Consider the following 57671-nt stretch of genomic DNA (forward strand, 5'->3'; position numbering starts at 1 on the left):
GAGGCTAAAACCAAACAGGGAAGCCACCGCGCCGTCGCCCTGCGCCGTGATGCGCAGCAACTGGCCGCGCAGCACCTTAATCGACCCGACGCTGCCCGGTTCCACCGTGACCGACTGCGCCAGCGTGCGCTCAGCGGTCTCTTCATAACTTTCACGCATTAACAGCATGATTCATCTCCTCTGCGTGAAACACGTCACTCACCACGATATCAATCGGCGTGACCTGCAAACCGTTACCGGGAATGATGTCCTGCGGGCAGGACGATACCGAACAAATCAAATCGCACAGCGCTTCGAAGGTAATGCTGTCGCCCGCTTTGCTGTTGGGATCGGTCACTTCCATTCGGCCATCGGCGGTCACCGGACCGTTCTGGAACAGGTTGAACGGCTCAGGCAGCGAGAAGTACGTCACGCCAAAGGCTTTCATGCCCTCCAGCAGGTTGTCCACGCAGTTGCGATGGCCTTCGACGCCGAAATCGACGCTAAAGCGGGTACGATCGCAGGCTGGCACGTTGGCATCGTGAATGCCGATGCTGTCCGCCAGAATGCGCAGCATCGGACGGTTTTCACTCGACCACAGTGCATCGCCGGGCTTAAAGAACAGCGAGCGCAGATGCTGGCGGGTATGCACCGGCGACAGCTTTTCATTCAAATCATCGGCATTGACCGCGACGAAATCCGCAGCCTGCTGCCCTTCACTGTCAATCACGGTAATAAACTGGCCCTTACGCACGCGGAAGGTTTTGCCATGGCCCGCAGGCACCGTCAGGTTGCACTGGCACATAATTACTCCTGAGGAATGAAATCGCTGGCGGGCACGGTAAAGGTGGTGCCGAGATACTGCTGCTGCAGTTTGGTCAGCTCGCCATCTTTCTGCATTGCCAGAATGTGGTCGCTGATGGCTTTGTTCAGGCTGCCGTCTTCTTTACGTGTCGCCCAGCCCATCCATTGCGATGGACCGACTTCACCCACCTGCGCCACTTTTCCGGCGTATTTTTTCGCGACCGGGGCCAGCACGGAGATGTCGTCGTAAACGAAGTCAGCGCGTTTGGTCATCAAAGTGCTGACGGTCTGATCCAGCGAATCCACGTTGATGATGGTGATGGGTTTTTTACCCTCCTTTTTCAGCTGCTCGTTAAAGCCTTTCAGCAACTGCTCTGGCACGCTGGCGGTTTTTACCGCGCCACGCAGACCAGACAGGCTTTCCGGGCTGAGCGTTTTGCCGCTGAAGGTGCTGGCTTCACTTTCACGTACCAGCACGCCGTTTACGGTTTTGCTGTAAGGCACGGTGAACAGCACTTTCTTCGCGCGCTCGGCGGTGACGTTAAGAGAAGAACCTTCGGCGTTGAACGAGCCAGAGATCAGGCCCGGCAAAATGCCGCTGAAGGCGGTTTTCTGAAACTCCAGTTTCACACCGAGATCTTTGGCGAAGGATTGCATGATCGCCACGCTATAGCCGGTGATATCGCCTTTGTCGTCGGTGTATTCGTATGGAGGAAAGGTTGGATCGATACCAACGGTAATTTTGCCGCTGCTTTTGATGTCACTCAGGGTATCGGCTTGCGCCTGCGCCATGGTGCCAACGGTGAGAAGAGCGGCGATCAGCAGTGCTGTTTTTTTCATTGTGGTGTTTCCCTGGTGTTGGTGAAATGTCTTTTTCTACTGAGCATATTTTGTGCCAGTTTTTTCACCACCCAGCTAACACCTTTCGGGTAGAGAGGGTATTACTGAATAAAATCAGTGAGAAACATTTGTTTCTTTATTTTAATTTTAAGTTTCTGTGATTTCATTGGCGGGAAATCAGGCGGGGATAGCGGAGGAGTGAGCGCACTACTATGGGGCAATATCTGGCGCACTACGCGCCAGAACGGGGCGTTATTCCAGTTCGTCGAGGGATTGGTGCAAGGCTTCAACCTGCGCCAGATAATCATTGCTGGTTTTGCCCATTTGCCGGGCCACCAGTGAGCAGAGCAGATTGCATACGCCGGAGAGCGCGGCGGTGCTGTCGAACATCAGGCTGCTGTCGGTGTGGCAGCGCACCACCCACTGCGCATGACGCGCTGGTTTGCCGGAGAGCACATCGGCGATATACAGCATCGGCACGTTGCGTTCTGCCAGCGCATTCATCGCCGCTTCCAGCGCAGGCATACGGCGACGCAATCCAACGCAGATCACCACATCCTGCTGATTCAGCGCCGCCAGATGCTCCGCCAGCGAATCGCCGGGACGCGGCAGCAAACGCACGTCAGGATGGATATGCACCAGATCGCGGTAAATCAGCTGGGCAATGGTCTGGCTGTGACGCCAGCCCATCACCACCACGCGGCGTGATTGGGCAATGGCGCTCACCGCCTGCTGTAGCTGTTCACTGTCGAGCGTGCGATAGCTGTTGACCAGATTAGCGATCTCTTTTTCCAGGTGCTGCTGCATGATGCTGGCCAGCGGTGATGCGGTTGGTACGGCCTGCAAATAGAGCGGTGAGCCGCTGCTCTGCATCTCACGCGCCTGCCGACGCGCGGCTTCATAGCTTTCGTAACCGAGATGACGGAAAAAACGCGTGGTGGTGGCTTTGGAAACGCCCGCGCTCTGTGCCAGTTCGGTGGCGGTATTCATCGCCAGCTGGCCAGGTGCCGCCAGCAGCACGTCAGCCAGTCGCTGCTCGTGGCTGGAGAGTTGATCCCAGTGCTGTTGAATCCGGCCCTCTAACGTTGCCGCTTTTGCACTCATGGTGATTCCCTGAAAATAAAAAAACTATCCTGCACAGAGCGTGCCGGGTTGTCATCAGGAATTTTGCCAGGGGAATAGAAATGAAAATGCCGCCGGGTAAAAAGCAGCGCCATAAAAAAAGGCCACCATAATGGCGACCTCTAAGACTTACGGCAAAGTGCGCGGATTTATGCGCACCGATTTGCCTTACTTGCTGGTTGGACGCAGTGCCGGGAACAGGATCACGTCGCGGATGGCATGGCTGTTGGTGAACAGCATTACCATACGGTCGATACCAATGCCGAGACCTGCTGTTGGCGGCAGGCCGTGCTCCAGTGCAGTGACGTAGTCTTCGTCATAGAACATCGCTTCGTCATCGCCTGCATCCTTAGCGTTAACCTGCTGCAGGAAACGCTCTGCCTGATCTTCTGCATCGTTCAGCTCGGAGAAGCCGTTACCGATTTCACGACCGCCGATGAAGAACTCAAAGCGGTCAGTGATTTCCGGGTTCTCGTCGTTACGACGTGCCAGCGGTGACACTTCAGCCGGGTATTCAGTGATGAAGGTTGGCTGAATCAGGTGTGCTTCTGCGGTCTCTTCGAAGATCTCAGTGACGACGCGGCCCAGACCCCAGCTCTTCTCTACTTTGATATGCAGCGATTTGGCAATCGCAACGGCTTTATCAAAGTCTTCCAGATCGTTCAGGTCGGTTTCCGGACGGTATTTCTTGATCGCTTCACGCATGGTGAGCTTCTCAAACGGTTTACCGAAATCGAAGGTGTGGTCACCATAAGGCACTTCAGTGGTGCCCAGCACATCCTGCGCCAGGGTGCGGAACAGGCTTTCGGTCAGCTCGATCAAATCTTTGTAATCCGCATACGCCATATAGAGTTCCATCATAGTGAACTCTGGATTATGACGTGGCGAAATACCTTCGTTACGGAAGTTACGGTTGATCTCGAACACGCGATCGAAGCCGCCTACCACCAGACGCTTCAGGTAAAGCTCTGGTGCAATACGCAGGTACATGTCGATGTCGAGCGCATTGTGATGGGTGATGAACGGACGGGCTGACGCGCCGCCAGGGATCACCTGCATCATTGGGGTTTCCACTTCCATAAAGTCGCGGTTAACCATGAACTGACGGATGCCGGCCATGATTTTAGAGCGCACTTTGAAAGTATTACGTGATTCATCGTTAGAGATCAGATCGAGATAACGCTGACGGTAACGGGTTTCCTGATCGGCCAGGCCGTGGAATTTATCCGGCAGTGGACGCAGCGCTTTGGTCAGCAGACGCAGTTCAGTGATGTGGATCGACAGCTCACCGGTTTTGGTCTTGAACAACTTACCGCGCGCGCCAAGGATATCGCCCAGATCCCATTTTTTGAACTGCTCGTTGTAGACGCCTTCTGGCAGATCGTCACGTGATACGTAGATCTGAATCTGGCCGCCAACATCCTGCAGGGTGGCAAAAGAGGCTTTACCCATGATGCGGCGGGTCATCATACGACCGGCCACGCTCACTTCAACGCCGAGCGCTTCCAGCTCTTCGTTCTCTTTTGCGTCATAGCTGGCGTGCAGCAGATCGGAGGTAGTATCGCGACGGAAATCGTTAGGAAACGCGATGCCCTTTTCACGCAGCGCGCTGAGTTTTTCGCGACGCGCTTTCAGTTCGTTGTTTAACTCAAGGGCGGCATCAGCGCTCTGCGGTTGTTGTTCAGACATGTCGGTTCCTTATAACCCTGCTTTTAAACTTGCTTCAATGAAACGGTCGATGTCGCCATCCAGCACCGCTTGCGTGTTGCGCGTCTCTACGCCAGTGCGCAGATCTTTGATACGTGAATCGTCAAGTACGTATGAGCGAATCTGACTGCCCCAGCCAATGTCGGATTTGTTGTCTTCCGCGGCCTGCTTGTCAGCGTTTTTCTTCTGCATCTCATATTCGTACAGCTTCGCACGCAACTGCTTGAAAGCTTGATCTTTGTTTTTGTGCTGTGAACGGTCGTTCTGGCACTGCACCACAATGTTGGTCGGCAAGTGGGTAATACGCACCGCAGACTCGGTTTTGTTAACGTGCTGGCCGCCCGCGCCAGAGGCACGGTAAACGTCGATACGCAGATCGGCGGGATTGATGTCGATATCGATGTTGTCATCCACTTCCGGGTAGATAAACACCGAACTGAATGAGGTATGACGACGGCCGCCGGAGTCAAATGGACTCTTACGCACCAGGCGATGGACGCCAGTTTCGGTACGCAGCCAGCCAAACGCGTAGTCACCGATGATTTTAATGGTGGCGGATTTAGTACCGGCCACTTCACCGTCTGACTCTTCAATGATTTCGGTTTTATAACCTTTGGCCTCTGCCCAACGCAGGTACATGCGCAGCAGCATACTGGCCCAGTCTTGCGCTTCAGTACCGCCAGAACCGGCCTGAATATCCATGTAGCAGTCGGCGCTGTCATACTCGCCAGAGAACATGCGACGGAATTCGAGTTCGCCCAGCTTGGCTTCTAAACCATCCAGCTCGATAACGGCTTCGTTGAAGGTCTCTTCGTCGTCGGCTTCTACCGCCAGATCCAGCAAGCCCTGCACATCTTCCAGGCCCTGACGCATATGATCTAAGGTTTCTACCACCGCTTCCAGCGAAGCGCGTTCTTTACCCAGCGCCTGCGCGCGTTCAGGTTCGTTCCAGACGTCAGGCTGTTCCAGCTCGGCGTTTACTTCTTCGAGGCGTTCTTTCTTGGCATCATAGTCAAAGATACCCCCTAAGAACGTCGCTGCGCTCGGTGAGGTCTTGAATACGATTTTTGACCGGATTAATTTCAAACATGGCTTTTCAGTCTTTTTTGACGATTCGGTGAAAGGGGATAAAAAGTAACGCGCTAGTTTACCCGAAACTGCGCGTACTTTGTAGCATTGCAGGTATGCGAGATAGCGCAACAGTGCGCCCAAAGGGATTCGGTTACCCACCATGGCGAACCAGGGTCACTCGCTGCAGGTTACCGGGTGCGCTTTTAGACGCCCCCGAATGAATGATGCGGTTATAGCGGCCAGATATGGTCGATAATCAGTTGAACCGAGCGGTTGCCACGGTATTCGTTGATATCGAGTTTGTAGGCCAGTTTCACCTGGCGCACGCTGGTATCCGGCCACAAGGTCGTATCAACGTTAAACGCGATGCCATCCAATAGTGGGCCGCCGCCCAGAGGCTCAATCATCACCTTGAGGTGGCGCTCGCCCACCAGCTTTTGTTGCAGCAATTTGAACTGGCCGTCGAACACTGGCTCCGGAAAAGCCTGGCCCCAGGGACCGGCTTCACGCAGCATTTCAGCGGTGTGCAGCGTGAATTCCTGCGCATGCAGTTCGCCATCGGACCAAATCACACCCTGCAGCGCTTCACCATCTAACCACTCGTCGATCAGCGCGGCGAAGCGTTCGCGGAACAGATCATACTTCTCGGTTTCCAGCGACAGGCCCGCCGCCATGGCATGCCCACCAAACTTGATCATCAAGCCAGGATAGAGCGTATCAAGACGCTCCAGTGCATCACGTAAGTGCAGCCCCGCAATCGAGCGGCCCGAGCCTTTAAGCGTGCCGTCGCCCGCTGGCGCGAAGGCGATCACCGGGCGATGGAAACGCTCTTTCAGCCGTGAGGCCAGAATGCCGACCACGCCCTGATGCCATTCGGGATGATAGAAGGCCAGCCCCAGCGGCAAATCGGTGTGCTGGCGTTCCAGCTCATCACACAGCGCCAGCGCTTCGCTCTTCATGCCCTGCTCAATCTCTTTGCGCGTCTGGTTCAGCGCATCAAGCTCGTTGGCAAGCATGCGCGCCTGCGCAATGTCTTCGGTGAGCAGCAGTGCCACACCGACCGACATATCATCCAGTCGACCGGCTGCATTGAGGCGAGGCCCGACGGCAAAACCGAGATCGCTGGCCGCCAACTGACGCGCATCGCGGTTGGCGATCTCCAGCAGCGCGCGAATCCCCGCCCGGCATTTTCCAGCGCGGATGCGGCTCAAGCCCTGCCACACCAGAATGCGGTTATTGGCATCCAGCGGCACCACGTCAGCCACTGTACCTAGCGCCACCAGATCCAGCCACTCCGCCAGATTGGGCTCGTTTCGGCCATCACTAAACCAGTTCTGCAAACGCAGGTGTGCACGCAGCGCCAGCATCAGATAAAACGCCACGCCCACACCGGCCAACGACCGCGAAGGGAAGGCACTGTCATTGAGATTCGGGTTAACGATCGCTTCCGCTGCTGGCAACGTTTCGCCAGGCAAGTGGTGATCGGTGATCAGCACGGGAATACCGTGCTGATGGGCGGTTTCTACGCCTGCATGGGAAGAGATGCCGTTATCCACGGTGAGAATCATCTCCGCACCGCGCGCGCGCGCCTGTTCGACCACTTCAGGGCTCAGGCCGTAGCCATCTTCAAAGCGGTTCGGCACCAGATAATCGACATTGCCGCCCATGCTGCGCAGCGCTAAGACGGTTAACGCGGTGCTGGTTGCGCCATCGGCATCGAAATCGCCGACCACCATAATACGGCGACCGGTTTCCAGCATCTGGTGCAACAACGCTACCGCTTGATCGATGCCACCCAGCGTTTGCCACGGCAGTAGGTTTTTGGCACCGCGCTCAAGTTCGGCGGCCTCTTTTACACCGCGTTGCAGGTACAGGCGGCGCAGTAGCGGCGGTAAGGTATCAGGTAAGCTGGCGTCGGCCTGAATTTCACGCCGACGCAGTTCGACAGAATGCATCACTGTGGATTAACCGCCTCGCTTCTGACCATCAAGAACCTGTTTCAGCTCCTGCGGGCCCTGATAGCCAGGGATCATCATTCCGGTATCGGTAAGAATGGCAGGCGTGCCCTGAATACCGTACAAGATGCCCAGCTGATAATGCTTATCCAGATTGATTTTGCAGGTTTCTGGCGCATCCATCTGCGGCGCATCGCCTTTCATCGCTGCATCAAAGGCTTTGTTGCGATCGGCGCTGCACCAGATGGCGCGCATGGCTTTTTCCACCTGACCGTGCAGACCTTCACGCGGGAAAGCGAGGTAACGCACGGTGATGCCCAGCGCGTTGTAGTCGGCCATCTGCTCATGCAGCTTACGGCAGTAGCCACAGGTGATGTCGGTAAACACGGTAATCACGTGCTGCTCTTTTGGCGCTTTATAAACGATCATTTCCGGCGCCAGCGCGGTGATTTTTTTGTCCAGTAGCTGGTTGGTGACGTTTACCGGCTGCGCACCGCTAACATCGTATAGTGGGCCCTGAATCATGTGTTTGCCATCTTCAGAGACGTACAGCACGCCACTTTCGGTCAACACGGTTTTCATGCCTGGCAGCGGTGAAGACTGAATCTCTGTCTGCTGCAATCCGAGTTTTTTCAATGCTTGCTGAATCGCGCTGTCATCGGCATGAGCCAGACCGGCAAAGGCGCTGACCAGCAATGCCAGCATCGTTAACTGTTTTTTCATCTCAATTCCTTGTTGCCGCGGTTCAAGCACGCGGATGATGCTGTTGATGTAACTGACGCAGGCGCTCAGTGGCCACATGCGTATAAATTTGGGTGGTGGAGAGGTCGCTGTGTCCCAGCAACATCTGTACGACGCGCAAATCCGCACCGTGGTTCAGTAAATGTGTGGCAAATGCGTGACGAAGCACGTGAGGTGATAGCTTTTCGCTGTCGATACCGGCAAGGGTGGCATAGTGTTTGATGCGATGCCAGAAAGTCTGACGCGTCATTTGTTGCGCGCGGTTACTGGGGAACATCACATCCAGCGTTTGCCCATTCAACAACCACGGTCGACCGTGCGCCATATAATGCTCCAGCCAGTAAATCGCTTCTTCACCTAATGGCACAAGTCGCTCTTTATTACCTTTACCAATCACTCGCACCACGCCCTGACGCAAACTGATGTCGCTGAGGGTTAAGCCTACCAGCTCCGACACACGTAAACCGGTGGCATACAGCAGTTCCAGCATCGCTTTGTCACGTAGCTCAAGCGGCACATCAATACTCGGTGCCTGCAGCAGACGTTCTACCTGGTTTTCACTGAGGTCTTTAGGCAATCGCTGCGGCAGTTTGGGCGCGGAGAGCAGTGCGCTGGGGTCGTCACTGCGCAGCTTTTCGCGATAGAGGTATTGAAACAGGCGACGCATCGCGCTGAGCGTGCGCGCAGAACTGGTGGCCTTGTAGCCGCCTTCGACGCGTTCGGCGAGAAACTGCTGAAGATCGAGCGCTTCCAGCGTCAGCAGCGTGCGTTCGTGGTGGTGTAGCCAGCCGGTGAGCGTTTGCAAATCCTGGCGATAAGACGCAAGGGTATTTTGCGCCAGGTTACGCTCAATCCAGAGCGCATCCAGAAATTGTTCAATCAGATCGCAATCCTGCACGGTTCCCCCCAAACACGTGTGAAATCGTGCTCATTATGCCTGAAAGTCACCTGCTTCTGGTACAATTGCGCCAAAGTGAGTTTCAGTCAGAGCATTAATTGCATGAATATCGGTCTGTTTTACGGTTCAAGTACCTGTTACACCGAGATGACGGCGGAGAAGATTCGCGATTTTATCGGTGAAGAGTTAGTCACGCTGCACAACCTCAAAGATGAGGATCCCTCGCTGATGGAGCAGTACGATTTGCTGATCCTCGGCATTCCCACCTGGGATTTCGGTGAGTTGCAGGAGGACTGGGAAGCAGTGTGGCAGCAACTGCCCGCGCTGAATTTGCAGGGAAAAATTGTCGCGCTGTACGGCATGGGCGATCAGGCTGAATATTCAGAATGGTTCTTAGATGCACTCGGCATGTTGCATGAGTTACTGCAGCCGATGGGCGTGCAGTTTGTCGGTTACTGGCCGCTGGAAGGTTATGAGTTTGTCAGCAAAAAACCACTCACGGCTGACGGCACCCAGTTTGTTGGCCTGGCACTCGACGACGTGAATCAGTTCGAGCTGAGTGAAGATCGTGTCGAACAGTGGTGCGAACAGATTCTGACGGAAACGGCTGCACTGCTTTAACGCGACGCATCTCTGTCACGCAGAAAACAGCAGGCGCGCAGTGAGCGCCATGCATAGGGCGGCAGGTTATCCATCATCAACCACAGTCGCCAGCGCGTGCCCTGCTGGTTTTGCAACGTTAACAATACGCCGAAAGGCAACCAATCTGCCTGCCGTGCTAATTGCCAGCGCTTTCCATGCCAATGCCAGTCACCCTGTTCATCCAGCCCTAAGCGACCGGTGCGCTGCCTGAGCCGACGCTCATTGCGCCCGCACTCCAGCAGCATCAGAATCAGCAGCGGGGCTTTGCCCCACGCCCAGCCCTCGGGCCACTCAAGACTCAACAGCCAAACGGTGAACAGCACATACAGCGTCACGTTAAGCGCCCGAGCGCTGCGTGACGGCTGCACATCACATTGGAACCGGTCCGCGTTCACGGTTGCGTTGCTGAATCAGTTGCACCATGCGCTTGAACTCTGGATCAGCGGGCTCGCCGTGGTTCATCAACCAGTTAAACAGGTCAGGATCGTCACTCTTGAGCAGGGCGATAAACACCTGCTTATCGGTGTCAGTGAGCGAGTCATATTCGTATTTGAAGAACGGCATGATGGAGACATCCAGCTCCAGCATGCCGCGACGGCACGCCCACTGAACGCGAGCTTTATCATGAATTTCCATGTGTCTTTTTTCCATGGCTGAAAACAGTGGCGCTCAGTGTACCTGCTTTTTTCTCTGCCTGCAGGCGCAGCGCTGAATGCTGCGTGAAATTGCGCACAACAGTTCTACCCATTGCAGGGTTATCACGCGATTTGTGCGCCAGATGAGGTAAACAGGTTGCAAAGCAGCACTGCTCTTTTAACATTGGAAGCAATATTGTTATTAATCAGGACGCACCCATGCCGATTTTCACCCTTCCGCCACGCCAGCCTGCTGCGGCCTCACGCCTGCCATTAACCCTGATCTCCCTCGACGAGTGGGCGCTGGTGTCGGTGCAGGGCAAAGACAGTACGTCATATCTGCAAGGCCAGGTCACTTTAGATGTTGCTGCAATGGACGCCACCCAGCATCGTCCGGCAGCCCATTGTGATGCCAAAGGTAAAATGTGGAGTAATCTGCGTCTGTTTCATCGCGGTGAAGGTTACGCCTACATCGTCCGCCGCAATCTGCGTGAGCAGCAACTTAACGAACTGAAGAAATATGCGGTGTTCGCCAAAGTCACCATCGCTGCCGATGATGATGCAGTGCTGCTGGGTGTGGCCGGTTTTCAGGCACGCACGGCACTGGCTGATGTGTTTGCCACCCTGCCGGATGCAGAAACACCGGTGGTACAACAAGGCGAGAGCACGCTGCTGTGGTTTGAACACCCCGCCGAACGTTTCCTGCTGGTGACCACGCTGGCTCAGGCAGAAACGTTGAAAGAGAAGTTAGCCGGTGCTGCACAGTTCAATGACAGCACGCAGTGGCTGGCGCTGGATATTGAAGCGGGCATTCCGGTGATTGAAACCGCCACCAGCGCGCAGTTGATTCCGCAGGCAACCAACCTGCAGGCGCTGGATGCGATTAGCTTTAAGAAAGGCTGTTACACCGGTCAGGAGATGGTGGCGCGAGCTAAATTCCGCGGGGCCAACAAGCGTGCGCTTTACTGGCTGGCGGGCAGCGCCAGCAAAGTACCGCAGGCTGACGGTTCGATGGAGCTGCAAATGGGCGACAAATGGCGTCGTACCGGCACCGTATTGAGCAGTGTGCAGCTGGATGACGGTAGCGTGTGGGTGCAGGTGGTGATGAACAACGACCTGGAGCCGGACAGTGTGCTGCGCGTGGAAGGTGATGAAGGCGGGAAACTGACGATTCAGCCACTGCCGTATTCATTGGTCGATTGATTTGCATTCCAGGTGCGCATGAATGCGCACCTTAAGTAACCCCGCATGTTTCCCCGTAAGGTCGCCATTTATGGCGACTTTGTCGAAAGTCACACCCGGTGGTGGCACTTTTTATATCAACCGCTCAGTAAGCTCAGGCGACATAAAAATAGATCGCGCAGAAGTGCAACACGCTGCCACCCAGCACAAAGCCGTGCCAGATAGCGTGGTTGTATGGAATACGCCGCGAGACATAGAAAATCACCCCTAGCGAGTAGACAATCCCGCCCGCAGCCAGCAACCACACACCTCCGGCTGACAGCCTGGTCGCCAACTGATAAATCACCACCAGCGACAACCAACCCATGCTGAGATAGGTGACCAGCGACAGCGCTTTAAAGCGGTGTGCAATCGTCAGTTTAAAGATGATGCCTGCCAGCGCCAGGCTCCAGATCACCACCATTAACCCTTGCGCCAGCGGTGATTTCAGTCCCACCAGCAGGAAAGGCGTATAAGTGCCCGCGATCAGTAAATAGATCGCACAGTGGTCAAATTTCTTCAGCCAATATTTCGCTTTTTGGTGCGGAATGGCGTGATAGAGCGTTGAGGCGAGGAACAGTAAAATCATGCTGCCGCCATACAGACTGTAGCTGGTAATCGCAATGGTGTCGGCTCGCATTTCAACCGCTTGTGTTAGCAGCAACACCAATCCAACAATGCCGAATATGCAGCCAATTCCGTGGCTAATGCTGTTGGCGATCTCTTCGGCTACCGAGTAGCCCTGAGCAAGTATACGATTCTGTGCCATGCGCTAACATCCTGGAAAGAGGGTTAAGAACTGTGTTTTTTATCAACATCAGGGTAACCGGGAAAAATTTCAGAGTACACATGTACGCTAAAATAATTCTATGACAGGCGTGTGACAAATGGCCGATGGCAGCGCCGTTGATCACGCTGCCTCACTGTCGGATAGTCAATCAGAAGATTAGCGGCCACCTGCCGCATCAATAAAGGTGCCGGTGACGTAAGAAGCGGCATCACTTGCCAGCCAGATGATAGCTGCGGCGATCTCTTCGGCCTGACCGCCGCGCTGCATCGGTAGTGAGCTGGCAACACGATCAACTCTGCCTGGTTCCCCCCCATCCGCGTGCATCTCGGTATAGATTAAGCCCGGCCGCACGCTATTGACGCGAATGCCCTGCGCCGCCACTTCCAGTGATAAGCCTTTGGTCAGGGTATCCATAGCCCCTTTTGACGCCGCGTAATCAACATACTCGCCTGGTGCACCGAGACGCGCTGCCGCTGAGGAGACATTGATGATCGAACCGCCCTGCCCGCCGTGTGCGGTGCTCATGCGCTTTACCGCTTCACGACAGCAGATAAAGGTGCCAGTAACGTTGGTGGCGAACACGCGCTGAATACGTTCCGCATCGAGATCTTCTACGCGGCACTGCGTAAATAAAATCCCGGCATTATTGACCAGCACGCGCAGGTTGCCTGCCTGCTGATCAAGCTGTTGAAACATGCGCACGACCTGAGCCTCATCGGCGATATCCGCCTGCACGGCAAAGGCGCTGCCGCCCTGTGCTTCGATCTCAGTCACGACCTGCTGAGCCTCAGTGGCGCGCTTACGATAGTTAACTGCAACACGATAACCCGCCTGCGCCAGCATCAAGGCTGTTGCGCGTCCAATGCCACGGCTACCGCCGGTGACTAATGCGAAATCCATGTTGCCTCCAAATAGAAAAAGGGCCGATTTCTCGGCCCTTAGATTAGGGATCAAAATGTGTTTAGCCAAAATAATTTGAGTTGCACAAAGTAGCAGTCACCACTCATCCCGGTAATCCACAGTAGTCCGTGAACGGGATGAATGGGAGCGACCAACGCCATGGCACCCCCCAGCACAACCGCTAAATTATTGGTATTCGCTCATTGGAACACAGGAGCAGAACACGTTGCGGTCACCAAACACATCATCCAGACGCTTCACGGTTGGCCAGTATTTGTTGGCGCTACCCGCCGGGAACACCGCCAGTTCGCGGGTGTACGGATGCGCCCACTCGCCAACGATCTCCATCTGAGTATGAGGTGAATTTACCAGTGGATTATCCTCGGCTGGCCATTCGCCATCGGCGACGCGGTCGATCTCCATGCGGATGGAGAGCATTGCATCGATAAAGCGATCCAGCTCGATTTTGCTTTCTGATTCCGTTGGCTCAACCATCAGTGTTCCGGCCACCGGGAAGGACATGGTTGGCGCGTGGAAGCCGTAATCGATCAGACGTTTGGCAATATCCAGCTCGCTGATGCCGGTCTGCTCTTTCAGCGGACGGATATCGAGAATACATTCGTGCGCCACGCGACCATCGCGACCTGCATACAGAATCGGATAAGCCGATTGCAGACGGCTGGCAATGTAGTTGGCATTCAGAATGGCTACCGAACTCGCCTGCTTCAGACCTTCCGCGCCCATCATGCGGATGTACATCCAGCTGATTGGCAGAATCGAGGCACTACCGAATGGTGCGGCAGAGACCGCACCTTGCTGCGTCAGCACACCATCAATTTGCACCACGCTGTGACCCGGTACAAACGGAGCCAGATGCGCTTTCACACCAATCGGTCCCATACCTGGGCCGCCACCGCCGTGCGGAATGCAGAAGGTTTTATGCAGGTTAAGGTGCGAGACATCTGCGCCGATGTAACCTGGCGTGGTGATGCCCACCTGGGCGTTCATGTTGGCGCCATCCAGGTAAACCTGACCGCCATACTGATGCACGATCTGGCACACTTCACGAATGGTTTCTTCGTACACGCCGTGGGTTGAAGGATAGGTCACCATGATGCAAGACAGCTCATCGCCAACCTGAGCGGCTTTCTCACGCAGATCGCCGAGATCGATGTTGCCTTGTTTATCACAGGCCACCACCACCACTGCCATGCCCGCCATCTGTGCGGAAGCCGGGTTAGTACCGTGCGCAGAACTTGGGATCAGGCAGACATTACGTCCACCTTCGTTGCGACTCTCGTGATAACGACGAATCGCCAGCAGACCAGCATATTCACCCTGCGCACCGGAGTTTGGCTGCATGCAGAGCGCATCGTAACCGGTGAGCTGTACCAGCCACTGTGACAGCTGGCCAATCATCTGCAGATAGCCTGAAGCCTGTTCTGCCGGGCAGAATGGATGCAGCTCGGCGAATTCTGGCCAGGTGATCGGGATCATTTCGGCTGCGGCGTTGAGTTTCATGGTGCACGAACCGAGCGGGATCATCGCCTGGTTCAGCGCCAGATCCTTTTTCTCCAGGCTGTGCATGTAACGCATCATCTCGGTTTCGCTGTGATGACGGTTAAACACTGGATGGGTCAGGAACTCGCTTTCACGCGACATGCCTGCCGGGATCGCGCTGTTTTCCGCGGCTACGCTGGTATCCAGAGCATCAATATCCTGACCGTGCGCATCACCCAGCAGAATGGCAAACAGCGTCTGCACATCTTCGCGTGAGGTGGTTTCATCCAGCGTGATACCCACGCCGTTGAGCACGTCACTGCGCAGGTTGACGCCAAAGCTCAGCGCGCGATTCAGCACTTCGGCTTTATCGGCGACTTCAACCGTTAAGGTATCGAACCAGCTGTTGTGACGCAGCTTCAGTCCACCGTTTTTCAGGCCAGCGGCCAGAATACTGGTCAGACGATGAATGCGCGAGGCGATGCGCTTCAGGCCCGCCGGACCATGATAAACCGCATACAGGCCGGCGATGTTTGCCAGCAGCACCTGTGATGTACAGATGTTGGAGTTGGCCTTCTCACGACGGATGTGCTGCTCACGGGTCTGCATCGCCATACGCAGTGCAGTGTTGCCTGCAGCATCACGTGAAACACCGATGATACGACCCGGCATTGAACGTTTGTGCTCATCGCGGCTGGCGAAGAACGCAGCGTGTGGACCGCCGTAACCCATCGGCACACCAAAGCGCTGAGCGGAACCAAAAACGATATCTGCGCCCTGCTTGCCCGGTGCTTCTAACTGCACCAGCGCCATGAAATCGGCGGCCACGCTCACCACCACTTTGCGGCTTTTCAGCTCGGCAATCAGTGCACGGTAGTCATGCACTTCACCGCTGGTGCCCACTTGCTGCAGCAGCACGCCAAACAGGTCGTCGTGATCCAGCGCTTTGCTGGCGCTGTCGATGATCAGTTCAAAACCAAAGGTTTCTGCACGCGTGCGCACCACATCCAGCGTTTGCGGATGGATGTCTTCGGCGATAAAGAATTTACCGGCATTTTTCAGTTTGCTGACGCGCTTCGCCATCGCCATCGCTTCGGCGGCGGCAGTGGCTTCATCGAGCAGTGAAGCAGAGGCGATATCCAGACCGGTTAAGTCCAGCGTCAGGGTCTGGAAGTTCAGCAGCGCTTCAAGGCGGCCCTGCGATACTTCTGGCTGATACGGGGTGTACGCGGTGTACCAGCCTGGGTTTTCCAGCATGTTACGCAGGATAACCGGTGGGGTGATCACGGCACTGTAGCCCATGCCGATCCAGGATTTGTAGATTTGGTTCTGACTGGCAATGGCTTTCAGCTCTGCCAGCGCTTGCTGTTCGGTCGCGGCATCACCGACCGCAGGCGGGCCTGGCAATTGGATGTCGGCAGGCACGATGGCGCTGATCAGTGATTCCAGAGAGCTGGCACCAATCGCTTCCAGCATGGTGGCCTGCTGCGCGGGTGTAGGACCGATATGGCGCTCAATGAAGGCACCGTTGTGTTCAAGCTGGCTGAGAGTCTGGGTCATTTGCAGTAAATCCTGAATCGGGCTGAGTTACAAAAATGGCATTAAATCAGGCAGATAAAAAAGAAGGCGCTGCAATGCAGCACCTCCGATGACTACCGGTTACTCGTCGATAGCGCCTTTGTAGGCATCGGCGTCGAGCATCGAATCAAGTTCTGAAACATCGCTGGCTTTGATACGGAATAACCAGCCTGCGGCGTACGGTTCGCTGTTGACCAGCTCCGGTGCGTCGGCCAGCTCTTTGTTCACGGCAACGATTTCACCGCTCAGTGGTGCATAGATGTCTGAGGCAGCTTTCACGGACTCCGCGACGGCACAGTCATCACCGGCAGCGAAAGTGGCGCCCACATCAGGCAGATCCACAAACACCATATCGCCCAGCAGTTCCTGCGCGTGTTCGGTGATACCCACGGTGAAGGTGCCATCGGCTTCTTCACGCACCCACTCGTGACTATCGCGGTATTTCAATTCATTAGGCACATTGCTCATCGCCATTTCTCCTGAAAAATTACTGAGCGACCGGCTTGCCGGCGCGAACAAAAATCGGTTTGGTGACTTTCACCGGCATTTCACGATTGCGGATCTCTACAATCGCTTGCTCACCAATGCCCGCTGGCACACGTGCCAGCGCGATGCTGTAACCCAGCGTCGGGGAGAAGGAACCACTGGTAATAATACCCTGCTGTGGCTGACCTTGTTCATCGGTGAAACGCACCGGCAAGCCGTTTCGTAACACCCCTTTTTCGGTCATGATCAAACCCACCAGCTTTTCAGTGCCATGTTCACGTTGCGCTTCTAGCGCCTCGCGGCCGATGAAATCGCGATCGGCAGGTTCCCAGCTCACCGTCCAACCCATATTGGCCGCCAGCGGTGAAACGCCTTCATCCATTTCCTGACCGTAGAGATTCATCCCCGCTTCCAGACGCAGCGTGTCACGCGCCCCCAGGCCAGCCGGTTTGACGCCTGCCGCCAGCAGCTTCTGCCAGAAATCAGCCGCTTCACTGTTCGGCATCGCAATTTCATAGCCAGCTTCACCGGTGTAACCGGTGGTGGCGATGAACAGGTTTTCGCTTTGCACACCGAAGAACGGTTTCATGCCCGCTACAGCTTCACGCTGCGCCGCAGTAAACGACGTCTGTGCTTTCTGCTGCGCCTGCGGGCCTTGTACGGCAATCAGCGCCAGGTCGTCACGCTCGGTGAGTTCGACACCAAACGGCTGAGCGTGCTGTTTGATCCACGCCAAATCCTTCTCACGCGTCGCGGAGTTCACCACTAAGCGGAAAAAGTCTTCGGTCATAAAGTAAACAATCAAATCATCAATGACGCCAGCCGAGGCATTCAGCATGCCGGTGTAGAGGGCTTTGCCGGGTTGCGTCAGTTTGGCGACATCGTTGGCCAGCAGATAACGCAGGAATTCACGGGTGCGGACACCGTGCAGATCGACGATGGTCATGTGGGAAACATCAAACATACCGGCATCGTTGCGCACCACATGATGCTCATCCATTTGCGAGCCGTAATGCAGTGGCATCATCCAGCCATGGAAGTCCACCATGCGCGCACCGCATGCCTGATGCTGTTCGAATAGAGGCGTTTGCTGAGTCATAACCATCCTGTGAAAACAAGTGAGTGTGACGCGCCTGCGCCGCCTGTACAGGCTGACGCAAACGTTCTCTTTGTGCTGAAGTTACCACCGAACGCGGCGATTAACCATAAGGAAAACGAGGGCGAAACAGTACCACCCTTCAGCACGCACCAAACCCACCACAGCACAATTCACTGCATTTTTGTGATTAACCGCGCATAAAATACAATTAATAACGATAAACACAGCCTGATAATGGAACGCACGCCTCAGTACGGGAAATAGGTCCGGCGAACCCGCGACACCTTCATTAGTTAAAGTAATGCGAATTGGCGAGTAAAATTAGAATAAATCAAACGAGGCGCAATTTGAGTGCAGAGGCGCACCAGAGCAGTGCATAGGGGTTAAAAACAGTTTAAGTGCGGTTTTTTTACTGAACCGCAGTGTCCCATCACTACATGAGCAATATCAGGATGGGTTTCAGGTATGACGGCGCAGTGAATCAAGCAAAAAAATGGCGCCTGTATCGGCGCCATTTGAAGAGAGTTTAGCGAATCCAGCTGGGCATATCATTCAGCCCCATGGCCTGCTTCAGCATCATCGGTTTGACGCCCGGCAATGTGTCAGCCAGTTTCAATCCCACATCACGCAGTAGCTTTTTCGCCGGATGGGTGCCGGCAAACAGCTCACGGAATCCCTGCATGCCCGCCAGCATCATTGCCGCACTGTGCTTGCGGCTGCGCTCATAACGACGCAGATACAGGTGCTGCCCGATATCTTTGCCTTCCTGATGCAGACGACGAATTTCACCGATCAGTTCCGCGGCATCCATGAAGCCAAGGTTAACGCCCTGTCCGGCCAGCGGATGAATGGTGTGCGCGGCATCGCCCACCAGTGCCAGGCGGTGCGCGGCAAAGTTACGGGCATAGCGCGCCATCAGTGGGAAGGTTTTGCGCTCGCTTTCAACATGGCACAAGCCGAGGCGCATATCGAAGGCGACCGACAAATGCTGGTTGAATAATGCTTCTGGCATCGACTGCACGCGGGCCGCTTCCTGCGGTGAGAGCGACCAGACGATAGAGCACAGGTGCGGGTCCTGCATAGGCAGGAACGCCAGAATGCCGTCGCCATGGAACACCTGACGCGCAATCGCATCGTGCGGCATATCGGTGCGGATATTGGCGACCAGCGCGTGATGATCGTAATCCCAGAAGGTAATCGGGATATCGGCTTTGTCGCGCAGCCACGAGTTTGCCCCATCCGCGGCAATCAGCAGGCGCGCACTCATCATGCTGCCGTCCTGCAAAGTGACGAACGCTTCGTTGTCGCCAAAGGCCACCTGCTGCAACTGCGCAGGGGCAAATAAGGTGATATCGCTGCACTGACTGGCGCGCTGCCACAGTGCGCTGTGAATCACTTCGTTTTCAATAATATGGCCGAGATGGGATAAGCCTTGCTGCTCATCATCAAAGCTGATGGAACCAAAGCTGTCTTGATCCCACACTTCCATGCCGTGATAGGCACTGGCGCGCAACGCCAGGATGCTGGACCAGACATCCAGCTTTTGCAGCAGACGTTCGCTGGCAGCATTGATCGCCGAGACGCGAATCGATGCGGCGCTCGATGGATCAAATTGTGGCTCAGGTGCTTTCTCCAGCACGGCAACACGCAGGCCGCTGCCCTGTAATCCGCAGGCGACGGCCAGACCTACCATACCGCCACCGGCAATAGCCACATCAAATGTTTGCATTGCTGCCCCTTAATTCATGCTCAACGCTTCACCCAGCCGAGCGTGCGCGCGGCAAGTGGGTTTCGCAGCCATGGCAGATGGTCCATTGCCACCAGCCCAAGATTTCTTCCCGCCACTAAGGGCGCATAACGATTGGCAAACAGCCGCACCAGGCCATCGGTCACGCCGATTGTCGCGGCGCGATCCGGTTGACGGCGTGCAGCGAAGTGCTGCAAAACGCCATAGCCGCCAACATCCTGCTGCTGACGATGCGCGCCTGCCAGCGTTTCCGCCAGCGACATCACATCGCGCAAGCCCAGGTTAAAACCCTGGCCCGCAATAGGATGCAGCGTTTGCGCCGCGTTGCCCACCAACGCCAGGCGATGCGCCACCTGACGCTCTGCGGTTTGCAGCCCCAGCGGATACACTTCGCGCTGGCCGGCATGGGTGAAACGCCCTAAGCGCCAGCCAAACGCCAGCTGAAGCTCGCGCAGGAAAGTTGCATCATCCCACTGTTTCACCGTGGCTTCAGCCTCAACGGGGTGGCACCACACCAGCGACATGCGATTGCCAGACATCGGTAACAGCGCCAGCGGGCCGTACTCGGTAAAGCGTTCAAACGCGCGACCCTGATGCGGCTGCTGCGTGGTGACGTTGGCGATCACCGCCAGCTGCTGGTAATCGTCCCGCTGCCAGCTGATGCCACAGGACGCCGCAAGGGGCGAACGTGAGCCATCGGCTGCCACCAGCAACTCGCCCTGTAGCTGCTCGCCGCTGTTGAGTGTCACCGTGACAGATTCAGCTGATCGCACCACCGTCGTGACGTAATCCGGGCAGCGCAGCGTCACACCAGGCGCACTTTTCAGACGCTGGAACAGGCGCTGACCCACATCAAACAGCTCAACCACCTGCCCCAGCGCTGGGACCTGATAATCATCCGCCTTGAGCTGCACAAAACCGGTGTGGCCACGGTCAGAGACGTGAATATCCGTGATCGGCGTGCCGCAATCTGCGAGCGAGCGCCATACATCGATATCCGCCAGCTGCTGACAGGTGCCCGCCGCTAACGCAATCGCCCGGCCATCAAAGCCCGGATGTTTGCGGCTATCCGGCAGACTGCGCTCAATGAGCGTGACGGGCAGTTGGCCTTGCGTCAGATGCGAAATCGCCAGCGCCAGGGTTGCCCCGGTCATGCCGCCGCCTGCAATCAAAATGCTCATGCGTGGCGTGCCGCTGCCATCAAGGCTTCAATTGCGTCGGCATCTTTTACTACGCTGTCGGTCAGGTTTTCGTTGCCGTCAGCGGTGATCACGATGTCATCTTCGATACGGATACCGATACCGCGATACTGCGGTGGGACTTTCGCATCCGGCGCAATGTACAGGCCAGGTTCAATGGTCAACACCATGCCCGGTTCGAGAATGCGGTCACGGCTTGGTGTACCGTAATGGCCGACGTCATGCACATCCAGCCCCAGCCAGTGACTCAAGCCGTGCATGAAGAACGGGCGGTGCGCCTGCTCTTCGAACAGCGTATCGATATTGCCTTCCAGAATGCCGAGATCGACCAGACCGGTGATCATGATGTGCACCACTTCGTCATTGACGTCGTGGATGCTGATGCCAGGGCGGAACATCGACAGCGCTTTGTACAGCGAGGCCAGCACGATGTCGTAAATCTCGCGCTGAGGTTGCGTGAATTTGCCATTAACCGGGAAGGTGCGGGTGATGTCCCCGGCATAACCGTGGAATTCACAACCCGCATCAATCAGCACCAAATCACCATCGCGCATTTCACTTTCGTTTTCGGTGTAATGCAGGATGCAGCCGTTCTCACCCGATCCCACAATGGTGTTGTAAGAAGGGAAACGTGCGCCGTGGCGATTGAATTCATGGTGAATTTCGCCTTCGAGCTGATACTCAAACATCCCCGGACGGCAGGCTTGCATCGCACGAGTATGCGCTAGCGCACTGATTTTTCCCGCACGGCGCAGGATTTCAATCTCAGCTTCGCTTTTGAACAGGCGCATATCGTGCACCCACGGACGCCAGTCGGTGACAGTGGCAGGCGCGCTGAGATTCTGACGGAAGCCGCGCCGCAGTTTTTCCAACGCGCTGAACACCCGTTGGTCAGCTTCTGCGTACTCACCCTGAGCGTGATACACCACATCAAGCCCGTGGAGCAGCTGATGCAATTGCTCACCGATGTCATCCCACGGTAAAGCGCGGTCAACGCCAAGCTTAGCGGGTGCGGCATCTTGCCCGAGGCGGCGGCCAAACCAGATCTCAGCGGTAAGGTCGCGAACACGATTGAACAGCACGCTGTGGTTATGCTTGTCATCACTTTTGATCAGCACTAGCAGCGCCTGCGGTTCATTGAACCCGGTGAAATACCAGAAGTCGCTGTTTTGGCGGAAGTTGTATTCCGTGTCGTTGCTGCGGGTCACTTCAGGTGCAGCAAAAATCAAAGCGGCGCTGCCAGGTGCCATACGGGCAATCAGCGCCTGACGACGTTGCTGGAAAGTATCCAGTGTAATCATGTTTGCACTCCCTGTTGAAACGGGCACCACGCGCCCGCAATAACGCACTTAGTGTAACGTTGGCTTTTGCACTTCCGGCGCAGTTGGTGTGTGCTGACGAGTGAATGTGTCATGGCAAAGCAAGGCCGCCACGCGCACATACTCAATCACTTCTTCCAGCGACTGCTCCAGCTCTTCCTGATCTTCATCTTCGTCGTAACCGAGCTGCGCGATGGTGCGCAAATCATCAATCGCTTCGCCGGTTTCGCCAGTGACTTTATCCAGCTTCGGCTGCGTAACGCCTAAGCCGAGCAGGAAATGATTGACCCAGCCCGCGAGCGCATCCGCGCGATCGAAGACGGTGATGTCATCATCTTCCGGCAGCATCAGCTGGAACATGAAACCCTCGTCTTCCAGCGTATTGCTCAGATTTTCATGCAGCGCCTGCAGCGGCTGTGACAGGCTTTGTGAAAACGCCATGCCTTCGTTGGTGAGGTCATGGACCATGGTTTTCCAGCGGGTGTCTTTATTGCCACCACACAAAATGCCGGACAGCAATCCGTGCATTTCGGCTGGCGTCATGCCCACGCCCTGCTGAGAAAGGGCTGCGGCTAGCGCGTTGTAACCAGGAGTTTCGTTCTGTAAAGACATAGGCTTTGGTCGTCGTTGGCAGAATAAGTTCGTGTTATGCTACCACCAGGTGCCTCAGGGTTTCCAGAAAAGGGGTTGTAACTTATATCGCGGCTCTATATAGTTGCGCACCTCCCAACCCATTGACAGGTAAGGGAGATGCGAACAGAGTAATCAGTCAGGATGGTGGCATGTCTGCACAACCGGTAGATATTCAGATTTTTGGTCGTTCATTGAGAGTAAATTGTCCTCCCGAACAGCAAGATGCGCTGAATCTGGCTGCTGAGGATCTCAATCAACGGTTGCAAGATTTAAAAGTTCGCACTAGAGTCACCAATACAGAGCAACTGGTGTTCATCGCCGCCTTAAATATCTGCCACGAGCTGGCACAGGAAAAAGGCAAGACGCGCGACTATGCAGCAAACATGGAACAACGTATCCGCATGCTGCAGCAGACCATTGAACAAGCATTAGTTGAGCAAGGTCGCATAACTGATCGCCAGGGCCCTAAATTCGAATAACACTTCATGGTACTCGTGTTAGAGTAACGGTGAAGTCAATTTTCTCTGAGATGTTTGCAAGCGGGCCAGTCCCCTGAGCCGATATTTCATACCAACAGAATGTGACGCTCCGTAACCTGTGAGCATGCTCGGTCCGTCCGAGAAGCCTGATGGTTGCGACGGCATATTCACCTTGAACCAAGGGTTCAAGGGTTACAGCCTGCGGCGGCATCTCGGAGATCTCCTCTTTCGTCCCCTTCGCCAGAGACTCATGTTTCAGCAAGGCGGCAAGCAAATGAATCCCAATTAGCTTAACAAATTGAGTGATTGGGGTGCATGAGCGCAGTTAACCCCCTGTACCTGAAGTATGACGCGAATCTCCCGCTTCGCATGATATAGTTGGCCAAATAGCCGACTCTGCCGGGGGGCATCATGACCGCACCTTCCCTACTTGATCGCCAGGACATTCGTCAGCATGTGCGCCATCTGCGTCGCAACCTTACGCCTGAACAGCAGGAACAAGCTGCCGATCTGCTCGCCGAGCACGCTATCAACTTTGCGCCTATCGCTAATGCTCAACGCATCGCGCTGTTTTTATCTGTCGATGGCGAAATCAACACCCGCCCGCTGATTGCCAAGCTGTGGCAGCAGAAAAAGCAGGTTTATTTGCCGGTACTGCATCCTTTCGCTCCCGGCCATCTGCTGTTCCTGCGTTATACACCTGAGACCTCACTGACCCCGAACAAATTGCGCATCCCGGAACCGCCGCTGGATATCACGCAGATGGCCACACTCGATCAGTTGGATGTGATGCTGGTGCCGTTAGTGGCATTTGACCACCAGGGTCAGCGATTGGGCATGGGGGGAGGTTTTTACGATCGTACCCTGCAGCACTGGCAGCAGCATGGCTTTTTACCGATGGGCATTGCGCACGATTGCCAGCGTGTTGAGGCATTGCCAGTCGCGGCATGGGATGTCCCCTTGCCTGCTATTTTGACGCCGTCAAAGCTGTGGCAATGGGATAGCGCCGAACGATAAAACAAAGGGCGCCAAACGATGTGGCGCCCTGAGCAATCAGCAAGATGAACGGGCACACTCGGTGCCCTGAATCATCAGTACAGCAGACGGGCGCGAATGGTGCCCGGAATCGCTTTCATCAGCTGCAGCGCTTTTTCCGCCACATCTTCTTCTGCATCGATATCGATAACCACATAACCCATCACCGGAGAAGTTTGCAGATACTGAGCGGCGATGTTGATGCCCTGCTCGGCAAAGATCTGGTTAATCGCGGTCAGCACGCCAGGACGGTTCTCATGGATGTGCAGCAAGCGGCTGGCGCTGGCAGCGTGCATCGGCAGAGACACTTCCGGGAAGTTAACCGCAGATAGCGTAGAACCGTTGTCAGAGTATTTCGCCAGCTTGCCCGAGACTTCCAGACCGATGTTCTCCTGCGCTTCCTGAGTAGAACCCCCGATATGTGGCGTCAGGATCACGTTATCAAACTCGCACAGCGGTGAGTTGAAGGGATCGCTGTTGGTCGCCGGCTCAACCGGGAAGACGTCGATGGCCGCACCGGACAGATGCTTGTTAGCCAGCGCATTGCACAGGGCTGGGATATCAATCACGGTGCCGCGTGCGGCGTTGATCAGCAGTGCACCCGGCTTCATCAGCGCCAGCTCTTCTGCCCCAATCATGTTCTGCGTTGAGGCGTTTTCTGGTACGTGCAGGCTGACCACGTCGCTCATGTTCAGCAGATCGGACAGGTGGCGAACCTGAGTCGCATTACCCAGCGGCAGTTTGGTTTCGATATCGTAGAAGAACACGTGCATGCCCAGGCCTTCTGCCAGTACGCCCAGCTGCATGCCGATATGGCCGTAACCAATGATGCCCAGCTTCTTACCACGCGCTTCGAACGAGCCGTTAGCCACTTTGTTCCAGATACCACGGTGTGCTTTGGCGTTCGCTTCAGGAATCCCGCGCAGCATCAGCAGCATTTCACCAATTACCAGCTCAGCCACCGAACGGGTGTTAGAGAATGGCGCATTGAAGACCGGCACACCGCGTTTTGCGGCCGCATTCAGGTCAACCTGGTTGGTACCGATGCAGAAGCAGCCTACCGCGACCAGCTTCTCAGCCGCCGCAAAGATCTCTTCAGTCAGTTGGGTACGGGAACGGATACCAATGAAGTGCGCATCGCGGATGGAGGACTTCAGCGACTCCGCATCCAGTGCCCCTTTGTGGAATTCGATGTTGGTGTAACCTGCAGCACGCAGATTATCCAGTGCACTCTGGTGAACGCCTTCCACCAGCAGGAACTTAATCTTGTCTTTTTCCAGTGATACCTTTGCCATTTCCCGACCCTATTCAGAATTCAACGAGGACTACCATAAGGTAGCCTTCTGCCAAAATATCAAAAATTTCGAGCGCGGCAATACAAACGATTGCCTGACCGCCAGCACGCGCCCACGTTGAGGCAGCACAAAGCCGTACAAAATCGTGGGATGCGAGTGCGCCGAAGTACGAACCTGCTGTTGATGAATCTTTTGTGACATAAGTCACCAAATTTCACCCCAGCAAGAAAAGATGTTTTGCAGATGGAAATAACCGGCGCAGCACTCGCGCCGGTGAGTACGCTATCAGATCAATAAGTGATGGTTTTCACACCCTCTGCCGTGCCGATCAACGCCACATCAGCACCACGCGCAGCAAACAAGCCCACGGTGACCACGCCCGGCAGTGCATTGATGGTTTTTTCCAATGCAATCGGGTCGAGAATACGCAGATTATGCACGTCGAGAATAATGTTGCCGTTGTCGGTCACCACGTTCTGACGATACTCCGGCTGGCCCCCCAGCTTCACCAGTTCACGCGCGACAAATGCACGCGCCATCGGAATCACTTCCACCGGCAGCGGGAAGTTACCCAGGATATCCACCTCTTTGGAGGCATCCGCAATGCAGATGAACTTCTTCGCCACCGCTGCGACAATTTTCTCACGCGTCAGCGCTGCGCCGCCGCCTTTGATCATCTGCATCTGTGGATTGATTTCGTCCGCGCCATCAACATACACCGACAGCTCATCCACATTATTCAAATCAAAAACCGGAATCCCCAGGGCTTTGAGTTTTTCCGTCGAGGCTTCCGAACTGGAGACCGCGCCTTCAATTTGATCTTTCATGGTGCCGAGCGCATCAATAAAATGCGCCGCTGTTGAACCGGTGCCAACGCCAACAATGGTGCCGGGTTGCACGTATTGCAGTGCTGCCCAACCAACCGCTTTTTTCAGTTCATCCTGGGTCATGGTATGTTTAAAACCTGTGCGACATCGAAGTGCGCGTAGTATAAAACAAGGCGTCGTGAAAATGCGCGGCTGTTAACGCATCGATTTAAGCCTTTGGAAGCCAGCCCGCAAAAAAGCGCCGCAGCACAATATGACAGTTTTGTGGCATAGTACTTTCCATCCTGAACGAGAGAGAACAACAATGAAACGCCCGGATTATCGAACGCTTCAGGCGCTGGATGCTGTGATTCGCGAGCGCGGTTTTGAGCGTGCGGCCCAAAAACTCTGCATCACGCAGTCTGCGGTGTCACAGCGCATTAAACAGCTGGAAAATTTATTTGGTCAGCCGCTGCTGGTGCGTACCGTGCCGCCGCGTCCGACCGAGCAAGGACAAAAACTGCTGGCACTGTTACATCAAGTCGAGTTGCTGGAAGAAGAGTGGCTGGGTGATGACAACGGCGGCACCACGCCATTGCTGCTGTCACTGGCGGTCAACGCCGACAGTCTGGCGACCTGGCTGCTGCCTGCGCTGAAAGATGTGCTGGCCGATTCACCGGTGCGCCTGAATCTGCAGGTCGAAGATGAAACCCGTACTCAGGAACGCCTGCGTCGTGGTGAAGTGGTTGGTGCTGTCAGTATTCAACCGCAGCCGCTGCCGAGCTGTCTGGTGGATCAATTGGGTGCACTGGATTATCTGTTCTGCGCCTCGCCGGATTTTGCTGCGCGCTACTTCCCGAATGGCGTCACGCGTTCGGCTTTGTTGAAAGCTCCCGCGGTGGCGTTTGACCATCTCGATGATATGCATCAGGCGTTTTTACAGCAGAACTTTGATCTGTCCCCGGGTAGCGTACCGTGCCACATTGTTAACTCGTCGGAAGCCTTCGTGCAGCTGGCGCGTCAGGGTTCGGTGTGCTGTATGATCCCGCACTTACAGATTGAGCGTGAACTGGCACAAGGGGATTTGGTGGATTTGACGCCGGGTCTTTATCAGCGTCGCATGCTTTACTGGCACCGCTTCGCGCCAGAGAGCCGCTTAATGCGCAGCGTGACGGATGCATTGATTGCACACGGTCATCGCGTATTGCGTCAGGATACGGCGACAGCCTAATCCCAATTACCGATGAGCATAGCGGCGCGGTTTATCGCATGAATGAACAGCAGTATTGCTGCCGTTCAGCGCCATAAATCACGCCGCTATGATTCAACACATCAGATTACTGAGCTGTATTCGGCTTAATCTCGAACACCACATCCACCTGATCGTCAAAGTGAATGCTCTGCTGCTCATAGGTCTGCTGCGCGGTGGTATCCGCAGGTGCGGCAGCCGCTTTGTACATGCGCGCCATTGGCATTGGCTGATAGTTCGCCACGTGATAGCGGATGCTGTATACCGGGCCTAATTTCGCATTAAAGCCTTCTGCCAGCGCACCGGCCTGCTGAGTGGCGTTAGCAATCGCCGCTTTGCGCGCCTGATCTTTATAGGCATCAGCATTCGCCACGCCCAGCTCTACTGAACGGATTTCATTCAGGCCGGATTTCAGCGCGCCGTCCAGCAACTCATTCAGTTTATCCAGCTGACGTAAGGTCACCTGCACCTGACGCACCGCACGATAACCTTTCAGTACGGACTTCCCTTCTTTGGTGTAGTCATACTCGGGTTGCGTGCTCAGGTTTGCCGCATCAATATCTTTCTTTTCGATACCGCTCTTTTGCAGGAAATCGAAATATTGCGCCACGCGGTCATCAGCTTGTTTTTTCGCATCTGCCGCATCTTTCGAAGAAACATTCACCACGATGGAGAGTGTCGCGATATCCGGACGGGCATCAACGCTTGCCTGACCTGAGGTCACAACATGCGGGCCATTCGGGACTTCACCCGCTTGTACCATCGCTGACATTACGCCCGTGCTCATAACGGCGGCCAGCGCCAGTGCTTTCAGTTTCACGAAAGTCCTCCTTGAAGGTTCAATTTACAGGTCGCCACTATGGCTAAACCTAAAACACATTACTATGCGTGATGGTCTGAGTTTGAAATCACCAAAAAGTTCGGATAACGGCGGTTTTAACGTATCCGCGATCGCAAAACTATGCTGACAGATTCGCGGAAAGTTCGCCTTGGTGTTTCTATTAAAGAAACAATTCTAGCCTCCGGGAGAGTTGTATTATGACAGAACAGCCCCTTAGCCACAGCGCCGTTGCCGTTCGCGCCGGACGTACCCGATTCCTGATGTTAGGCCTGGTGTTTATCAACATCATCATCAACTACATGGATCGCACCAATCTCTCCGTGGCCGCCACGCAAATGGCCGGCGAACTGCGCTTTACGCCGATGGAGATGGGGTTGATCTTCTCGGCATTTGGCTGGATCTATGCGGCGCTGCAGATCCCCGGAGGCTTTCTTATCGATCGTCTCGGCGCGCGACTGGTGTATGGCGTAGGACTGTTTGCCTGGTCATTGATCACCGCTCTGCATGCGCTCGCCAACAGCTTCGGTGCGCTCTTCGGACTACGTCTGGGCGTTGGTGCTTTTGAAGCGCCGGTGATGCCTTCGAATAACCGCGTAATATCCAGCTGGTTCCCGGAACAGGAGCGTGCCAGCGCCATCGGCATTTACTCCTCGGCCCAGTTCGTTGGACTCGCCTGCATGACGCCACTTCTGTTTCACGTGCAGGATGCCTTTGGCTGGCGCGGACTGTTTCTGATCACCGGTGTGGCCGGGATGATCTGGGCGCTGGTGTGGTATCTGCTTTACCGTGAGCCACATGAGCATAAAGGCGTGTCAGAAGCCGAATTAAACTACCTGCGCAGCAACGGTGCCTTACTCGAGAGCCGTCAGCACACGCTGCAGCCGAAGGCCCGCTGGGCCGATCTGGCACAAATGTTCCGCAGCCGCAAACTGGTGGGTATCTATATCGGCCAGTTCACCATCTCCGCCACCTTTTGGTTCTTCCTCACCTGGTTCCCGACCTATCTGGTGGAGTATCGCCATATGGGCTTCATTAAAAGCGGCTATGTGGCTTCCGTTCCCTACTTCGCCGCTTTCTGTGGCGTACTGCTGGCAGGTTTCGCTTCGGATCGCATGATACGCCGAGGCGTGTCGCCCAGCGTGGCGCGTAAATTGCCGGTGATCCTTGGCCTGTTCCTGACGCTGTTTATTCTTGGCGCCAATTACACCGACGACGCCACGCTCATCGTGCTGTTTATGTCGCTGGCGTTTTTTGGCAACGGCCTCGCGACCATCACCTGGGTGTTTGTCACTGCACTGGCGCCGCGCCATCTGATTGGCTTAGCGGGCGGCGTATTCAATTTCACCGGTGCGCTTTCCGCTATTGTGGTGCCGATTGCCATTGGCGCGTTGATCGATGGCGACAATTTCGCGCCAGCACTCGGCTTTATTGCCGTGCTGGCCGCGATAGGCATTTGCAGCTATCTGTTCGTGGTCGGGAAAATCGAGCATGTCAGCGCGCACTGATCAGCACTTTCGCCAGCGACTGCAACTGCGTCACCCGCTGCTGCAGATGCGCATCGTCTGCCTGCCAGATTTTGGCAAACGCCAGCGCTGCGCGGTTGTTATTGATTGGCTGCGCCATGCTGATTTCGCCGTCATCACGGTGCCAGATCAAGTGGTTTGCATCACGCTTGCGCGCCAGCAACGGCGCCATCTGCGCCCACTGTTCGTCGGTAAATCGTGGACGCAACTGCTCATCACTCTCTGTCGCCAGCAGCGACACACCAATCACCGAATGCCACGCCGGCAGCATGCGGAAACCGGCCAGCGCCTGGCTGGCACTGGTGCGCTCACCCGGTTCGGAGTGCCAGATGTAAATCACCTGGTCCTCCCACAACACGCCCAGCGCCACCACGATGTCGCGTGGCGCGTGTGCTTCCAGTTGCGGCAGCGCCTGGGCAAACAGCGAGGAGCCGCGAATCGCCTGCGCCGCCAGAGCATGAATCCCCGGGCCGGGCAAATAGCGGCGATGTTCGTCCTGAATCGTCAGGCCAATCGAGGCCATGGTCATCAGCAGGCGGTTAACGCGTGTGCTGTTCATGTCCATCTGTCGCGCCAGTTCACGGCAGCCCACGGCTTTATCGCTGGAAACCAAATACTGCAAGCAGCGAATCCCATCAATCAGGCTTTGGTTGGGTTGAGAAGACATAGTTCACCCTGTGGCGCTCAAAACACCAATCTTAGCTTCAGCATGACAGGAAGCAAATGATGCAGACTTTCTCTTCGCAAAATGCGCGTCACTTCCCAGAGCAAAAATTACAGGCCGATTTGTTGGTGGCGGGCGGTGGGCTCGCGGGCGTGTGTGCCGCACTGGCCGCCGCGCGTGACGGATTACAGGTGGTGTTGGTTCAGGATCGCCCGGTGCTGGGTGGCAACGCATCGAGTGAAGTGCGCTTGTGGGCCAACGGGGCGACATCGCATATGGGCAACAACAACCGCTGGGCGCGCGAAGGCGGCATCATGGGCGAGATCATGGAGGAAAACCTGTGGCGCAACAAAGAGGGCAATCCGGTGCTGTTCGATATGGTGCTGCTGGATTTGGTGCAGTCGCAGCCCGGATTAACCCTGTTGCTCAATACCGTGGTCACCGATATCGAGAAATCAAACCGTCATTTGCAATCGGTGCAGGCCTTCAACGCCATCAATCAGACCCGCTATCACGTTAAGGCCTGCCAGTTTATTGATGCCAGCGGCGATGGCGTGCTGGGATATCTGGCGGGCGCAGCGCATCGCGTGGGTGCGGAAACCGTTGAAGAGTTTGGCGAAAAGATGGCGCCAGGCGAACATTTTGGCCACAAACTCGGCCACTCAATCTACTTCTACACCAAACGTACTTCGCAGCCGGTTCGCTTTGTCCCGCCCTCTTTTGCGCTTAAAGAGATTACCGCCATTCCGCGTTACAAACGCCTGACCTCCGATCTTAACGGCTGTGATTTGTGGTGGCTGGAATGGGGCGGACGGCTCGATACGGTGCACGAAAGCGAAACCATCAAATGGGAGCTGTGGAAAATCGTCTGGGGCGTTTGGGATTACATTAAAAACTCCGGCGAGTTCCCGGATGCCGATAACCTGACCATTGAGTGGGTAGGATTAATTCCCGGCAAACGCGAGAGTCGTCGCTTCCTTGGCGACACCCTGCTCTGCCAGCAGGACATCATCGAACAGCGCGATCACTACGACGCCGTCGCCTACGGCGGCTGGTCGATTGACCTGCATCCGGCCGATGGCGTCTACAGCGAACACGATGGCTGTCGCCAGTTTCACAGCAAAGGCACCTACACCATCCCGTTCCGTGCGCTTTACAGCCAGTCGCTGGATAATCTGCTGCTCACAGGTCGTTTGATTTCAGCCACTCATGTGGCCTTTGGCAGTGCGCGCGTGATGTGCACCTGCGGCGTACTGGGTGAAGTGGTGGGACGTGCGGCGGCGATCTGTCAGCAGCAGCAACTCACGCCAGCACAGTTAGCCCAGCCTGCTCACGTAACGCAGCTGCAGCAACGCCTGCTGCGCGAAGGGGCATACATCCCACGCCAGCAGCTTGCAAACCCGGTCAGCGATGCGCAGATCGAGGTCAGCAGCACCCTGCAACTCAGCGCCCTGCCCGCCGATGGCGGTTGGCAGTCGTTGCAATCGCGCTGTGCGTTGCTGCTGCCACTGAAAGCCGGTGAGCGCTTACCGGCAATATTCGTGCAGCTTCGTGCCAAACAGACGCAAAAACTGCAGGTTTCGCTGCTCAGCAGTGACAATCCGGCCAACACCTGCGGCGATCAGCACATCGCCAACCAGACAATCACGGTTAACGACCAGGGCAGCTACCGCCTGAGTTTTGATTACCGGGCGGATGTCGATCGCTATTTGTTTATCGCCTTCGAAGAGCAGCCAGAGATTGAAGTGGCACTTACCCGCCAGCGCTTGCCAGGCGTGATGATGGTGTTCAACAGCCTCAATCCGCGCGTTGCCAAACGCACAAGGCAGATCAATGACGGCGATTACGGCGTGGACGAGTTTGATTTCTGGCTGCCGCGCCGTGCGCCACATCAGGTGCTGCTGGCGTTCGCACTGGAGACGCCGCTAAAACTCTGGCATCGCGATTATTTACTCAACGGCAAATTGCGTCCGGAACAGCACACCAACTGTTGGGTGCCAGCACTGGATGATGCTCAGCCGACGGTCACCTGGCGATGGGAACTACAGCAACACGCACGCCAAATCACCCTGCTGTTTGATAACGACTTCGACCATGCGATGGAGACGGTGCAGATGGGTCATGCACAGGCAGTGACGCCGCACTGCACCACACATTACCGGTTATGGCTGGATGAGATGTTACTGGTGGAAGTGAAGGACAATCATCACTCGCTATGCCATCACGTCGTGCCGCAGGATGTCAGTTTCCGGCAGATACGCTTAGAGCTGATCGCCAGTGCGGGCGCGCTACCCGCACTGTACGGTTTACATCTGCATCAGAACGCGGCAATGCCCTGACGCGCTAACTGGATGGCGATAAACCACATCACGCCGCCCACCAGCAGATTGATGATGCGCTGAGCACGCACGGTGCGCAGTCGTGGCGACAGCCACGCTGCCAACAATGCCAAACCAAAAAACCAGATAATCGATGCGCTCACCGTGCCCAACGCGAACCACTGGCGTGCGGCGGTAGAAGGCAGCTGACTGCCCAGGCTACCGAGCACCACGAAAGTATCGAGGTAGACATGCGGATTGAGCCAGGTCACCGCCACGATGGTAGCAATAATGCGCCAGCGGCCTTGCTTCATCACCACATCATCGGCCAGCGTCACATCACCCTGCCATGCGCTGCGCAGTGCGCCCCAGCCGTACCACAGCAGAAACGCCACGCCGGCCCAGGTAATTAGCATCAGCATAATGGGGGATTGATTTAGCAGCGCACTGCCGCCGAAGATGCCGCCGCAAATCAGCACGATATCGCTCAGGGTGCACAATCCTGCAGTCATCAAATGGTAGTGGCGTTTAATGCCCTGGTTCATCACGAATGCGTTTTGCGGGCCCAATGGCAGAATGAGTGCAGCCCCAAGAGCAAGCCCTTGTAAATAAACAGATAACACGTTGATAGTCCTGAATAACGAGGTAATGCGATGCAGTATAGTGACGCGAGGATATTAGTGGAAATTGAAAGATTTAATCAGGCATTAGAGAAAATAATAAGGTCGCCATAAATGACGACCTTTATACGATGTTGTGCAGTTTACCGTTCAAAACACAAGGCTACTGAGTGATTACTCGGCTTGTGCAGCTTGCTGCTCACTTTTAACCTGGTGCAGATGCACATCCATCTGCGGATACGGAATGCCAATACCCTTCGCGTCCAGTGCACGTTTGAAGTTCTTCAGCAGATCCCAGTACACGTTTTGCAGGTCACCGCTTTTGCTCCAGCAGCGCACCACAAAGTTCAGTGAAGAGGCGGCCAGTTCGTTCAGTCCGATCTGAATCCCCATCTCTTTCAGCACACGCTCATCGGCTTCGACGACTTCACGTAATAGCTCGATCACCTGATCAACGTCCGCATCATAGGCCACGCCGATAATAAACTCGTTACGACGAATCGGCTCACGCGAGAAGTTAACGATGTTGGCGGCGATGATTTTACCGTTCGGGATCACCACGATTTTGCCATCCACGGTTTTCAGCGTGGTAGAGAAAATCTGCACGTTTTGCACTGTACCCATCACGCCCAAATCAACGAACTCACCGGTTTTGAACGGACGGAAGGTCACCAGCAGCACGCCCGCTGCAAGGTTGGACAGAGACCCTTGCAGTGCCAGACCCACGGCCAAGCCAGCGGCACCCAGTACGGCGATCACCGAGGCGGTTTGCACGCCCACGCGACCCAGCGCCGCAATTAAGGTGAAAGCGATAATGCCGTAGCGCACCAGGGCAGAGAGGAAGTCTGCAACGGTAGCGTCGATATGACGCGCCTGCAGCACGCGATTAATCGTATTTGAAACGATACGCGCAATGAACATACCAATAATGATGGTGATGATCGCCGCAACGATATTCACCGCATAGCTCAGGATCAATGCCTGATTACGTACCAGCCAGCCGCCGGCACTATTAATGCCATCGACGACATTTAAGTCTTCCATTTGTTAGCCCTGTTGTTGAGTTTCCCGCAGGAAAATGCAAAAACGGCCAGATCAGCTCCGGCACTCCCGTGTACAAGGGTAAACAAAAATGGCATGAAGCGCCAAAGATGGGCTGAATTTACTCACTATTCCGAATCGAATGCATAAAAAAAGGCCCTTTCGGGCCTTTTTTGTACTGTAAGGAAAAATTACAGCACGTCGACAGCGTTCAGCTCTTTGAAAGCCTGCTCTAAACGCACAACCATTGAAGCCTGTGCAGAGCGCAGCCATACGCGTGGGTCGTAGTATTTCTTGTTCGGGCTATCCACGCCATTTGGGTTACCCAGTTGGCCTTGCAGATAGTCTTCGTTCTTTTTGTAGTACTGCAGGATGCCGTCCCAGGTCGCCCATTGGGTATCGGTATCGATGTTCATCTTGATTACGCCGTAACCAATTGACTCTTCGATTTCTGCAGCAGAAGAACCTGAACCACCGTGGAACACGAAATCCAGCGCGTTGTGCGGCAGATTGTGTTTCTTGGTCACGTATTCCTGAGAATCACGCAGGATGGTTGGAGTCAGTTTCACGTTGCCTGGCTTGTACACGCCGTGCACGTTACCGAATGAAGCGGCGATGGTGAAACGCGGGCTGATTTTGCTCAGCTCGGTGTAAGCGTAATCAACGTCTTCTGGCTGGGTGTACAGGGCAGAAGCGTCCATGTGGCTGTTGTCCACGCCGTCTTCTTCGCCACCGGTGCAACCCAGTTCGATTTCCAGAGTCATGTCGATTTTCGCCATGCGCGCCAGATATTTAGAAGAAATCTCGATGTTCTCTTCCAGTGATTCTTCTGACAGGTCAATCATGTGAGAAGAGAACAGTGGCTTACCGGTTTTCTTGAAGTGCTCTTCACCGGCATCCAGCAGACCATCGATCCATGGCAGCAGTTTCTTAGCACAGTGGTCGGTGTGCAGAATAACTGGCACGCCGTACTGTTCAGCCATCAGATGCACATGGTGCGCACCGGCGATAGCGCCGAAGATTGCTGCGCCCTGTGGCTTGTCGGTTTTGAAACCTTTACCGGCGATGAAGGCAGCACCACCATTGGAGAACTGAACGATGACCGGCGCTTTAACTTTGGCCGCAGCTTCCAGTACCGCGTTGATGGAGTCCGTGCCGACGCAGTTAACTGCAGGCAGAGCGAATTTGTTTTCTTTCGCTACTTGGAAAACTTTCTGAACGTCATCACCAGTGACAACGCCGGGTTTTACGAAATCAAAAATTTTAGACATGGTTGTGTCCTGTTTCGTTACCGTTCATCCCACAAAGGGACGTCGATTTTTTGCCCAGGATGGGCAAGCCTTCAGACGGCGCCGAAGCGCCGCCCCCAAAAATTACTGCTTAGCGCGCTCTTCCAGCATTGCTACAGCGGGCAGTTTTTTACCTTCCACGAACTCGAGGAATGCGCCACCGCCGGTAGAGATGTAGGAGATCTTGTCTTCGATACCGAACAGATCAATCGCTGCCAGAGTATCGCCGCCGCCCGCTACAGAGAACGCGTCGCTGTCTGCAATCGCGTTCGCCACGATTTCGGTGCCTTTGCGGAAGTTCGGGAATTCAAACACGCCAACCGGACCGTTCCACAGGATGGTTTTTGCCTCTTTCAGCAGTTTTGCCATCGCCTGTGCGGTTTCGTCACCGAAGTCCATAATCTCTTCGTTATCCGCCACTTCGGAAACCTTTTTCACGGTTGCCGGGGCAGTTTCAGAGAATTCCGTTCCGACGCGAGAGTCGGTTGGAACCGGAATGCCGTGCTCATCACGCAGCTTTTTCGCCGCTTCAACGAAGTCCGGTTCGTACAGTGATTTACCGACGTTGTTGTCGATAGCCACGAAGGTGTTAGCGATACCGCCACCAACGATCACGGTGTCAGCGATTTTCACCAGAGACTGCAGCACGTCGAATTTGGTCGATACTTTAGAACCACCAACAACCGCCACCAGCGGACGCTGTGGGTTGCTCATGACTTTACCCAGCGCTTCCAGCTCAGCAGAGAGCAGCGGGCCAGCACAAGCGATAGGGGCGAACTTGCCCACACCGTGGGTTGAAGCCTGCGCACGGTGCGCAGTACCGAAGGCATCCATCACGAACACGTCGCACAGGGCGGCATATTTCTTCGAAAGCGTCTCTTCGTCTTTCTTCTCGCCTTTGTTAAAGCGCACGTTTTCCAGCACCACCAGTTCACCCGCGCCGACTTCAACGCCGTCGAGGTAGTCTTTCGCCAGGGTCACGTTAGTGCCGTTCAGTTTGTCTTTCAGGTAGTTAACAACCGGCAGGAGCGAGAACTCTTCGTTGTATTCACCTTCGGTCGGACGACCCAGGTGAGAGGTAACCATCACTTTCGCGCCCTGTTTCAACGCCGCTTCGATGGTAGGCAGAGAAGCACGGATACGTGCATCTGACGTCACTTTCCCTTCTTTCACTGGCACGTTGAGATCGGCACGGATCAGAACGCGTTTACCAGCAAGATCCAGATCGGTCATCTTAATTACAGACATGGTGAACCCTCTCGTTGATTCTCATAAGTTTTGCCAGACGCAGTCCGCGTCTTACCTGAAACCGCTTGCGGCCATTGCTAACGTGGTGTCGATCATGCGGTTAGCAAAGCCCCATTCGTTGTCACACCAAACCAAGGTCTTGATCAGGTGATGACCACTGACCCGCGTTTGCGTGCCATCGACTATGGCACTGTGCGGATCATGGTTAAAATCTACTGAGACTAACGGTAATTCCGTATAGTCAACTATACCACGAAACGCCCCTTCTGACGCGTTTTGCAGCAACGCATTGACCTCACACGCCTTCACGGCTTCGCGTACCGAAACGCTCAAATCAATGGCTGTCACGTTGATCGTGGGCACGCGCACAGCGATGGCTTCAAAGCGATCGTTAAATTTCGGAAAAATACGGGTAATGCCAGCAGCAAGACGCGTATCCACCGGAATGATCGATTGGCTGGCGGCACGGGTACGACGCAGATCGCTGTGATAGGCGTCAATCACCTGTTGGTCGTGCATCGCCGAGTGAATCGTGGTCACGGTGCCCGATTCAATGCCGAAGGCGTCATCCAGCAACTTGATCACCGGAATAATGCAGTTGGTGGTGCAGGATGCGTTGGAGACAATGCGGTCAGTTTGTTTAAGAGCCTGTTCGTTTACGCCGAACACCACGGTGGCATCTAAATCGTTACCGCCCGGATGCGAGAACAACACCTTTTTCGCGCCCGCTTGCAGATGCGCTTCGCCATCTGCGCGGCTGCCGTACACGCCGGTGCAATCCAATACGATATCGACGTTCAGTTCCTGCCATGGCAGTGCATCGATATCGGCCAGGTGCAGAATGCGGATGGTGTCGTCGCCCACGAACAGTTGATCGCGCTCCTGGCGCACATCCCAGGCAAAGCGGCCATGGCTGGTGTCATACTTCAGCAAATGCGCCATGCCGGTGGCTTCAGCCAGTTCGTTGATCGCCACCACAGTAATTTCAGCGCGGCGGCCGGTTTCATACAAGGCACGCAACACATTGCGTCCAATACGACCAAAACCATTAATTGCTATGCGAACGGTCATCTCACTTCCTGCAACAACAGCCAAAAAAACGTGCCAAATACCTTGAGCGTTTCGCTGCGTTTTGTACAGGGAATTATTGCCCGCTTAACGTTGCAAAATGATGCCGCTCAATTGCAACTGAAACGGTTCAGCTAGAATAAAGCATGCGCGGAATAACAGGAATGATTGCGATCAATTGCGCTGCTGATTATTGGATCTACGTCACATATTTCGCATGTAAAAATTATTACTGCAGGAATAATTGAAGCGTTTCAGGTTGAAGGCGGGTTCTGAAATGAAAAAAGGTGCGCATAAAGCGCACCTTCGTTAGCGATCATCTAACCTGTCGGGCCGCCCTTGATGGCGACCGCTGATTACAGAATAGATTTCGCGATGTTCACCACGTTCTCAACGGTGAAGCCGAACTCTTTGAACAGCAGCTCTGCCGGAGCAGACTCACCGAAGGTGGTCATACCGACGATAGCGCCATTCAGGCCGGTGTATTTAAACCAGTAATCGGCGATACCCGCTTCGATAGCCACACGTGCAGCAACTGCTTTCGGCAGTACAGATTCACGGTAAGCCGCGTCCTGCTTGTCGAAAGCGTCGGTTGAAGGCATAGAGACCACGCGCACTTTGCGGCCTTCGCTGGTCAGCTTGTCATAAGCGGCAACGGCCAGTTCCACTTCTGAACCGGTAGCGATCAGAATCAGCTCTGGCGTACCTTCGCTGTCTTTCAGCACATAACCACCGCGTGCCACGTTTGCCAGCTGCTCAGCGGTACGATCCTGCTGCGCCAGGTTCTGACGAGAGAAGATCAGGGCTGATGGGCCGTCTACGCGCTCGATAGCGTATTTCCAGGCAACCGCAGACTCAACCTGGTCACATGGACGCCACAGGCTCATGTTTGGTGTTACGCGCAGGCTGGCCATCTGCTCAACCGGCTGGTGCGTTGGACCATCTTCACCCAGACCGATTGAGTCATGGGTATAAACCATGATCTGACGAATCTTCATCAGTGCAGCCATACGTGCCGCGTTACGCGCGTATTCTACGAACATCAGGAAGGTTGCGGTGTACGGCAGGAAACCACCGTGCAGCGCGATACCGTTGGCGATCGCGGTCATACCGAATTCGCGCACACCGTAATGGATGTAGTTACCGGCTGCATCTTCGTTGATTGGCTTAGAACCAGACCACATAGTCAGGTTGCTTGGCGCCAGGTCAGCCGATCCACCCATGTATTCCGGCAGGATCTTACCGAAGGCTTCAATCGCGTTCTGGGAAGCTTTACGGCTGGCGATTTTAGCTGGGTTAGCCTGCAGCTGTTCAATGAACTTCTGCGACTCAGTTTCCCAGTTAGCTGGCAGCTCGTTGTTGGTACGACGCGTGAACTCAGCAGCCAGTTCAGGATGAGCAGCAGCATAAGCAGCAAACTTCTTATCCCATGCGGATTCTTTCGCCTGACCAGCTTCTTTCGCATCCCACTGCGCGTAGATGTCTGAAGGAATTTCAAACGGCGCGTGGTTCCAGCCCAGTTGCTTACGGGTCAGTGCGATTTCGTCGTCGCCCAGTGGTGCGCCGTGTGAATCGTGGGTACCGGCTTTGTTCGGAGAACCGAAACCGATGATGGTTTTGCACATCAGCAGTGAAGGTTTGTCAGAAACCGCTTTGGCTTCTTCTACTGCTTTCTTGATGGCGTCAGCATCGTGGCCGTCTACGCCACGCACTACGTGCCAGCCGTAAGCTTCGAAGCGAGCTGCGGTATCGTCAGTGAACCAGCCATCAACGTGACCATCGATAGAGATGCCGTTGTCATCATAGAAGGCAACCAGCTTACCCAGTTTCAGGGTACCGGCGATGGAGCACACTTCGTGTGAGATGCCTTCCATCATGCAGCCGTCGCCCATGAACACGTAGGTGTTGTGGTCAACGATGTCATGGCCTGGGCGGTTGAACTGTGCCGCTAAAGTGCGCTCAGCGATGGCGAAGCCGACTGCGTTAGCGATACCCTGGCCCAGTGGACCGGTAGTGGTTTCAACGCCAGCGGTATAACCGTATTCTGGGTGGCCTGGAGTTTTAGAGTGCAGCTGACGGAAGTTCTGCAGCTCGCTCATCGGCAGGTCGTAACCGGTGAGGTGCAGCAGGCTATAAATCAGCATGGAGCCGTGACCGTTAGACAGCACGAAGCGGTCACGATCTGCCCACAGCGGGTTAGTCGGATTGTGGTTCAGGAAGTCACGCCACAGCACTTCGGCGATGTCCGCCATGCCCATCGGGGCACCAGGATGTCCCGATTTGGCTTTTTGTACTGCATCCATACTTAACGCGCGAATGGCGTTGGCAAGCTCTTTACGAGAGGGCATCTTCTACTCCAGGTCGGATTAATGCTCCGCCGCGCTTAACGTATTGTAATTAATCAGTTATCAGGCGAAGCGAGAAAAAAGTCGCACATCAATGTACATGAAAATCGGGGCAAAAGTACATGCGTCGACGTGCTAAATAGCGGGTAAACGGTTGCAATTCGGGGCTTGTCTGCTAGCCAGTGAACAGGATGCGAGCTATAAACAAAGCGTTTGAACACCGATCTCAATTTCAGGTGTTTGTTTTCTCTACCTTGTTACGCAAAGGACCTCTCAATGAAAATCCGCGCCACAATTCTTGCTGTGGGAATCGCTTCGCTGCTGAGCGGCTGCGAAGGAATGGACAACAACGCGCTGCTGCAATCCGGCGCGCAGGCTTACCAGGCTTATACGTTGAATGATTCACAAGTGAAGCAGCTGAGCGATCAGTCTTGTGCCCAGATGGACAAAGACAACCAGCTCGCGCCTGCCAACAGTGAATATCAGCTGCGCCTGAACAAAATCGCCGCTGCGCTGGGCGATAACATCAATGGTGTGCCAGCCAACTACAAAGTCTATCTGACCAAAGATGTGAATGCGTGGGCGATGGCCAACGGCTGCATCCGCGTTTATAGCGGCTTGATGGATATGATGACCGATAACGAAGTGGAAGGTGTGCTCGGCCATGAAATGGGCCACGTTGCGCTCGGCCATACGCGTAAAGCGATGCAGGTCGCCTACGCCACCACGGCGGCACGCACTGCTGCGGCCTCGGTTGGCGGCGTGATTGGTCAACTGTCGCAATCCCAGTTGGGCGATCTAAGCGAGAAGCTGGTCAATGCGCAGTTCTCGCAAACACAGGAATCGCAGGCGGATGATTACTCTTATGACCTGCTGAAAAAGCGCGGTGTTAATCCACTTGGCTTAGCCACCAGTTTCGAGAAACTGGCGAAAATGCAGCAAGGCCAAACGAGTTCGATGTTCGATTCGCACCCGGATTCCGCAGCACGTGCACAGCACATCCGCGATCGTATTGCGGCAGATGGCAAATAATCGGCCATAAAAAGGAGCGCCTTGTGCGCTCCTCTCTTCAGCTTCAACAGCTAGCGCTTAAACAGATTATCCACCATCGAACCCAAATCCATCTGGTTGTTGTGCAGACTCTGCTCATCCAGCTGACCTTGCGGCGACATCTTATCGATCAACTGCGGCAACAGCGCCGCCAGCGTGCCGGAAGCGCCATTGACATCGGTGCCCAGCTTATCGGCCAGCGACTGCAACTCCTCCTGCCCGAAAGCACTCTGAATCTCGCCGCCACCGACCTGTTGATTGCCACCGGTGCCGATCCACGAACCCAGCACCTCGCCAAGCCCGCCTTGTTGAAACTTCTGCAGCAGCACTTCGATTCCGCCCTGCTCCTGCACCCAATTCCAGATCGCCTGCAACTGACTCAACTGATTGCCTTGCCCGTTGCTGTTCCCCAGCGAACCCACTAATTCATCCAGAAAGCCCATGGTGACCTCCGAAGATTCTCAAACCGTGATTAACGAAGCGATAAATAACGCTACGCCCAAAAGTATAGCTACAGGGTGCCGATAACGAATTGTCACCTTTAAGTTGTTGAGCCGTTGATGCGAGAAGCGTGACAATGGTCTGAACTCGCCACACGAGGCCATGTCATAGTGAGTATGGTCTACACTGACCGTTTGTTTTTAGGCGATATCAGAGAGAGTCACCGGAGCACCACATACTATGTTGACCATTCTGATTATTCTCGCCATCGTTATCGCGATTGTGCTGATTGGCGCGTATCTGGTGATACGTTCCGCAGCCAAAGATGTGAATGACGATTACTAGGAACCGGGGACGTCGAGGGCAATGGATGGCCCCATCAGCTATCACCCTTTCTTAATCACTCTGCGCCGCTCAAAACAAATCCCAACCCACTTCACAGATTGACATCATTGCTATCAATGCGCGTTGAGAAAGGACGATAAACATCAGTAGACGAATTCGCGTGGAGAATGAGAAAGCAGAAACGTGATGATGGCGAGACTTCACCGGTATTGAATATGGCAAATTGAGAAAGTCAGAGAAAGATTACATCTTGCGTGCGTGGCTCTAGGAGCCGAGGAGCGTCGAATGCTGGCAATTCAAATCGTTACCGCTGTCGCGTTAGTTGCAGGTGCTGGGCGTCACTTTTTACGTTCGACCATGAACGATATAAATGATGACTATTAGGAATTGCCAACAGGAGGGCAAGGCATGGGGCCCTGCCCTCCGAGTAATTAGCCTTTATTAGCTGCCTGTACGTGCAGCATATCCAGCGCCAGTGTAGCCGCCGCCAGTGAAGTCAGATCAGCGTGGTCATAACCCGGCGCCACTTCCACCAGATCCATCCCGACGATGTTCATGCCCTGCAGGCCACGAATCAGCTTGGTGGCTTTATCGCTGGTCAGTCCGCCGATCACTGGCGTGCCGGTGCCCGGTGCGTGTGCCGGATCCAGACAGTCGATATCAAAGGTCAGATACACCGGCAGATCGCCCACGGTGCGTTTCACTTCCGCCAGAATGTCATCGACGCTGCGGTCATTAACCTGTGCCGCATCCAGCACATTAAATCCGAGGCTCTTGTCGAACTCGGTACGGATACCAATCTGCACAGAGTGATTCGGATCGATCAGACCTTCTTTTGGCGCGGTGAAGAACATGGTGCCGTGGTCGAAGGTTGGACCGTTAGAGTAAGTGTCGGTGTGCGCATCAAAGTGCACCAGTGCCATCTTACCGAAGTGCTTTGCGTGGGCGCGCAACAGCGGCAGCGTGACGTAGTGATCGCCGCCGAAGGTCAGCATACGCTTACCGTTTGCCAGCAATTTCTCAGCGTGCGCCTGAAGTTTGTCAGAGAGATCCTGTGAATCACCGAATGCGTAAACGAGGTCACCGCAATCCACCACGTTCAGGCGCTGACGCAGGTCAAAATCCCACGGCCAGCGGCAACCTTCCCATGCGAGATTAGTAGAGATCTGACGAATCGCGCCCGGCCCTAAACGGCTGCCCGGACGACCTGAAGTTGCGGCATCGAAAGGTACACCAGTGATCACCCACTCAGCATCGCTGTCGTAAGGCTGGAAGTTCACCGGGAAGCGCATGAAACCGAAGGCGTTAGAAACCAGGGAGTTATCGTACTGATTGCCCAGGGTGTTATACATAACTTGTCCTCTTTAGATCCGTGAGTCGGTTAGCCACTAAGGTATAGATGAAAAAAATCCCCTCCGCGTCGTTAGGCCCGACGAGGAAGGGATTTGTTGTACGTGATTATCGCGAAGAATCAGGCGACCTGCAATCGTCGCCTTTCAAATGTAACAACTACTACTTTTTGTAAAATTCAGTGGATTGTCTCGTGAATGAATTGATTAGCAGTGTTGATTTCATGATGCAGAGTAAGGTCAAGAAAAGAAACGCACTTAAGCATTAAAGTCATTATATTCAGTCAGTTGAGTTAAATCAGGTGCAATGATTAGTTCAATAGGCCTTACAGATAATTTGCAAAATATTAATAGACGAAAACGTTTAGGATTATTTCGACATGATCTGTAACTTACGTCATCAAAATTAGGGAAAATTCTTACAGACAAGCAGGGACCAGCTGTTCAAGTGGATGGATCCATATCAACGACAAACCATCTAATTGTTCAAAATGGCATCACGCCTTTCGCGTATTCATCAGCTCTAATCTTTTGAATTTGCGTAAAATCTGCTGATTAATTCAGCTCCCCCGTCTGAAAAACTATAAACCTCCCCCCTACACCGCCTGTATTGCGTCCAGTGCATTGGTAGCTGTTAAGCCAGGGGCGGTAGCGTGTAAAAATCCCACCCAATTCAAATGAGTTAAATCAATGGCCAGAAGTGGATTCGAAGTCCAGCAAGCTGCCGTAAAGGCATTATTCCTCCGTGAAATACGAACACGATTTGGTAAATATCGATTGGGTTATTTTTGGGCGATATTGGAACCGGCTGCGCATTTATTAGTTTTACTGGGTATTTTCGGTTTCATCATGCACCGAACCATGCCAGACATATCGTTTCCGGTATTTTTGTTAAATGGTATTATTCCTTATTTTATTTTCAGTAATATTAGCAATCGTTCAGTTGGTGCTATTGAAGCGAATCAGGGGTTATTTAATTATCGTCCAGTAAAACCAATCGACACTATCATTTCCCGCGCTCTCCTTGAAACATTGATTTATGCAGTGGTGTATATATTTTTAATGGTCGTTGTCTGGTTAGCTGGTGAGTATTTTGAAATTATTAATTTATTACAGCTTATTACCACATGGACATTATTAGTAATTTTCTCATGCGGGACGGGATTGATTTTTATGGTTGTCGGTAAAGTGCTTCCTGAAACTCAAAAGTTCTTACCTATTCTGCTAAAACCACTATACTTCATCTCCTGCATAATGTTTCCATTACATTCAATACCAAAAGAATACTGGCCTTATTTATTGTGGAATCCAATAGTTCATGCAGCCGAACTCAGCCGTGAAGCTGTAATGCCTGGATATATAAGTGAAGGCGTTAGTTTAGATTATCTCGCATTATGTGCGTTAGCGATGTTGTTTGTCGGCCTGGCTATTTATAGAAATCGTGAAGAGGCAATGCTAACGTCATGATAAAAATTGAAAATTTGACAAAATCGTATCGTACTCCTTCAGGTCGTCATTATGTATTCAAAGATTTAAATATCGAAATACCTGCAGGTAGAAGTGTGGCTTTAATCGGGCGTAACGGCGCGGGCAAATCAACCTTGCTACGAATGATTGGCGGGATTGACCGCCCTGACAGTGGAAAAATCATTACAAATAATTCCATATCCTGGCCCGTAGGGCTCTCAGGAGGATTCCAGGGTAGTTTGACGGGACGTGAGAACGTAAAATTTGTTGCGCGTCTTTATGCAAAAGAAGAAGATTTACCAGATAAAGTTGAATTTGTTGAGGATTTTTCCGAACTGGGAAAGTATTTTGATATGCCTATTAAAACTTATTCATCGGGCATGAAGTCTCGCTTAGGTTTTGGTCTAAGCATGGCATTCAAATTTGATTACTATCTTGTTGATGAAGTTACCGCTGTAGGGGATGCTCGTTTTAAATCCAAGTGCTCAGGGTTATTTAAATCTAAAAAAGAAGAATCAAATTTCATAATGGTATCACATAGTTTAAATTCACTAAAAGAATACTGTGATATCGCAATATTAATTGATCGCAATAACAAGTGCCTTAGTTTTAATAATGTGAGCGATGCTATAGATATGTACAAGGAATCTGAAGGAATTAAATGATGAACAATCCACAGCCAATTAAAAATGAGATAGATACTATTGAATTTGATTTCAGGGTGAACGTAATCATCCCAGTCAAACATAGAGACGAATATAACATATGTGACAGACTTCGCATGAAGTCAAAATTGTACATGCCGAAAAATTTTGAATTCATAATTATTGATTATGGTAGCGAAAGTTTAGAAGCAAACCTTATAAAAGAGACCTGTGACGAAATTGGCTTTACATATCACTATGCAACTCCAAACTCCAATCTTTGGAATGCATCAGCAGCAAGAAACATTGGCTTAAATTTATCAAAGTGTGATTATGTTCTCTTTGAAGATGTTGACCTATATCATAAAAATGATTTTTACATCAACGTAAATATTGAAATATCCAATCTTTTAGAAACTGGTGATTGGCCATTCTTCGTTATACCTGTTGCATATTTAACTGAAGAAGGGTCTCAAATAGCTTTAAATGGAATTGATGATTATTGTCAGAGCAAACTAATTTCCGAAGTATACAAACCTAATTCTGATCTGATTGTACATCATGCACCAGCATCTTCATTCATGGTTTGCAAATATCATGACGCAATATCAATTGGTGGTTATGATGAGAGTTTTGAAGGATGGGGGTTCGAGGATTCCGATTTCTGGCTTAGGCTTCTTCGGAATGTAGAAATTGAGAAGCCAAGAGATTTTTTCCGACTAGACACACGCAACTATAGTAAACAAGTCAACTGGCGAGGATGGCGCTCCCTCTTTCGAATTTATGCAGATTTAGTAGCCAATAAGGGTATTTATTCATTTCATATCTGGCATCCAATTGCGGAACATCGCTCTGTAACTGTAAGAGAAAGAAATCACAAAATATTCAAAGCTAACACTGAAAGATATAGTAAAAACAATTTTAGCTATACACCATTAACAAACCCAAATAAAAAGAAAAAACTTTTCCTATCAAAAAACCCACATTCTTTTAACAGAGATGTTTTTAAGGTTTTGGATAACCCAATATTAATTGAAGAGAAGTTCATTACGATTTATAACTTATCTGATATAATAAATCAAAACAACATTGAATGTATAATTTTCAATAATCCCTATGGTGATGAACATAGGCTGGCCATTTATATTCAGGCAAAAAAAATCGGCATTAAGACGTATGTAATTGAACGGGGCTCTCTTCCTTGGTCTATTTATATAGATGAAAACGGTTTCTGCTGTGAAAGTACTTCATACTTTGAAGATAAATGGAAAAACATACCACTGGATGACCTTAAAAGAACTGAAACTCTAAATTACATTGATGAAATAAAAACTTCGGGGTCAACGTTAGAACCCCAAGGACAAATCATTGGTGGTGCTAATTTAAAAAGAAAACTATTTGGCGAATCTGAAGCGATTAAAATTCTATTTGTCGCACTCCAATCCCCAAGCGACACTACCACACGATATTTTTGCGGGGATGTTATTAGCTATGATAACTTCATTAATGAAATAAAATTATTACCTCATTTGCTGCCTGAAAATTGGAAAGTTATAGTAAAAAACCACCCATTAAGTTTAGATAAATTCAACTCGGAATCTACTACTCTTGTTGATGAGTATCATATTGGAGACATTCTTGAATGCTGTGATGCAGTAGCACTTTTAAATAGTGGCGTTGGAATTATATCTCAACTGTATGATAAACATGTATTCACATTTGGCCAGGCACATTATTCATGTGAGGAATTGAACTCTAAGGTCGAAAGCGCTCAGCACTTAGCCGACAAACTAATATCTGATGATTATAAATTCAACAAAGAAAAATCCATAAAATTTATATCTTATTTAATCAATGATTTTTATTCTTTTGCTACCTGGGAAAGAAAAGAGCGTAAGCATACTGATAAAGCCAACCTTTCTATTTCAGTAAACATCAAATATAATATCATCAGAGTATTTAATGAAGGCGAGTTAAAAATAAAACCTGCAAATATTATAAATATTAAAGAAAGCATGTTATTTGACAGGTACCGCCTTGATGATTATTTAGAGAAGAAGCAACCTGAAGCCCTTTTAAAACCAATTACTAATGAACTAAAACTAGATAGAAATGTCATTTCATCTTCACCGCAGCAATTCGTTCTTAAAAATAGAAAAAAAGGAAGTTTAAGCAGAAAAATTAAAAAGCTAGCTAAAAACCCCAAACTATTTTTTATAGATGCATTACGAAATAGAGTTTCCTGAAAAATTAGAAGCAAAGTTGGGCTGTAAGGCTCAACTTTATTATTTTTATTCGGCGATGATCTTTTTTTTAAATCTCGTATTAAAGATGAAGCTGAAAAGGTTGGTTAATTCTTTAAAGGAATATATACTTTAGATTTTAACCTCATAAAAATTTGAGGTGATTTTACAGTGAATGGCAACATAAACCGCATGATTACTAACTAAAAAAACCACGTTAAGATTTATAATAATTTAACCCTTGCAAAAAATTTCATAAGGATTGACGTATTCATCTCAAGCTATGATGCGATTCACCCATGTCGGCAAAAAAATAAAGACCCGCCAATTAATTATGCAAAATGATTTTACTCTAGAATAAATTTAACTTAACAAAAGTAACAGTCAATATCTTTCCATCTCTTTGTAAAAATTAATTAGACATTATCGTTCGAATATTAAAAACTCGATTAACAATCGTCAAATTACTTTTTTATAATTTAACATAACCTACCAATCAAGGCCAAATATTTAAGTTATCAAAAATCCCAAAAAATTACTGACGCTTTCCTTTAATTGTTCACGTCTTAGTGAATCATTTGAATTATAATAGACAGCATTAACCTGAGTATTATCTAATAAATAACCTCTAAACTGCTTAAACAACTTCATATCCGGCTTAAACCCAGCCTGCCAGAACTGGTGCAAATGCCCTTGATACGTCAGTCCTTTAATGTCGTAGAGGGCATTGCCCATCACCTTCAGTGGCTTATTGTGAATCAGTGCTGAGATCCCTGCCGTACTGTTAATCGTGACCACCGCCTTAGCATGTGTCAGTAATTCCGGCATCGGCAAATCGTGCACATAGATCACACGGTCACTCACACCAAACTCTTTCCCCAAGCGCTTAATCAGCGGCCCATATAAGCGATGACCGCGATCCATCGGATGGTGTTTGATCACCAAATGGCTATCTTTCGGCGCTTTGCGGGCGAAGGAATACATCACGTCATTAATATAATCACGCACATCGTCATAACGGCTGTGGTTGCGGATCTGGCTGTCGTTGTACACCTGCAAGATCGCCAGGTAATAACGCTGATCCAGTTCTGACTGCAAACGCGGTAATACCTTACGCTGCATTACACCGTAAAGCTGTTTGCGCCAGTAAGCACGAATCCAGCATTGCGCTTCATACCAGGGTGAGAAGGACTTGTGATGGCGATATTTATGGAACTCATGACGGTAGCGCCAGCCGACCAGATAATACCAGGTCGCATGGCCAATGCGCTTCATCGCAGAAGGTTTCAGGTGCTCAACCTGCGCAGCAGGAATCTCTGGCAGTTGACGATAGAAATCAGGGTCGCGCGGCAGTGAGGAGTGTGCATTCACCCCGCCCTCTTCCACCGTAATGAAGTGCGGACGCAGATACCCCTCTTCAAAAGCGAGGAAGCGAATACCCTTGGATTTTGCCCAACGCCCTGCAGCCTGATGCAATGGCCGACAATCGCCAAAGCACAGAATCGTATCGAAGTCATAGCTGGCGTAAGTGTCGCGCAGCCAGCCCGGAAACTCCTTCGGCGTTTGTTCAAACGTCAGATATTCACGCTGGCGACAGTAAAACCGATCGCCACCGTTGAATACGACATTCACGGCCTCACGCCCCAATGATTCCAGCCAAACGGCTACATCATTGAAGAACGGCCCCATCGGCCCCTGTAACAGCAGATATTTCTTCCCAGACAGCAAAATGGTCAATGCATTACTGTGCATATTCAACCTTTATGGTTATTCATTATTGTCCGTAACCGGCTATCTTCAGCCGAACCTGACCTTAATAAACATCAGTAACTTGCGGTAATGACGGATAATCCGTCCCGCTTTCTTTTTTGTAATAAACATCTGTCTGCGTGGCGTATGAATGAGGTATTCAGCCGCTTCTTCCGCCGCAATCGGCTCAAGGCGCAGAGGATGGATGTAACTTGGATAAACAATAAATGCCTGATAGATCAGGTCTGAAAGCAGCAAACGGCGACTACGACGACGGCAACTGTGCTCATCCGTGGTGAGTCCCCAACCTGCATAAAATGGCAGGCCATAACAAAATACTTTCTTGCCGTGCAGCAGCGCTTCAAAACCCGAAAGCGACGTGAGCGTATGCAATTCGTCCGCAATCTGGATGCATTGAATGATGTCGGCGTCCAGCGCCTGGTAGTCAGCGAACTGTTCGACCTGTTCGGCAGGAATGTCGCCTTTGCGATTACCCACCAGCACATCAGGATGTGGCTTGTAGATCACGAAGGCATCAGGATTGCGCTCACGCACAGTGCGCAGCAGGCCGAGATTGGTATTGATGGAAACCGCGCCTGTGAGAATCGAAGCATCATCTTCAACCTGTCCCGGCACCAGAATCACTGTTTTACCCTGCGCGACAGCGGGCAACGTAAAATCCGCGCCAAGGTTGTACTTACTCAGCTTGCTCTCCACCAAGCGCTGCTGAAGCTTTTCTGCACGTAGCTGTTGAGCCAGCGTGAGTTGGCTGTGGTTCAGCAAGACTTCCAGGTCGCTTGGGCGGGTTGCATCGTAATAGATGCCGCGCTTATCCAGCACCAGTGAAAGTGGTGGCAGCAAATCGGAACCCAGGCCAGATGACCGTAAAAAGCCATCTTCCATCCGCCATATCGGCAGCAAACGCCTGTTGGCTTCTTCATGCCAACGTTGCTCTCCTTTCACACCCCATACAACGCATGCCGTCGCGGCAGAACAGCGGCGTGAGAAACTTACTTTATTCGCAGTGGTGCGTAAGAAAGGTTTGAGGATGGTGGATTTCCACAGCGTTAAGCCCGGAGCCCATAAATGCCCGCTACGCTGCTGTTGATGTCGACGCTGTAACTGCATCCAATGCAGCACAGTAAATAAGTCGCTTGCCGCGCCAGTTTTCGGATCGATATAACGGCAGTAACGCAGATACGCGGCGGCAAACAGTTCCACCAATGATGCGTTACCACGGCGCATTGACAGCTCTTGAGCTTTCGGATGACGATCGTCAGTCAATCCCCAACCGGCGTACCACGGTTGACCAAAACAGGTCACCGGTTTGCCCGCGATCAGAGCTTCAAAACCGTACTGCGAGGTCATCACATAAACACGTGAAACGTGGCGTAACAGAGACTGCGGACTCACGTTGTCCGCCATCAGGTGCACGCGATGCGTTGACTGGAGATTGGCGTAATAGCCTGCCTTCTTGCCCTGAAGGACATCAGGATGCACTTTGACCCAGATGATAGCCTGCGGGTTTTCTTTAATCGCGGCGTCCAGCATCGCCGTGAAATCATCGGCACCGGCATTGCCATAGGTGACGGACATATCGTTGAAGGTCTGATCGACCACCAACACCAGCTCAGGATTGAGGGCATCACCTGCGACAAAAGCCGGAGCCTGATTATATTTTGACAGATCTTCAGTCACGATGGTTTGCATCGCTTCACGCGCCTGTTCAGCTAAAGCCGCGTTACCGGCTTTATCCTGAATCAGTTTTTCCAGCGCACTTGGCTGGTTGGCATCGTAATAGATACCGCAATCGTCCATTACGATGGAGAGAGGCGGTGCACCGTTTACGCCGAGATCCAGTGAGCGGATAAAACCGTCTTCCAGACGGAGAACGGGTTTACCGGCAGCCTGAGCCAGCGCAACCGGTTTGGCGGCGCTGGGGCGATGTCCCCATACAGCTACCGTATCTATCTCCTGCGGGATCGGGCGCAGTGCAGAAAGTTTCTGACACGGTTGTGCCAAAAAATTTTCCAGCTGCGGAATGCGCCAGATACCGGAAGAGAAGATGCCAATCATGCGGTTTCCGCAAGCTCCTGTGCCATCAGCTTACAAACTTTGTCGAGGCAGGCTGGCGTATCAACGCCCGGCCCGGTTGCCGCGACTTCAAAAGCGCGAATCGCGATGCCCGCATTCATTAAACGCAGCTGCTCCAGTGACTCCGCCTGTTCCGGCATGGCTTCTGGTAGTTGGCTGTAGTTTTGCAGCACATCACGGCGATAGGCGTAAATCCCGACATGTTTTAGATAACGGGCTTTATCGGCATTACGCGGATAAGGAATCGGTGAACGGCTAAAGTAGAGTGCATCGCGGCGCGTATTCACCACCACTTTTACTGTGCTGGCTTCCAGCGCTTCTTCTACAGAGATCGGGTGGCATAAGGTTGCTACGGGCAAGGCTGCGTCATCACGCATGCCCTGTACCAGATGCGCCACATCCTGCGGACGAATCATTGGTTCATCGCCCTGCAGATTGATATAGATATCCGCGTCAACCTTCTGCATCACTTCTACCAGACGGTCAGTGCCCGATTCATGGTCATCGCGCGTCATGATCGCCTTACCGCCAAAATCGGCGACGGCCTGCATCACACGTTCATCATCGGTCGCTACCCACACTTCGTCCACGCCCGCCACTTGCAGCGCACGCTCATAGACGTGCTGGATCATCGGCTTGCCGACGATATCCAGCAAGGGTTTGCCCGGCAGACGCGAGGAGCCAAAACGAGCGGGGATCACAATCACTGCTTTGTTCATATCCATTCCTTAGATCGACAGAATCACTTTCGCACCCACCGCCAGCTGGTAGAGGATGGTGGAGATACCGCGTGTGACTTCGATGTTCTTCGATTCGTACTTCGGCAGTACCATCAACTCGTCGCCTGGGTTCAGCGTGTCAACATCTTCACCGTTCTCGGCTGCACCGTTCTGACGAATCACCACAATCTTGGCGTTACCCGATTTCTGCGTCAGACCACCACACTTCTCGATGTAATCTTTCGGGCTCATGCCTTTCTCCCAGCTCACCGCATTCGGGAACAGCACTTCGCCATGCACCATAACCAGCGAGGTTTTCTGCGGGATGTTAATCACGTCGCCATCTTCCAGCAGAATCGAATCGAGGTTCTTCTCGTTGAGGATCACTTCACCCTTCGGCACCACGTTGCGCGCTTTGTTGACGAAGCGGCTGATCAGCTGAGCTTCCTGCATGCGCAGGCTGGCTTCTTCTTTGGTGGAGGATTGGGCAGAGAGCGAGGCCTCTTCCAGTTTCTGCAGGGACAGATCCAGCATCTCTTTCTGACGCTGCGCCACAGAAGGACGGTAAAGCTGGATAGCACTCATTTCAGACATGCTGTTGGTGCGGATCTTCGCTAACACCGCACGCATGCTCGAACCGTATGGCAGCACCATCGCGTGTTCGCCAGAGTGCGCACCTTCGACGCGAACCTGAATGGTGCCGGCATAGCGATCGGTGCTGACAATCAGCGTATCGCCATCCTGCAACATGCGGCCCGGCGCAGAACTGATCGGGTAATACTCACTACGTTTCTGCAAGCCCTGCTGACGGATAATAGTGATGTTAGTGGCGCCTGGTTTAGCACGCGCCCAGCTCAGCGCTTCCGTCACCGGAATGCTGCTGTCACGGAATTCAAAGTCATAGCTGTTGAACACATCACCCTGCACGCTAAAGGTGTGTTGACGCGGCCCCACCACGATGGTGTCACCATCGGCAAACTGTGACAGACCCAACTTGCCGTTGAGCAAGAAGTCATACAGGTTGATGCTGGAACGCACGCGGTTGCCACGCTTCACCACGATATCGACATAACTGCCGCGATCGGGATCGACGCCGCCCGCTTTAATCAGGTAGTTGAGCAGGGAATCAGAGGTCACACCGCCATACAGGCCAGGGCTGCGCACAAAACCGGTCACGTAAACCTTCACTGGCTGCGCCTGCAGCAGCGAGGCGTACACACTGACGTTAGCCTGATAAACCTCTTTGACTTTGCTGGTCACTAACGCATTCAGCTGACTGTTGCTCACGCCCGCGACTTTTACCGGCCCCACATTCGGCAGGAAGATATTGCCTTTCGGATCAACCTGCAGAGCGCCATCAAAAGTGAACGCGCCCCACAAGCGTACCTGAATGCTGTCGCCGGGATTAAGCACATAGCCGGGGTTGAAGCCGACGGTTGCGCCGCTATCGGCGCTGGTGCCGTTAAACAGCTGTGCGCCAAACATGCGGCTCATCATCGCCGGTGCTACCGGGCGCGGGGTGTTATCAAACCCATCGCTGCTCTGCACCTGACTACTCTGCTGGCCAGTGAGGAACGAAGGCAGCGGTGCCGCACCGGTCAGATTCGGATCGGCATTAATATCCAGCGCAGCACTGGCGGTGGTGGCTTGCCATGCGGCAAGCAGTAACAGTGACTTCAATAATTTCATGACGAACTCAATTAATCCCGGTGATCTTCAATAACGGCTAACAGCAATTTCAGCGTGCCGAACAATAAGCAGCACACCAGCAACCAGCAGGCGATCAAATAAGGAGTATTGGGGAATGTGGATTCCTGCGGCTGCTGCGGTGAACTGATCACCGACAAGACTTTCAGCTTACGTGCCGCTTCCACGCGGGTTTTCTCAATCGAAGTCAGCGCCAGCTTGTACAGCTCGGTATCAAACGCCACCTTCGATTTAATCTCTTCAAAATCCACCGCCATACGGTTCAGCTTGTGGCCCTGCGGCGCGGTGATTTTGCTTTTTTCAGCGTCAATCTGCGCTTGTAAGGAGGAGATCGCGTTTTGCGCACTCACCACCTGCGGCGCGTCATCACGCAGATAGGTCAGCAGGTTACGCAGATCGGCTTCCATCTGGATCTTTTGACCCATCAGGGTATTGACCAGGGTGCTGGCGGCCAGCGCCTGCGCTTCCGGGTCCAGCACGTTGTTGCTGTTCTGGTAAGCGAGCAATTCACTTTTGCTGGCATCCAGTCGAACGCGTGCTTTCTCCATTTCCGCTTCAGCAAACGAGAGCTGATCACGTGCAATGCGGTGCGATAGTTCGTTGATAAAGCGCTCGGTTTCTTTCAACACGGCCTGGTTAAACTTCAGCGCAAATTCTGGGCTGAAGCCTTGCGTCTGGATATCCAACAGGCCGGTTTTGTCGTCGTAAGCAATGCTGATGCGGTCACGGTAGTACTGCAGGAAGCGTTCGGCGGTCTCTTCCTTTGCCAGATGGTTGAGGAAATCCAACCCGCTATGGCTAAAGGCTTCATGGAAGTCGAGTTGCTTATCCAGCACCCGGAGCATGTCCGGTGAATTGATGTACTCCTTGAGGTAGAGCGCATCTTCGGCGGAGCTAGGATTAGAGGCACCCAGCAACAAGCCAAAATTAAGGCTACTGCTGGTGAGATCGTCAGAACGTTTAATCGCGACTTTGGATTCGCTCATATAGCGCGGCTGGCTGAAGATCACGAGATAGATCAGCAGCAGCGCCATCGGCAGCAGAATGATAATTTTCGCCAGGTGCTTCTGGATTTCCGCCAGTGAAATGGCAGGAAAACGCGAACGCATCGTGGATGCGGCGGACTTCACTTTCATCAACATGGAACTATCATCAAATTTTATTGGGGTGCTCAGGCACGTGTTGAGGTACGACTTGCGGCTCACCGCGCGACACACCCATTCATGTCCGGCTAGTCGAAAATTCGTACCAATCCGGTGATCTTATTGAGTTTATTGGTAACTAAAAGCGCAGAAACGCGATGCTTTTGCATCTTTTCCTCTGCTTCAAAAATCATGGTTTCTTCTGGCAGCGTCAGCGGCTGACGCGTCATCATCTGTTCAGCCGTGGCAGATGCCAGCGCATCCTCTTTTTCCATAAAGCGGCGCAGGTCACCGTCAGTGATAATGCCTGCCAGATTTCCCGCTGCGTCCTCGACCACCACCATGCCCTGACAGCCACTGGTGATTTTCTGAATGACCGTTTTGAAAGGTGCGTCGATATTTACTGTCGGCACATCACGCTGCATCACATCCACTACGCGCGTCAGTAAACGACGCCCCAGCGAACCGCCTGGGTGGTAACGGGCAAAGTCATCAGGCATGAATTTACGTTGGTGAATCATCGCCACCGCCAACGCATCGCCTATTGCCATAGTCAGGGTGGTGGAGGTCGTCGGCGCGAGATTATTGGGGCAGCTTTCGCTTTCCATGTTGAGTTCCAGCACCGCATCAGCGTTCTTAGCCAGAGTGGAGTCACCGTTATTGGTAATCGCCACAATGCGGTTGCCGAAGTTTTTCAGCGAGGGCACTAACTTGAGGATTTCATCGGTTTCGCCACTGGCGGAGATCAAAATCAACAGGTCATAAGGGGTAATCATCCCGAGATCGCCATGGAAGGCTTCAGCAGGATGAATAAAGAAGCTGGGTGTTCCGGTAGAGGCTAACGTGGCAGACATCTTGCGGCCGACATGCCCTGACTTGCCCATACCGGAGAGGATTACGTGGCCTTTGCAGTTCATGATCAGGTGCAGCGCATTTTGATATTGCTGGCTATCAAGTTGCTGCGAAAGGTTGCTCAGCGCGGCACCTTGTTCGGCCAGAGTTTTACGCACTGAGTCGATTAACAGCGGCTCAATGAATCCACTGTGCTGCTCCTGAAAAACAACCTGCTTCATGTCAGTTCCTTTGCATGGGGTTTTAGCAAATGCTATCGCCGCACTCCCAAAATCGTGGAAGCATAACGGCTAATTTTGTTAACGTTTCTGTTCTATCCCACCTGAATCCAGGCGGTTTATCTCGCTGCGTGACAAGTTAAGGCGTGCGCATAGGCATCCGCTTAACGGGTAATGAGGTAAGCTCTTTTTATTATTTTTCACTGCGACGCTCACAGCAAAATCTGAAGTGAGCAAGGGATAGAAATTCGACACTCTATGTAACATACAGCAACAGGCGGCACAAGAATTTTAAGCATATTCTTATTGAACCCTTACCCATTCAGCGGTCAATTCTTAACCACAAAAAAGCACCTACTGGTATAAAACGCTTTAATTCATCTGGTTAACGAAGATTTAAACCAAATTCCCAACACTCCTCACTAATTCGCGCTAAAATTTTCTAAAAATGTCAAAAAGCTTCCAGTAATTACCATTGCAACCCATCATGTCAAAGAAAACCGAGAAAACTCCCTGAGAATGGCCTTGGTTAGCTGCATCTCTTCAGCACTAAATTTGGCGAACAGGTTAGCGCTGATACTGGATAAAAAATGTCACCTTCTCGCAAAACAGTACCTGTCTGCGCCCTAACAAAACATCAATTTCCTTTAAGTCACCCAACTCACGACACAAAAAAGCCGCCGTTGACTCCTCAACGGCGGCTCTTAAACATCGAGTTTTGCGATTAGCGTTCGCGCATCGCCTCTTTGGCTTTGTTAAACGGTTTCACCAGATAATCCATGATGGTCTTCTCGCCGGTCTTGATATCGACAGTAGAAACCATCCCCGGACTGATCGAGTAGCGCTTACCGGCTTTGTTCTGCACGTAGTCGTTATCAGTGCGGATAAACACGCGATAGTAGTAAATCTCCGGCTTCACCTCATCCTGGATAGTATCCGGTGAAATGCTTTCCACCACGCCGTT

General features: G+C 52.9%; 50 protein-coding genes and 1 other RNA gene (2 of these 51 cut by a window edge). 12 read left to right on the forward strand and 39 right to left on the reverse strand.

Features of this window, described 5'->3' with window-relative positions:
- The 9 genes from CRO33_RS09810 to xerD form a co-directional block, all read right to left on the reverse strand.
- Nucleotides 1-168, reverse strand: partial view of an urea carboxylase-associated family protein gene (locus tag CRO33_RS09810; protein WP_097118014.1) — the start only. It extends 480 nt beyond the left edge of the window; 168 of the gene's 648 nt are visible here — the first part of the coding sequence; its start codon is at nucleotides 166-168; its stop codon lies off the left edge, out of view.
- A complete protein-coding gene (locus CRO33_RS09815; RefSeq protein ID WP_097118015.1) occupies nucleotides 152-784 on the reverse strand; it encodes a DUF1989 domain-containing protein in 633 nt (210 codons plus the stop codon). The genes CRO33_RS09810 and CRO33_RS09815 overlap by 17 nt, the downstream gene beginning before the upstream one ends.
- Before the next feature lie 2 nt (nucleotides 785-786).
- Nucleotides 787-1623, reverse strand: a complete 837-nt coding sequence (locus CRO33_RS09820; RefSeq protein WP_097118016.1) for a transporter substrate-binding domain-containing protein — start codon at nucleotides 1621-1623, stop codon at nucleotides 787-789.
- Between the two features lie 252 nt (nucleotides 1624-1875).
- Nucleotides 1876-2727 carry a MurR/RpiR family transcriptional regulator gene (locus tag CRO33_RS09825; protein WP_097118017.1) on the reverse strand — a complete coding sequence of 284 codons (852 nt, stop codon included), beginning with the start codon at nucleotides 2725-2727 and terminating at the stop codon, nucleotides 1876-1878.
- A 186-nt stretch (nucleotides 2728-2913) separates the two neighbouring features.
- Nucleotides 2914-4434, reverse strand: a complete 1521-nt coding sequence (gene lysS, locus CRO33_RS09830) for a lysine--tRNA ligase (RefSeq protein ID WP_097118018.1) — start codon at nucleotides 4432-4434, stop codon at nucleotides 2914-2916.
- Between the two features lie 9 nt (nucleotides 4435-4443).
- Nucleotides 4444-5542 (reverse strand): peptide chain release factor 2 gene (prfB, locus tag CRO33_RS09835; RefSeq protein ID WP_097118019.1). Its coding sequence is split into 2 segments (ribosomal slippage): nucleotides 4444-5466 and nucleotides 5468-5542, totalling 1098 coding nucleotides; the frame shifts between segments, so codons are not numbered across the junction.
- A 211-nt stretch (nucleotides 5543-5753) separates the two neighbouring features.
- Nucleotides 5754-7478 (reverse strand): single-stranded-DNA-specific exonuclease RecJ, encoded by a 1725-nt coding sequence (gene recJ, locus CRO33_RS09840; protein ID WP_097118020.1) that lies wholly within the window; start codon nucleotides 7476-7478, stop codon nucleotides 5754-5756.
- Between the two features lie 9 nt (nucleotides 7479-7487).
- A complete protein-coding gene (gene dsbC, locus CRO33_RS09845) occupies nucleotides 7488-8201 on the reverse strand; it encodes a bifunctional protein-disulfide isomerase/oxidoreductase DsbC (RefSeq protein WP_034823178.1) in 714 nt (237 codons plus the stop codon).
- A 22-nt stretch (nucleotides 8202-8223) separates the two neighbouring features.
- Nucleotides 8224-9117 (reverse strand): site-specific tyrosine recombinase XerD, encoded by an 894-nt coding sequence (xerD, locus tag CRO33_RS09850; protein WP_097118021.1) that lies wholly within the window; start codon nucleotides 9115-9117, stop codon nucleotides 8224-8226.
- A 102-nt stretch (nucleotides 9118-9219) separates the two neighbouring features.
- Between xerD and fldB the strand changes: the two genes are divergently transcribed.
- Nucleotides 9220-9738 (forward strand): flavodoxin FldB, encoded by a 519-nt coding sequence (gene fldB / locus CRO33_RS09855; RefSeq protein ID WP_097118022.1) that lies wholly within the window; start codon nucleotides 9220-9222, stop codon nucleotides 9736-9738.
- On the opposite strand, the gene CRO33_RS09860 is transcribed toward fldB, so the two are convergent.
- The gene (locus CRO33_RS09860; protein WP_097118023.1) at nucleotides 9735-10154 is read right to left on the reverse strand and encodes a protein YgfX; all 420 of its coding nucleotides are present in this window, start codon (nucleotides 10152-10154) and stop codon (nucleotides 9735-9737) included. The genes fldB and CRO33_RS09860 overlap by 4 nt on opposite strands.
- Nucleotides 10129-10395 (reverse strand): FAD assembly factor SdhE, encoded by a 267-nt coding sequence (gene sdhE / locus CRO33_RS09865; protein WP_038645011.1) that lies wholly within the window; start codon nucleotides 10393-10395, stop codon nucleotides 10129-10131. The genes CRO33_RS09860 and sdhE overlap by 26 nt, the downstream gene beginning before the upstream one ends.
- Before the next feature lie 218 nt (nucleotides 10396-10613).
- Here sdhE and ygfZ point away from each other — a divergent pair, with 218 nt between their 5' ends.
- Nucleotides 10614-11597, forward strand: coding sequence for a tRNA-modifying protein YgfZ (gene ygfZ / locus CRO33_RS09870; protein WP_034823187.1), 984 nt, complete (start codon nucleotides 10614-10616; stop codon nucleotides 11595-11597).
- 133 nt (nucleotides 11598-11730) lie between these two features.
- Here ygfZ and trhA read toward each other — a convergent pair whose 3' ends face one another.
- The 9 genes from trhA to CRO33_RS09915 form a co-directional block, all read right to left on the reverse strand.
- Complete coding sequence (trhA, locus tag CRO33_RS09875) at nucleotides 11731-12384, reverse strand: PAQR family membrane homeostasis protein TrhA (RefSeq protein ID WP_097118024.1); 654 nt, start codon at nucleotides 12382-12384, stop codon at nucleotides 11731-11733.
- A gap of 177 nt (nucleotides 12385-12561) precedes the next feature.
- Complete coding sequence (locus tag CRO33_RS09880) at nucleotides 12562-13305, reverse strand: SDR family oxidoreductase (RefSeq protein ID WP_097118025.1); 744 nt, start codon at nucleotides 13303-13305, stop codon at nucleotides 12562-12564.
- Nucleotides 13306-13491: 186 nt separating this feature from the next.
- A complete protein-coding gene (gene gcvP, locus CRO33_RS09885) occupies nucleotides 13492-16365 on the reverse strand; it encodes an aminomethyl-transferring glycine dehydrogenase (protein WP_097118026.1) in 2874 nt (957 codons plus the stop codon).
- Between the two features lie 99 nt (nucleotides 16366-16464).
- Entirely contained in the window at nucleotides 16465-16851 is a 387-nt protein-coding gene (gcvH, locus tag CRO33_RS09890) for a glycine cleavage system protein GcvH (RefSeq protein WP_097118027.1), read from the reverse strand.
- Between the two features lie 19 nt (nucleotides 16852-16870).
- Nucleotides 16871-17968, reverse strand: a complete 1098-nt coding sequence (gcvT, locus tag CRO33_RS09895; protein WP_097118028.1) for a glycine cleavage system aminomethyltransferase GcvT — start codon at nucleotides 17966-17968, stop codon at nucleotides 16871-16873.
- Between the two features lie 526 nt (nucleotides 17969-18494).
- The gene (gene ubiI, locus CRO33_RS09900) at nucleotides 18495-19697 is read right to left on the reverse strand and encodes an FAD-dependent 2-octaprenylphenol hydroxylase (RefSeq protein WP_097118029.1); all 1203 of its coding nucleotides are present in this window, start codon (nucleotides 19695-19697) and stop codon (nucleotides 18495-18497) included.
- Nucleotides 19698-19717: 20 nt separating this feature from the next.
- A complete protein-coding gene (gene ubiH / locus CRO33_RS09905; RefSeq protein WP_097118030.1) occupies nucleotides 19718-20896 on the reverse strand; it encodes a 2-octaprenyl-6-methoxyphenyl hydroxylase in 1179 nt (392 codons plus the stop codon).
- Nucleotides 20893-22215, reverse strand: a complete 1323-nt coding sequence (gene pepP, locus CRO33_RS09910) for a Xaa-Pro aminopeptidase (protein WP_097118031.1) — start codon at nucleotides 22213-22215, stop codon at nucleotides 20893-20895. Before pepP ends, ubiH begins: the two co-directional genes overlap by 4 nt.
- A 48-nt stretch (nucleotides 22216-22263) precedes the next feature.
- Nucleotides 22264-22845, reverse strand: coding sequence for a YecA/YgfB family protein (locus CRO33_RS09915; RefSeq protein WP_034823202.1), 582 nt, complete (start codon nucleotides 22843-22845; stop codon nucleotides 22264-22266).
- A 170-nt stretch (nucleotides 22846-23015) separates the two neighbouring features.
- Here CRO33_RS09915 and zapA point away from each other — a divergent pair, with 170 nt between their 5' ends.
- The 3 genes from zapA (at nucleotide 23016) to CRO33_RS09930 (ending at nucleotide 24362) form a co-directional block, all read left to right on the forward strand.
- The gene (gene zapA / locus CRO33_RS09920) at nucleotides 23016-23345 is read left to right on the forward strand and encodes a cell division protein ZapA (protein WP_034823204.1); all 330 of its coding nucleotides are present in this window, start codon (nucleotides 23016-23018) and stop codon (nucleotides 23343-23345) included.
- Between the two features lie 39 nt (nucleotides 23346-23384).
- Nucleotides 23385-23568, forward strand: a non-coding RNA gene (gene ssrS, locus CRO33_RS09925) — 6S RNA.
- 188 nt (nucleotides 23569-23756) lie between these two features.
- Complete coding sequence (locus CRO33_RS09930; RefSeq protein WP_097118032.1) at nucleotides 23757-24362, forward strand: 5-formyltetrahydrofolate cyclo-ligase; 606 nt, start codon at nucleotides 23757-23759, stop codon at nucleotides 24360-24362.
- Between the two features lie 74 nt (nucleotides 24363-24436).
- Here the strand turns inward: CRO33_RS09930 and serA are convergent, their stop codons facing one another.
- Both serA and rpiA read right to left on the reverse strand, forming a co-directional pair.
- Nucleotides 24437-25675: a phosphoglycerate dehydrogenase gene (gene serA, locus CRO33_RS09935; protein ID WP_034823209.1), complete on the reverse strand. Its 1239-nt coding sequence runs from the start codon at nucleotides 25673-25675 to the stop codon at nucleotides 24437-24439.
- Nucleotides 25676-25965: 290 nt separating this feature from the next.
- Nucleotides 25966-26625, reverse strand: coding sequence for a ribose-5-phosphate isomerase RpiA (gene rpiA / locus CRO33_RS09940; protein WP_058961895.1), 660 nt, complete (start codon nucleotides 26623-26625; stop codon nucleotides 25966-25968).
- Between the two features lie 181 nt (nucleotides 26626-26806).
- On the opposite strand from rpiA, the gene CRO33_RS09945 reads away from it, so the two are divergent.
- Complete coding sequence (locus tag CRO33_RS09945) at nucleotides 26807-27712, forward strand: LysR family transcriptional regulator ArgP (protein ID WP_034823211.1); 906 nt, start codon at nucleotides 26807-26809, stop codon at nucleotides 27710-27712.
- A 106-nt stretch (nucleotides 27713-27818) separates the two neighbouring features.
- On the opposite strand, the gene CRO33_RS09950 is transcribed toward CRO33_RS09945, so the two are convergent.
- Nucleotides 27819-28550, reverse strand: coding sequence for an oxidative stress defense protein (locus CRO33_RS09950; protein WP_097118033.1), 732 nt, complete (start codon nucleotides 28548-28550; stop codon nucleotides 27819-27821).
- A 218-nt stretch (nucleotides 28551-28768) separates the two neighbouring features.
- On the opposite strand from CRO33_RS09950, the gene CRO33_RS09955 reads away from it, so the two are divergent.
- Complete coding sequence (locus tag CRO33_RS09955; RefSeq protein ID WP_097118034.1) at nucleotides 28769-30076, forward strand: MFS transporter; 1308 nt, start codon at nucleotides 28769-28771, stop codon at nucleotides 30074-30076.
- On the opposite strand, the gene CRO33_RS09960 is transcribed toward CRO33_RS09955, so the two are convergent.
- Nucleotides 30063-30761 (reverse strand): IclR family transcriptional regulator domain-containing protein, encoded by a 699-nt coding sequence (locus CRO33_RS09960; RefSeq protein ID WP_097118035.1) that lies wholly within the window; start codon nucleotides 30759-30761, stop codon nucleotides 30063-30065. The genes CRO33_RS09955 and CRO33_RS09960 overlap by 14 nt on opposite strands.
- A gap of 59 nt (nucleotides 30762-30820) precedes the next feature.
- On the opposite strand from CRO33_RS09960, the gene CRO33_RS09965 reads away from it, so the two are divergent.
- Nucleotides 30821-33097, forward strand: coding sequence for an FAD-dependent oxidoreductase (locus CRO33_RS09965; protein WP_441339538.1), 2277 nt, complete (start codon nucleotides 30821-30823; stop codon nucleotides 33095-33097).
- On the opposite strand, the gene argO is transcribed toward CRO33_RS09965, so the two are convergent.
- The 6 genes from argO to tkt form a co-directional block, all read right to left on the reverse strand.
- Nucleotides 33076-33699, reverse strand: a complete 624-nt coding sequence (gene argO, locus CRO33_RS09970) for an arginine exporter ArgO (protein ID WP_097118037.1) — start codon at nucleotides 33697-33699, stop codon at nucleotides 33076-33078. The two genes, CRO33_RS09965 and argO, sit on opposite strands and share 22 nt — an antisense overlap.
- A 171-nt stretch (nucleotides 33700-33870) precedes the next feature.
- Nucleotides 33871-34740 carry a small-conductance mechanosensitive channel MscS gene (gene mscS, locus CRO33_RS09975; RefSeq protein ID WP_097118038.1) on the reverse strand — a complete coding sequence of 290 codons (870 nt, stop codon included), beginning with the start codon at nucleotides 34738-34740 and terminating at the stop codon, nucleotides 33871-33873.
- A gap of 188 nt (nucleotides 34741-34928) precedes the next feature.
- Nucleotides 34929-36008 (reverse strand): class II fructose-bisphosphate aldolase, encoded by a 1080-nt coding sequence (gene fbaA / locus CRO33_RS09980; protein WP_034823221.1) that lies wholly within the window; start codon nucleotides 36006-36008, stop codon nucleotides 34929-34931.
- Between the two features lie 102 nt (nucleotides 36009-36110).
- Nucleotides 36111-37274, reverse strand: coding sequence for a phosphoglycerate kinase (gene pgk / locus CRO33_RS09985; RefSeq protein ID WP_097118039.1), 1164 nt, complete (start codon nucleotides 37272-37274; stop codon nucleotides 36111-36113).
- Nucleotides 37275-37325: 51 nt separating this feature from the next.
- Nucleotides 37326-38345 (reverse strand): erythrose-4-phosphate dehydrogenase, encoded by a 1020-nt coding sequence (epd, locus tag CRO33_RS09990; RefSeq protein WP_034823224.1) that lies wholly within the window; start codon nucleotides 38343-38345, stop codon nucleotides 37326-37328.
- 353 nt (nucleotides 38346-38698) lie between these two features.
- Nucleotides 38699-40690, reverse strand: coding sequence for a transketolase (gene tkt, locus CRO33_RS09995; protein WP_097118040.1), 1992 nt, complete (start codon nucleotides 40688-40690; stop codon nucleotides 38699-38701).
- Nucleotides 40691-40963: 273 nt separating this feature from the next.
- Here tkt and CRO33_RS10000 point away from each other — a divergent pair, with 273 nt between their 5' ends.
- Nucleotides 40964-41719 carry a M48 family metallopeptidase gene (locus CRO33_RS10000; protein ID WP_097118041.1) on the forward strand — a complete coding sequence of 252 codons (756 nt, stop codon included), beginning with the start codon at nucleotides 40964-40966 and terminating at the stop codon, nucleotides 41717-41719.
- Between the two features lie 50 nt (nucleotides 41720-41769).
- On the opposite strand, the gene CRO33_RS10005 is transcribed toward CRO33_RS10000, so the two are convergent.
- Both CRO33_RS10005 and speB read right to left on the reverse strand, forming a co-directional pair.
- Nucleotides 41770-42180 carry a YidB family protein gene (locus tag CRO33_RS10005; protein ID WP_097118042.1) on the reverse strand — a complete coding sequence of 137 codons (411 nt, stop codon included), beginning with the start codon at nucleotides 42178-42180 and terminating at the stop codon, nucleotides 41770-41772.
- 774 nt (nucleotides 42181-42954) lie between these two features.
- On the reverse strand, nucleotides 42955-43875 hold the full coding sequence (gene speB, locus CRO33_RS10010; protein WP_034823229.1) for an agmatinase: 921 nt from the start codon (nucleotides 43873-43875) through the stop codon (nucleotides 42955-42957).
- Between the two features lie 687 nt (nucleotides 43876-44562).
- On the opposite strand from speB, the gene CRO33_RS10015 reads away from it, so the two are divergent.
- From CRO33_RS10015 to CRO33_RS10025, 3 genes are read left to right on the forward strand one after another with little or no spacing between them, the layout of a single operon-like run.
- The gene (locus CRO33_RS10015) at nucleotides 44563-45339 is read left to right on the forward strand and encodes an ABC transporter permease (RefSeq protein ID WP_097118043.1); all 777 of its coding nucleotides are present in this window, start codon (nucleotides 44563-44565) and stop codon (nucleotides 45337-45339) included.
- A complete protein-coding gene (locus CRO33_RS10020; protein WP_097118044.1) occupies nucleotides 45336-46004 on the forward strand; it encodes an ABC transporter ATP-binding protein in 669 nt (222 codons plus the stop codon). The genes CRO33_RS10015 and CRO33_RS10020 overlap by 4 nt, the downstream gene beginning before the upstream one ends.
- Nucleotides 46001-48229 carry a galactosyltransferase-related protein gene (locus CRO33_RS10025; protein WP_097118045.1) on the forward strand — a complete coding sequence of 743 codons (2229 nt, stop codon included), beginning with the start codon at nucleotides 46001-46003 and terminating at the stop codon, nucleotides 48227-48229. Before CRO33_RS10020 ends, CRO33_RS10025 begins: the two co-directional genes overlap by 4 nt.
- A gap of 507 nt (nucleotides 48230-48736) precedes the next feature.
- Here the strand turns inward: CRO33_RS10025 and CRO33_RS10030 are convergent.
- From CRO33_RS10030 to CRO33_RS10060, 7 genes are all read right to left on the reverse strand, one after another.
- Nucleotides 48737-49978, reverse strand: a complete 1242-nt coding sequence (locus CRO33_RS10030; RefSeq protein ID WP_097118046.1) for a capsule biosynthesis protein — start codon at nucleotides 49976-49978, stop codon at nucleotides 48737-48739.
- Between the two features lie 45 nt (nucleotides 49979-50023).
- Nucleotides 50024-52051, reverse strand: coding sequence for a capsular polysaccharide biosynthesis protein (locus tag CRO33_RS10035; protein WP_097118047.1), 2028 nt, complete (start codon nucleotides 52049-52051; stop codon nucleotides 50024-50026).
- Nucleotides 52048-52788, reverse strand: a complete 741-nt coding sequence (gene kdsB, locus CRO33_RS10040; RefSeq protein ID WP_097118048.1) for a 3-deoxy-manno-octulosonate cytidylyltransferase — start codon at nucleotides 52786-52788, stop codon at nucleotides 52048-52050. Before kdsB ends, CRO33_RS10035 begins: the two co-directional genes overlap by 4 nt.
- A 9-nt stretch (nucleotides 52789-52797) precedes the next feature.
- Nucleotides 52798-54477, reverse strand: a complete 1680-nt coding sequence (locus CRO33_RS10045; protein ID WP_097118049.1) for a polysaccharide biosynthesis/export family protein — start codon at nucleotides 54475-54477, stop codon at nucleotides 52798-52800.
- Between the two features lie 11 nt (nucleotides 54478-54488).
- A complete protein-coding gene (locus CRO33_RS10050) occupies nucleotides 54489-55637 on the reverse strand; it encodes a capsule biosynthesis protein (protein ID WP_097118050.1) in 1149 nt (382 codons plus the stop codon).
- Between the two features lie 89 nt (nucleotides 55638-55726).
- Nucleotides 55727-56710 (reverse strand): KpsF/GutQ family sugar-phosphate isomerase, encoded by a 984-nt coding sequence (locus tag CRO33_RS10055; RefSeq protein ID WP_058961876.1) that lies wholly within the window; start codon nucleotides 56708-56710, stop codon nucleotides 55727-55729.
- Nucleotides 56711-57431: 721 nt separating this feature from the next.
- Nucleotides 57432-57671 carry the 3' portion of an HlyD family type I secretion periplasmic adaptor subunit gene (locus CRO33_RS10060; protein WP_409566147.1) on the reverse strand. It continues 984 nt past the right edge of the window, so 240 of the gene's 1224 nt are visible here — the last part of the coding sequence; its start codon lies off the right edge, out of view; the stop codon is at nucleotides 57432-57434.

The sequence above is a fragment of the Pantoea sp. GL120224-02 genome (assembly GCF_900215395.1).
Taxonomy (GTDB): domain Bacteria; phylum Pseudomonadota; class Gammaproteobacteria; order Enterobacterales; family Enterobacteriaceae; genus Pantoea; species Pantoea communis.

Excerpts from the sequence above, each read along its gene's own strand:
- CRO33_RS09815 (WP_097118015.1), bottom strand. The coding sequence starts at position 784 with ATGTGCCAGTGCAACCTGACGGTGCCTGCGGGCCATGGCAAAACCTTC.
- CRO33_RS09820 (WP_097118016.1), bottom strand. The coding sequence starts at position 1,623 with ATGAAAAAAACAGCACTGCTGATCGCCGCTCTTCTCACCGTTGGCACC.
- CRO33_RS09825 (WP_097118017.1), bottom strand. The coding sequence starts at position 2,727 with ATGAGTGCAAAAGCGGCAACGTTAGAGGGCCGGATTCAACAGCACTGG.
- lysS (WP_097118018.1), bottom strand. The coding sequence starts at position 4,434 with ATGTCTGAACAACAACCGCAGAGCGCTGATGCCGCCCTTGAGTTAAAC.
- recJ (WP_097118020.1), bottom strand. The coding sequence starts at position 7,478 with ATGCATTCTGTCGAACTGCGTCGGCGTGAAATTCAGGCCGACGCCAGC.
- dsbC (WP_034823178.1), bottom strand. The coding sequence starts at position 8,201 with ATGAAAAAACAGTTAACGATGCTGGCATTGCTGGTCAGCGCCTTTGCC.
- fldB (WP_097118022.1), top strand. The coding sequence starts at position 9,220 with ATGAATATCGGTCTGTTTTACGGTTCAAGTACCTGTTACACCGAGATG.
- sdhE (WP_038645011.1), bottom strand. The coding sequence starts at position 10,395 with ATGGAAATTCATGATAAAGCTCGCGTTCAGTGGGCGTGCCGTCGCGGC.
- ygfZ (WP_034823187.1), top strand. The coding sequence starts at position 10,614 with ATGCCGATTTTCACCCTTCCGCCACGCCAGCCTGCTGCGGCCTCACGC.
- trhA (WP_097118024.1), bottom strand. The coding sequence starts at position 12,384 with ATGGCACAGAATCGTATACTTGCTCAGGGCTACTCGGTAGCCGAAGAG.
- CRO33_RS09880 (WP_097118025.1), bottom strand. The coding sequence starts at position 13,305 with ATGGATTTCGCATTAGTCACCGGCGGTAGCCGTGGCATTGGACGCGCA.
- gcvP (WP_097118026.1), bottom strand. The coding sequence starts at position 16,365 with ATGACCCAGACTCTCAGCCAGCTTGAACACAACGGTGCCTTCATTGAG.
- gcvH (WP_097118027.1), bottom strand. The coding sequence starts at position 16,851 with ATGAGCAATGTGCCTAATGAATTGAAATACCGCGATAGTCACGAGTGG.
- gcvT (WP_097118028.1), bottom strand. The coding sequence starts at position 17,968 with ATGACTCAGCAAACGCCTCTATTCGAACAGCATCAGGCATGCGGTGCG.
- ubiI (WP_097118029.1), bottom strand. The coding sequence starts at position 19,697 with ATGCAAACATTTGATGTGGCTATTGCCGGTGGCGGTATGGTAGGTCTG.
- ubiH (WP_097118030.1), bottom strand. The coding sequence starts at position 20,896 with ATGAGCATTTTGATTGCAGGCGGCGGCATGACCGGGGCAACCCTGGCG.
- pepP (WP_097118031.1), bottom strand. The coding sequence starts at position 22,215 with ATGATTACACTGGATACTTTCCAGCAACGTCGTCAGGCGCTGATTGCC.
- CRO33_RS09915 (WP_034823202.1), bottom strand. The coding sequence starts at position 22,845 with ATGTCTTTACAGAACGAAACTCCTGGTTACAACGCGCTAGCCGCAGCC.
- zapA (WP_034823204.1), top strand. The coding sequence starts at position 23,016 with ATGTCTGCACAACCGGTAGATATTCAGATTTTTGGTCGTTCATTGAGA.
- CRO33_RS09930 (WP_097118032.1), top strand. The coding sequence starts at position 23,757 with ATGACCGCACCTTCCCTACTTGATCGCCAGGACATTCGTCAGCATGTG.
- serA (WP_034823209.1), bottom strand. The coding sequence starts at position 25,675 with ATGGCAAAGGTATCACTGGAAAAAGACAAGATTAAGTTCCTGCTGGTG.
- rpiA (WP_058961895.1), bottom strand. The coding sequence starts at position 26,625 with ATGACCCAGGATGAACTGAAAAAAGCGGTTGGTTGGGCAGCACTGCAA.
- CRO33_RS09945 (WP_034823211.1), top strand. The coding sequence starts at position 26,807 with ATGAAACGCCCGGATTATCGAACGCTTCAGGCGCTGGATGCTGTGATT.
- CRO33_RS09955 (WP_097118034.1), top strand. The coding sequence starts at position 28,769 with ATGACAGAACAGCCCCTTAGCCACAGCGCCGTTGCCGTTCGCGCCGGA.
- CRO33_RS09960 (WP_097118035.1), bottom strand. The coding sequence starts at position 30,761 with ATGTCTTCTCAACCCAACCAAAGCCTGATTGATGGGATTCGCTGCTTG.
- CRO33_RS09965 (WP_441339538.1), top strand. The coding sequence starts at position 30,821 with ATGCAGACTTTCTCTTCGCAAAATGCGCGTCACTTCCCAGAGCAAAAA.
- mscS (WP_097118038.1), bottom strand. The coding sequence starts at position 34,740 with ATGGAAGACTTAAATGTCGTCGATGGCATTAATAGTGCCGGCGGCTGG.
- fbaA (WP_034823221.1), bottom strand. The coding sequence starts at position 36,008 with ATGTCTAAAATTTTTGATTTCGTAAAACCCGGCGTTGTCACTGGTGAT.
- pgk (WP_097118039.1), bottom strand. The coding sequence starts at position 37,274 with ATGTCTGTAATTAAGATGACCGATCTGGATCTTGCTGGTAAACGCGTT.
- epd (WP_034823224.1), bottom strand. The coding sequence starts at position 38,345 with ATGACCGTTCGCATAGCAATTAATGGTTTTGGTCGTATTGGACGCAAT.
- tkt (WP_097118040.1), bottom strand. The coding sequence starts at position 40,690 with ATGCCCTCTCGTAAAGAGCTTGCCAACGCCATTCGCGCGTTAAGTATG.
- CRO33_RS10000 (WP_097118041.1), top strand. The coding sequence starts at position 40,964 with ATGAAAATCCGCGCCACAATTCTTGCTGTGGGAATCGCTTCGCTGCTG.
- CRO33_RS10005 (WP_097118042.1), bottom strand. The coding sequence starts at position 42,180 with ATGGGCTTTCTGGATGAATTAGTGGGTTCGCTGGGGAACAGCAACGGG.
- speB (WP_034823229.1), bottom strand. The coding sequence starts at position 43,875 with ATGTATAACACCCTGGGCAATCAGTACGATAACTCCCTGGTTTCTAAC.
- CRO33_RS10015 (WP_097118043.1), top strand. The coding sequence starts at position 44,563 with ATGGCCAGAAGTGGATTCGAAGTCCAGCAAGCTGCCGTAAAGGCATTA.
- CRO33_RS10020 (WP_097118044.1), top strand. The coding sequence starts at position 45,336 with ATGATAAAAATTGAAAATTTGACAAAATCGTATCGTACTCCTTCAGGT.
- CRO33_RS10025 (WP_097118045.1), top strand. The coding sequence starts at position 46,001 with ATGATGAACAATCCACAGCCAATTAAAAATGAGATAGATACTATTGAA.
- CRO33_RS10030 (WP_097118046.1), bottom strand. The coding sequence starts at position 49,978 with ATGCACAGTAATGCATTGACCATTTTGCTGTCTGGGAAGAAATATCTG.
- CRO33_RS10035 (WP_097118047.1), bottom strand. The coding sequence starts at position 52,051 with ATGATTGGCATCTTCTCTTCCGGTATCTGGCGCATTCCGCAGCTGGAA.
- kdsB (WP_097118048.1), bottom strand. The coding sequence starts at position 52,788 with ATGAACAAAGCAGTGATTGTGATCCCCGCTCGTTTTGGCTCCTCGCGT.
- CRO33_RS10045 (WP_097118049.1), bottom strand. The coding sequence starts at position 54,477 with ATGAAATTATTGAAGTCACTGTTACTGCTTGCCGCATGGCAAGCCACC.
- CRO33_RS10050 (WP_097118050.1), bottom strand. The coding sequence starts at position 55,637 with ATGTTGATGAAAGTGAAGTCCGCCGCATCCACGATGCGTTCGCGTTTT.
- CRO33_RS10055 (WP_058961876.1), bottom strand. The coding sequence starts at position 56,710 with ATGAAGCAGGTTGTTTTTCAGGAGCAGCACAGTGGATTCATTGAGCCG.